General features: G+C 57.7%; 50 protein-coding genes, 2 tRNA genes, 2 rRNA genes and 2 pseudogenes (1 of these 56 only partly in view). 40 read left to right on the forward strand and 16 right to left on the reverse strand.

What is annotated here, in order from left to right:
• The 4 genes and pseudogenes from rrf (AACY07_RS24340) to AACY07_RS24350 all read left to right on the forward strand — a co-directional run.
• Positions 1–78 (forward strand): 5S ribosomal RNA (rrf, locus tag AACY07_RS24340); the annotation flags it as partial.
• Between the two features lie 105 nt (positions 79–183).
• Positions 184–299: ribosomal RNA gene (gene rrf, locus AACY07_RS19690) — 5S ribosomal RNA — on the forward strand.
• A gap of 292 nt (positions 300–591) precedes the next feature.
• Positions 592–1,617: pseudogene (locus AACY07_RS24345) on the forward strand (cache domain-containing protein); the annotation flags it as partial.
• 69 nt (positions 1,618–1,686) lie between these two features.
• Positions 1,687–2,472, forward strand: coding sequence for a methyl-accepting chemotaxis protein (locus tag AACY07_RS24350; RefSeq protein ID WP_395247549.1), 786 nt, complete (start codon positions 1,687–1,689; stop codon positions 2,470–2,472).
• 48 nt (positions 2,473–2,520) lie between these two features.
• Here the strand turns inward: AACY07_RS24350 and AACY07_RS19700 are convergent, their stop codons facing one another.
• Positions 2,521–3,219, reverse strand: coding sequence for a GntR family transcriptional regulator (locus AACY07_RS19700; RefSeq protein ID WP_339476972.1), 699 nt, complete (start codon positions 3,217–3,219; stop codon positions 2,521–2,523).
• Between the two features lie 247 nt (positions 3,220–3,466).
• Here AACY07_RS19700 and AACY07_RS19705 point away from each other — a divergent pair, with 247 nt between their 5' ends.
• The 9 genes from AACY07_RS19705 to AACY07_RS19745 all read left to right on the forward strand — a co-directional run bounded on the left by AACY07_RS19705 (position 3,467) and on the right by AACY07_RS19745 (position 12,853).
• Positions 3,467–5,083 (forward strand): glycosyltransferase family 39 protein, encoded by a 1,617-nt coding sequence (locus AACY07_RS19705; RefSeq protein WP_339476974.1) that lies wholly within the window; start codon positions 3,467–3,469, stop codon positions 5,081–5,083.
• Complete coding sequence (locus tag AACY07_RS19710; RefSeq protein WP_133079325.1) at positions 5,064–5,321, forward strand: DUF2789 domain-containing protein; 258 nt, start codon at positions 5,064–5,066, stop codon at positions 5,319–5,321. The genes AACY07_RS19705 and AACY07_RS19710 overlap by 20 nt, the downstream gene beginning before the upstream one ends.
• 100 nt (positions 5,322–5,421) lie before the next feature.
• Positions 5,422–5,853, forward strand: coding sequence for a MarR family winged helix-turn-helix transcriptional regulator (locus tag AACY07_RS19715; protein ID WP_339477178.1), 432 nt, complete (start codon positions 5,422–5,424; stop codon positions 5,851–5,853).
• Positions 5,850–7,940 (forward strand): FUSC family protein, encoded by a 2,091-nt coding sequence (locus AACY07_RS19720; protein WP_339476976.1) that lies wholly within the window; start codon positions 5,850–5,852, stop codon positions 7,938–7,940. The genes AACY07_RS19715 and AACY07_RS19720 overlap by 4 nt, the downstream gene beginning before the upstream one ends.
• A complete protein-coding gene (locus AACY07_RS19725) occupies positions 7,937–8,146 on the forward strand; it encodes a DUF1656 domain-containing protein (protein ID WP_016782973.1) in 210 nt (69 codons plus the stop codon). Before AACY07_RS19720 ends, AACY07_RS19725 begins: the two co-directional genes overlap by 4 nt.
• Complete coding sequence (locus tag AACY07_RS19730; RefSeq protein WP_133079323.1) at positions 8,143–9,045, forward strand: efflux RND transporter periplasmic adaptor subunit; 903 nt, start codon at positions 8,143–8,145, stop codon at positions 9,043–9,045. Before AACY07_RS19725 ends, AACY07_RS19730 begins: the two co-directional genes overlap by 4 nt.
• Positions 9,042–10,487 (forward strand): efflux transporter outer membrane subunit, encoded by a 1,446-nt coding sequence (locus AACY07_RS19735; RefSeq protein ID WP_339476980.1) that lies wholly within the window; start codon positions 9,042–9,044, stop codon positions 10,485–10,487. The genes AACY07_RS19730 and AACY07_RS19735 overlap by 4 nt, the downstream gene beginning before the upstream one ends.
• Before the next feature lie 107 nt (positions 10,488–10,594).
• A complete protein-coding gene (locus tag AACY07_RS19740) occupies positions 10,595–11,239 on the forward strand; it encodes an NADH:ubiquinone oxidoreductase subunit N (protein ID WP_133079321.1) in 645 nt (214 codons plus the stop codon).
• 129 nt (positions 11,240–11,368) lie between these two features.
• The gene (locus AACY07_RS19745) at positions 11,369–12,853 is read left to right on the forward strand and encodes a YdgA family protein (RefSeq protein ID WP_219262597.1); all 1,485 of its coding nucleotides are present in this window, start codon (positions 11,369–11,371) and stop codon (positions 12,851–12,853) included.
• A gap of 184 nt (positions 12,854–13,037) precedes the next feature.
• Here the strand turns inward: AACY07_RS19745 and AACY07_RS19750 are convergent.
• Positions 13,038–13,128, reverse strand: a tRNA-Ser gene (locus AACY07_RS19750).
• 186 nt (positions 13,129–13,314) lie between these two features.
• Positions 13,315–13,391 (reverse strand) — tRNA-Arg (locus AACY07_RS19755).
• A 348-nt stretch (positions 13,392–13,739) separates the two neighbouring features.
• Between AACY07_RS19755 and gabD the strand changes: the two genes are divergently transcribed.
• The 3 genes from gabD (at position 13,740) to AACY07_RS19770 (ending at position 18,000) form a co-directional block, all read left to right on the forward strand.
• Entirely contained in the window at positions 13,740–15,182 is a 1,443-nt protein-coding gene (gene gabD, locus AACY07_RS19760; protein ID WP_133079303.1) for an NADP-dependent succinate-semialdehyde dehydrogenase, read from the forward strand.
• A 175-nt stretch (positions 15,183–15,357) separates the two neighbouring features.
• The gene (gene gabT, locus AACY07_RS19765) at positions 15,358–16,641 is read left to right on the forward strand and encodes a 4-aminobutyrate--2-oxoglutarate transaminase (protein WP_133079302.1); all 1,284 of its coding nucleotides are present in this window, start codon (positions 15,358–15,360) and stop codon (positions 16,639–16,641) included.
• Positions 16,642–16,785: 144 nt separating this feature from the next.
• Complete coding sequence (locus tag AACY07_RS19770; protein WP_339476985.1) at positions 16,786–18,000, forward strand: HDOD domain-containing protein; 1,215 nt, start codon at positions 16,786–16,788, stop codon at positions 17,998–18,000.
• A gap of 112 nt (positions 18,001–18,112) precedes the next feature.
• Here AACY07_RS19770 and desA read toward each other — a convergent pair whose 3' ends face one another.
• The gene (gene desA, locus AACY07_RS19775; RefSeq protein WP_326398953.1) at positions 18,113–19,297 is read right to left on the reverse strand and encodes a delta-9 fatty acid desaturase DesA; all 1,185 of its coding nucleotides are present in this window, start codon (positions 19,295–19,297) and stop codon (positions 18,113–18,115) included.
• A 149-nt stretch (positions 19,298–19,446) separates the two neighbouring features.
• On the opposite strand from desA, the gene dibA reads away from it, so the two are divergent.
• Positions 19,447–21,369 carry a phosphodiesterase DibA gene (dibA, locus tag AACY07_RS19780; protein WP_339476989.1) on the forward strand — a complete coding sequence of 641 codons (1,923 nt, stop codon included), beginning with the start codon at positions 19,447–19,449 and terminating at the stop codon, positions 21,367–21,369.
• An 8-nt stretch (positions 21,370–21,377) separates the two neighbouring features.
• On the opposite strand, the gene AACY07_RS19785 is transcribed toward dibA, so the two are convergent.
• Complete coding sequence (locus AACY07_RS19785; RefSeq protein ID WP_019824424.1) at positions 21,378–21,662, reverse strand: hypothetical protein; 285 nt, start codon at positions 21,660–21,662, stop codon at positions 21,378–21,380.
• A gap of 124 nt (positions 21,663–21,786) precedes the next feature.
• Here AACY07_RS19785 and AACY07_RS19790 point away from each other — a divergent pair, with 124 nt between their 5' ends.
• Complete coding sequence (locus AACY07_RS19790) at positions 21,787–22,446, forward strand: glutathione S-transferase family protein (protein ID WP_339476992.1); 660 nt, start codon at positions 21,787–21,789, stop codon at positions 22,444–22,446.
• Between the two features lie 67 nt (positions 22,447–22,513).
• Here the strand turns inward: AACY07_RS19790 and argH are convergent, their stop codons facing one another.
• Positions 22,514–23,908: an argininosuccinate lyase gene (gene argH / locus AACY07_RS19795; protein ID WP_133079297.1), complete on the reverse strand. Its 1,395-nt coding sequence runs from the start codon at positions 23,906–23,908 to the stop codon at positions 22,514–22,516.
• Positions 23,909–24,166: 258 nt separating this feature from the next.
• Here argH and AACY07_RS19800 point away from each other — a divergent pair.
• The 8 genes and pseudogenes from AACY07_RS19800 to rsd all read left to right on the forward strand — a co-directional run.
• Positions 24,167–24,298: pseudogene (locus AACY07_RS19800) on the forward strand (sensor histidine kinase); the annotation flags it as partial.
• Entirely contained in the window at positions 24,295–25,041 is a 747-nt protein-coding gene (locus AACY07_RS19805; RefSeq protein WP_133079296.1) for a LytR/AlgR family response regulator transcription factor, read from the forward strand. The pseudogene AACY07_RS19800 and the gene AACY07_RS19805, both read left to right, overlap by 4 nt.
• Before the next feature lie 127 nt (positions 25,042–25,168).
• Entirely contained in the window at positions 25,169–26,110 is a 942-nt protein-coding gene (gene hemC / locus AACY07_RS19810) for a hydroxymethylbilane synthase (protein WP_133079295.1), read from the forward strand.
• On the forward strand, positions 26,107–26,874 hold the full coding sequence (locus tag AACY07_RS19815) for a uroporphyrinogen-III synthase (protein ID WP_339476997.1): 768 nt from the start codon (positions 26,107–26,109) through the stop codon (positions 26,872–26,874). Before hemC ends, AACY07_RS19815 begins: the two co-directional genes overlap by 4 nt.
• 16 nt (positions 26,875–26,890) lie before the next feature.
• Positions 26,891–28,018, forward strand: coding sequence for a uroporphyrinogen-III C-methyltransferase (locus tag AACY07_RS19820; protein ID WP_339476999.1), 1,128 nt, complete (start codon positions 26,891–26,893; stop codon positions 28,016–28,018).
• Positions 28,015–29,256, forward strand: a complete 1,242-nt coding sequence (locus tag AACY07_RS19825; RefSeq protein WP_339477002.1) for a heme biosynthesis protein HemY — start codon at positions 28,015–28,017, stop codon at positions 29,254–29,256. The genes AACY07_RS19820 and AACY07_RS19825 overlap by 4 nt, the downstream gene beginning before the upstream one ends.
• Before the next feature lie 219 nt (positions 29,257–29,475).
• On the forward strand, positions 29,476–30,003 hold the full coding sequence (locus tag AACY07_RS19830) for a disulfide bond formation protein B (RefSeq protein ID WP_339477004.1): 528 nt from the start codon (positions 29,476–29,478) through the stop codon (positions 30,001–30,003).
• Between the two features lie 191 nt (positions 30,004–30,194).
• Positions 30,195–30,665: a sigma D regulator gene (rsd, locus tag AACY07_RS19835; RefSeq protein ID WP_339477006.1), complete on the forward strand. Its 471-nt coding sequence runs from the start codon at positions 30,195–30,197 to the stop codon at positions 30,663–30,665.
• A gap of 59 nt (positions 30,666–30,724) precedes the next feature.
• Here rsd and AACY07_RS19840 read toward each other — a convergent pair whose 3' ends face one another.
• Positions 30,725–31,390 (reverse strand): FKBP-type peptidyl-prolyl cis-trans isomerase, encoded by a 666-nt coding sequence (locus tag AACY07_RS19840; protein ID WP_339477009.1) that lies wholly within the window; start codon positions 31,388–31,390, stop codon positions 30,725–30,727.
• A gap of 248 nt (positions 31,391–31,638) precedes the next feature.
• Here AACY07_RS19840 and AACY07_RS19845 point away from each other — a divergent pair, with 248 nt between their 5' ends.
• Positions 31,639–32,568, forward strand: a complete 930-nt coding sequence (locus AACY07_RS19845; RefSeq protein WP_339477011.1) for an AlgP family protein — start codon at positions 31,639–31,641, stop codon at positions 32,566–32,568.
• On the opposite strand, the gene AACY07_RS19850 is transcribed toward AACY07_RS19845, so the two are convergent.
• Entirely contained in the window at positions 32,565–33,029 is a 465-nt protein-coding gene (locus AACY07_RS19850; RefSeq protein ID WP_339477014.1) for a TIGR02444 family protein, read from the reverse strand. The genes AACY07_RS19845 and AACY07_RS19850 overlap by 4 nt on opposite strands.
• A 50-nt stretch (positions 33,030–33,079) precedes the next feature.
• Here AACY07_RS19850 and AACY07_RS19855 point away from each other — a divergent pair, with 50 nt between their 5' ends.
• From AACY07_RS19855 to AACY07_RS19870, 4 genes are all read left to right on the forward strand, one after another.
• Positions 33,080–34,990 carry an ATP-binding cassette domain-containing protein gene (locus tag AACY07_RS19855; protein ID WP_133079286.1) on the forward strand — a complete coding sequence of 637 codons (1,911 nt, stop codon included), beginning with the start codon at positions 33,080–33,082 and terminating at the stop codon, positions 34,988–34,990.
• Positions 34,990–35,547, forward strand: a complete 558-nt coding sequence (locus AACY07_RS19860; RefSeq protein ID WP_133079285.1) for a mechanosensitive ion channel domain-containing protein — start codon at positions 34,990–34,992, stop codon at positions 35,545–35,547. Before AACY07_RS19855 ends, AACY07_RS19860 begins: the two co-directional genes overlap by 1 nt.
• 105 nt (positions 35,548–35,652) lie before the next feature.
• Positions 35,653–36,285 (forward strand): LysE family transporter, encoded by a 633-nt coding sequence (locus AACY07_RS19865; RefSeq protein ID WP_133079284.1) that lies wholly within the window; start codon positions 35,653–35,655, stop codon positions 36,283–36,285.
• 66 nt (positions 36,286–36,351) lie between these two features.
• Positions 36,352–38,250: a cytochrome c/FTR1 family iron permease gene (locus AACY07_RS19870; protein ID WP_339477017.1), complete on the forward strand. Its 1,899-nt coding sequence runs from the start codon at positions 36,352–36,354 to the stop codon at positions 38,248–38,250.
• Positions 38,251–38,347: 97 nt separating this feature from the next.
• Here AACY07_RS19870 and AACY07_RS19875 read toward each other — a convergent pair whose 3' ends face one another.
• Positions 38,348–39,265, reverse strand: a complete 918-nt coding sequence (locus AACY07_RS19875; RefSeq protein WP_339477019.1) for a hypothetical protein — start codon at positions 39,263–39,265, stop codon at positions 38,348–38,350.
• A gap of 494 nt (positions 39,266–39,759) precedes the next feature.
• Here AACY07_RS19875 and srmL point away from each other — a divergent pair, with 494 nt between their 5' ends.
• Both srmL and AACY07_RS19885 read left to right on the forward strand, forming a co-directional pair.
• Positions 39,760–40,899 (forward strand): PheS-related mystery ligase SrmL, encoded by a 1,140-nt coding sequence (srmL, locus tag AACY07_RS19880; RefSeq protein ID WP_339477021.1) that lies wholly within the window; start codon positions 39,760–39,762, stop codon positions 40,897–40,899.
• Between the two features lie 65 nt (positions 40,900–40,964).
• Positions 40,965–41,417 (forward strand): YaiI/YqxD family protein, encoded by a 453-nt coding sequence (locus AACY07_RS19885; protein WP_019824452.1) that lies wholly within the window; start codon positions 40,965–40,967, stop codon positions 41,415–41,417.
• On the opposite strand, the gene elbB is transcribed toward AACY07_RS19885, so the two are convergent.
• Positions 41,418–42,083, reverse strand: coding sequence for an isoprenoid biosynthesis glyoxalase ElbB (gene elbB, locus AACY07_RS19890; RefSeq protein WP_339477024.1), 666 nt, complete (start codon positions 42,081–42,083; stop codon positions 41,418–41,420).
• 108 nt (positions 42,084–42,191) lie between these two features.
• Here elbB and AACY07_RS19895 point away from each other — a divergent pair, with 108 nt between their 5' ends.
• Positions 42,192–43,430, forward strand: coding sequence for a sterol desaturase family protein (locus AACY07_RS19895; RefSeq protein WP_339477026.1), 1,239 nt, complete (start codon positions 42,192–42,194; stop codon positions 43,428–43,430).
• Here AACY07_RS19895 and AACY07_RS19900 read toward each other — a convergent pair.
• On the reverse strand, positions 43,408–44,028 hold the full coding sequence (locus AACY07_RS19900; RefSeq protein ID WP_133079092.1) for a DedA family protein: 621 nt from the start codon (positions 44,026–44,028) through the stop codon (positions 43,408–43,410). The genes AACY07_RS19895 and AACY07_RS19900 overlap by 23 nt on opposite strands.
• A gap of 446 nt (positions 44,029–44,474) precedes the next feature.
• Here AACY07_RS19900 and ppk1 point away from each other — a divergent pair, with 446 nt between their 5' ends.
• Complete coding sequence (gene ppk1, locus AACY07_RS19905) at positions 44,475–46,712, forward strand: polyphosphate kinase 1 (RefSeq protein WP_133079091.1); 2,238 nt, start codon at positions 44,475–44,477, stop codon at positions 46,710–46,712.
• 61 nt (positions 46,713–46,773) lie between these two features.
• Here ppk1 and ppx read toward each other — a convergent pair whose 3' ends face one another.
• The 5 genes from ppx to AACY07_RS19930 all read right to left on the reverse strand — a co-directional run bounded on the left by ppx (position 46,774) and on the right by AACY07_RS19930 (position 51,387).
• Entirely contained in the window at positions 46,774–48,276 is a 1,503-nt protein-coding gene (ppx, locus tag AACY07_RS19910) for an exopolyphosphatase (RefSeq protein WP_339477030.1), read from the reverse strand.
• Between the two features lie 267 nt (positions 48,277–48,543).
• Positions 48,544–49,281: an amino acid ABC transporter ATP-binding protein gene (locus tag AACY07_RS19915; RefSeq protein WP_219262585.1), complete on the reverse strand. Its 738-nt coding sequence runs from the start codon at positions 49,279–49,281 to the stop codon at positions 48,544–48,546.
• Positions 49,268–49,918, reverse strand: a complete 651-nt coding sequence (locus AACY07_RS19920) for an amino acid ABC transporter permease (protein ID WP_219262605.1) — start codon at positions 49,916–49,918, stop codon at positions 49,268–49,270. The genes AACY07_RS19915 and AACY07_RS19920 overlap by 14 nt, the downstream gene beginning before the upstream one ends.
• Entirely contained in the window at positions 49,915–50,580 is a 666-nt protein-coding gene (locus tag AACY07_RS19925) for an amino acid ABC transporter permease (protein ID WP_133079087.1), read from the reverse strand. Before AACY07_RS19925 ends, AACY07_RS19920 begins: the two co-directional genes overlap by 4 nt.
• Positions 50,581–50,601: 21 nt before the next feature.
• The gene (locus AACY07_RS19930) at positions 50,602–51,387 is read right to left on the reverse strand and encodes a transporter substrate-binding domain-containing protein (RefSeq protein ID WP_339477032.1); all 786 of its coding nucleotides are present in this window, start codon (positions 51,385–51,387) and stop codon (positions 50,602–50,604) included.
• Positions 51,388–51,643: 256 nt separating this feature from the next.
• On the opposite strand from AACY07_RS19930, the gene AACY07_RS19935 reads away from it, so the two are divergent.
• The 5 genes from AACY07_RS19935 to AACY07_RS19955 all read left to right on the forward strand — a co-directional run.
• Positions 51,644–52,351: a FadR/GntR family transcriptional regulator gene (locus AACY07_RS19935; protein ID WP_219262583.1), complete on the forward strand. Its 708-nt coding sequence runs from the start codon at positions 51,644–51,646 to the stop codon at positions 52,349–52,351.
• Between the two features lie 120 nt (positions 52,352–52,471).
• Positions 52,472–52,801 carry a thioredoxin TrxA gene (gene trxA / locus AACY07_RS19940; RefSeq protein WP_016783018.1) on the forward strand — a complete coding sequence of 110 codons (330 nt, stop codon included), beginning with the start codon at positions 52,472–52,474 and terminating at the stop codon, positions 52,799–52,801.
• Positions 52,802–53,034: 233 nt separating this feature from the next.
• Positions 53,035–54,294, forward strand: coding sequence for a transcription termination factor Rho (gene rho, locus AACY07_RS19945; RefSeq protein ID WP_003438291.1), 1,260 nt, complete (start codon positions 53,035–53,037; stop codon positions 54,292–54,294).
• Positions 54,295–54,436: 142 nt separating this feature from the next.
• Positions 54,437–55,903, forward strand: a complete 1,467-nt coding sequence (gene ubiD, locus AACY07_RS19950) for a 4-hydroxy-3-polyprenylbenzoate decarboxylase (RefSeq protein ID WP_133079084.1) — start codon at positions 54,437–54,439, stop codon at positions 55,901–55,903.
• Positions 55,903–56,487, forward strand: partial view of a CDP-6-deoxy-delta-3,4-glucoseen reductase gene (locus AACY07_RS19955; RefSeq protein WP_133079083.1) — the 5' portion only. The gene runs 384 nt beyond the window's last position; only the first 585 of its 969 coding nucleotides appear in the window; the start codon lies at positions 55,903–55,905; its stop codon lies beyond the right edge, outside the window. The genes ubiD and AACY07_RS19955 overlap by 1 nt, the downstream gene beginning before the upstream one ends.

Here is a 56,487-nt window from a genome sequence, read left to right on the forward strand (position 1 = left end):
CCCGAACTCAGAAGTGAAACGATGCATCGCCGATGGTAGTGTGGGGTTTCCCCATGTGAGAGTAGGTCATCGTCAAGATTAAATTCCAAAATCCCTGTCTGCTCGCGCAGACGGGGATTTTGTTTTTATAGAAGTACCAAGTTTTCGCAGAGACGTTTTCATGACGGATCTGACACAGAATTTCTTGACGACCATAGAGCATTGGAACCACCTGATCCCATCCCGAACTCAGAAGTGAAACGATGCATCGCCGATGGTAGTGTGGGGTTTCCCCATGTGAGAGTAGGTCATCGTCAAGATTGAATTCCGAAACCCCTGTCTGCTAACGCAGACAGGGGTTTTGTTTTTGCGCAATATAAATCCCCAGCCCCTTCTGTTCTCAAGCCCTTCCTGTATCCCTTTTTAAAGCCACGGCTGCGCTTTCGTCGGATTAAACACATAGCTACCAAAAGTGGCTAAGTATTCCGCAATTGGTGCCGACAGCCTGTTGAGCAATGCGTACGAGCAGATCTGCCTAGAGGCTGTCTGCGCTGTTACACACAACGGTGCCCACGTACGCATCCAACCTTTTGGCATAAGAAGTCCCATGCTATGAATCTAAAGTTCAGCCATAAAATCCTTCTGGCCGCTTCAGGGGTCGTGGTTCTGGCGTTTGCATTATTCACTTTGTATAACGACTACCTGCAGCGCGACACCATCAAGCAAAACATCGAGTCTTCGGTGCAGCAAGCTGGCAACCTGACAGCCAGCAGTGTTCAGAATTGGCTCAGTGGCCGCATCCTGGTGCTGGAGAGCCTCGCACAAAGCATTGCGCATCAAGGCAGCCAGGCTGATCTGCCTGGCCTGGTCGATCAGCCAGCGTTTACCTCCAACTTCCAGTTCACCTACGTCGGGCAAGCCAACGGAGTTTTTACCCAGCGCCCCGATGCCACAATGCCCGAAGGTTATGACCCCCGTGAGCGCCCTTGGTACAAGCAAGCTGTAAGCGCTGGTCAGACCATGCTGACACCGCCCTACATGGCAGCTGTCGGGGGCTTGATTGTGACCATCGCCATGCCGGTTAAAAAAGGCGGTGAGCTGCTCGGTGTGGTCGGCGGTGATCTGAGCCTCGATAGCCTGGTCAAAATCATTAACTCAGTTGATTCAGGTGGTCTGGGTTATGCGTTTTTGGTGAGCAGCGATGGCCAGATCATCGTCAGTCCGGATAAAAATCAGGTGATGAAAAACCTGAAGGATATCTACCCGTCCAGTGCTCTACGCATTGAAAAAGGTGTTCAGGAAGTCAGGCTCGACGGCCAGGAGCGGATTATTTCCTTTACCCCGGTGACAGGCTTGCCGTCCGCAGATTGGTTTATCGGTCAATCCATCGACAAAGAAAAGGCTTACGCGCCGCTGTCTAAATTCCGCACATCGGCAGTGATTGCGATGTTTATTGCCGTGGCCGCGATTGCACTGCTGCTGAGCTTGTTGATCCAGGTATTGATGCGTCCGCTCACTACGATGGGGCGTGCGATGCAAGATATCGCGCAAGGCGAAGGCGACCTGACTCGGCGCTTGGTCATTGAGAACAAGGATGAATTCGGGGAGTTGGCCAGCTCGTTCAACCAGTTCGTTGAGCGTATTCACGCGTCAATCAGCGAAGTGTCCTCTGCTACCCGCCATGTGCATGATTTGTCTCACCGCGTCATGGCATCGTCCAACGCATCCATTGTCGGCTCGGACGAGCAGAGTGCGCGAACCAACAGCGTGGCCGCCGCCATCAACGAGTTGGGCGCTGCCACCCAGGAAATCGCCCGCAATGCTGCCGACGCGTCACAGCATGCCAGCGGAGCCAGTGAGCAGGCAGACGATGGTCGCAAGGTTGTCGAGCAGACCATCCAGGCCATGACCGAGCTTTCGCAGAAGATCAGTCTGTCGTGTGCGCAAATCGAAACCCTGAATGCCAGCACCGACAATATTGGGCACATTCTGGATGTGATCAAAGGCATCTCTCAGCAAACCAACCTGCTGGCCCTCAACGCAGCCATTGAGGCCGCGCGTGCGGGGGAGGCGGGTCGAGGCTTTGCCGTGGTGGCCGATGAGGTGCGCAACCTCGCTCACCGCACTCAGGAGTCGGCGGAGGAGATACATAAAATGATCACCTCGCTGCAAGTGGGTTCCCGCGAAGCGGTCAGCACCATGAATGCGAGCCAGGTTTCCAGCGAAGAAAGCGTCGAGGTCGCGAATCAGGCGGGGGCTCGATTGATCAGCGTGACTCAACGTATCGAAGAAATCGACGGAATGAACCAGTCGGTTGCCGCCGCAACCGAGGAACAGACCGCCGTGGTCGAAACCCTCAATGTGGATATCAACCAGATCAACCTGCTTAACCAGCAAGGTGTGGTGAACCTCAACGAAACCCTCAAGGACTGCGATGCCCTTTCGCAGCAAGCCAGTCGTCTCAAGCAATTGGTCGACAGCTTCAAGATCTGAGGATCGCTAGTCGCTCAAGACTTATCCACAGCCCTGGCGTTTCAAGCGTCAGGGCTGTTTTGCATTCTGAGTGTTCAGATAGTGGGTTATAGCCGTAACACCGCGTTGCAGATGTAACTCCAACTCTGCAATGCATGACTCAACATCTCTGGCTCGGGCATGACGCAACAGTGCCCTGTGATCGTCCTGGCACAATTTGCCAAGGTCCATCTGCTCAAGGTTAAAACGCAGAAAGCGTTCTTCCTCGATAAGCCCTGCCTCAATCAACGCCAGCAGTTTTCGATTCGGCGCCCTGCAGTAAAGCGCCTGATGAAATTGCCGGTTGAGTGTGCCGATCTTGCCGAAATCTGTTTCGGATTCAAGTGCCTCGATATAGCTGTCGGCCGTTTCAAAGTTTTCGTCAGTCAGCAGTGGTACTGACAGACGCAGTGCCTGGGCTTCAAGCAACAGGCGCAGCTCGTAGGTCTCCAGCGAGTTGTCCTCGATCAAAGGAGCAACAACCGCGCCTTTGTATTGCACGACCTGCAGCAAGCATTGAGCTTCCAGCTGACGCAGTGCCTCGCGCACGGGCATTCGGCTAACGCCAAACAACTGTGCCAACGCTTCTTGGCGGATTGCGGTGCCGCATGGCAAGCGGCCATCAAGAATGGCGTTGCGCAAGGTTTCTTCAATCACCGCCCGCGCCAAATGAGCGGGTATGGGGCCTGATACAACTATGCTGTTTAAAGGATTGAGTTTGACGGCCACGTTGCTACTACCTACGCCGAAAGTTCAGCACGCTTGTTTGGATCCAATTCAAGTTAGGTACTGACCCAATCCTTGTCAAACCTTGTTACGTTTAGTTTAGCCTGACTGCGAGATAAGAGATTGCATGGTGCCACTATCTTTCTTTTCCAGGACGCTTCAGCCCGCTCCCTTTTGTCAGGGCCTGTGCCCTACAATCGCCAAAATCAAAGCTGCCCAAATCGCAGCCTTAATGCACAGCAGGTGAAGGATGGGCGTACTCAGCAAGAACGATGTGGGGGAGTTGCGGTTGCGTACTCCTGAGTCGCCCCACATTGCACTCACCCAAATAGTTCGCCAGCCGTGGCTGTGGTGCATTTTGCTCTTGGCCTCAGTGGTGCGGTTCTATGGTTTTACAGCCTCTGCCGTCTGGTGCGACGAGGGCTCCAGCCTGATGCTGAGCGACTATCCCCTCGCCGAAATCTGGTTGCATGCGTCGCACGATGTTCACCCTCCGTTGTATTTCATGCTGCTGCATGGCTGGATGGCGCTGTTTGGTGACGGTCTTGTCTCCATCCGAGCCCTGAGTGTCTTGCCGGGTATCGCAACCGTATTGCTGGGCATGTGGCTCGTGCGGTTGATTGCAACCCAAAGAGCCGCGTTACTGGCCGGGCTTCTGCTGGCATTGCTGCCGACTGCAGTGCGTTACAGCCAGGAAGTGAGGATGTACTCGCTCATGGGGCTGTGGCTGATAGGCGCCACGATTGCGCTGGTCTATTGGGTTAAAGCGCCGCATAAACTCCGTTATCCGGTCATTTACACCGGGTTGATGGCGGCAGCGTTCTATACGCATTACTTCACCGCTTTCTGTGTGATCGCCCACTGGCTCTATCTGTTGATCAGTGGCCGTAGCTCCGGGTGGTTGATCAAGCGTCCCGCCTGGTGGTTGGCCAATGTTGCCATTGTGTTGTTGTTTCTACCCTGGCTCCCCGGCCTGGTGGATCTGCTGCAGCACATGGACGACCTCAAGAGCGGCGGTGATGTGGGCTGGGAGCCTGCAGTCGATGCCCGATCTTTGCCCGCCATGACCTGGCAGCTTTTGATTCAGGACGAAGGCGACAACCTGCCTTGGCCGCTGTTCTGGCTGGCACCGCTTGCACTGCTGGGCGGCTTGGTATGGATGGCGGTTCGCGATTCATCCCGGCATAAATTCACTGGATTGATCGTGATTTACACCCTGCTGCCGATCCTGGCCATTTACGCCGTGTCGTTTGTCTCGCCGCTGTTTATCGAGCGTTACGTGATGTTTGCCGCACTTGGCTTGCCACTGCTTGTGGCGATCGCAGTGGATCGCCTGCTCAAGCACAAGCGTGCGTTGGCCTTCGCACTTCTGTCACTGTTTGTTGGCACTGAGTTGGTGGGCCTGCGCAGTAACTTCAGCAGCGATGCCGACCATTTTGATCGTCTGGTTGAGCACGTAAACCAACAGTTCCTGCCTGGTGACCGAATCGTAGTCAGTGACCTGTTCTGGTACTTCAGTTACGTCTACTACAACAAGACCGGGATTGAACCCCTGCTCTACACGCCGCCCACAGACAGCGGCGCATCCGGACGTCCTAACAACTACGGGTTTGGCACCCTGGTGAACGCCAATGGGGCCAAAATCTATGTTGATCGACTGGCAGACTTGCCGGCCGGTACGGGGCGGGTCTGGCTGATCAGTAGCAAAGAACTGCCGGATGATTTCGGCTCTATTCCAGCAGGTTGGCACAAAGCACAGGACTTGGCCGTCGATGACACCCAGGCTCGACTATATTTGACTTGCCTTGGGGCCGAATGCGGCCCTGAACCTGAATGGAGTCAACTCAATGCAAAAGCCAACCCATAGCCTCCCGTCCTTATTCAAACAACTGGGCCTGCCGTCCAGCCCCGAAGATATCGAAAAATTTGTCACAACCCACTCACCGCTCAAGCCTGACCTGAAGCTCGAAGACGCATTTTTCTGGACGCCTGCCCAAGCGGCGTTTTTGCGTGAAGAGCATCTTGAGGATGCCGATTGGGCTGAAATCGTCGACCAACTGAACCTCATGCTGCGCACAAAACCGATCGTAGGTAAGCAGAAATAAATGGCAACACTTGACTGTGATCATCTGGCCGCGCAATATTAATAGTTAGCAAACTAACATTATGTGACGCCTCTTGCCTGACACTCTCGATCCACTGCAAATGAGCATCAGCACCGGCATGGTGGTTGCGACTCGCCATTGGCGTCGCGTCTGCCAGGCTACGCTGGTCAACTACGGCATTTCCGAAGCCTGTGCCATGCCGCTGCTGATTATCGGGCGCTTGGGGGAGGGGGTGAGACAAGTCACCGTGGCCCATGCTGCCGGGATGGAAAGCCCGTCGCTGGTGCGTCTGCTCGATCAGCTGTGCAAGGCCGGCTACGTACGCCGCTGTGAAGATGCCAGCGACCGACGCGCCAAAACCCTGAGTCTTACCGACACCGGACGCGTCCTGGTGCAATCCATTGAAGCCCAACTCGTGCAACTGAGAAGAACGGCTCTGGCAGGCATTTCGCTGGCTGACCAGGAAGCCGCACTGCGTGTGATCAAAGCCTTTGAAGCGGCCGGTCAACTGCCTGACGGAGCGATGAATTGAACGGGTTTTTCAGCAGCATGCCGCCTGCCCGTGACTGGTTCTATGGTGTGCGCACGTTCGCCGCATCGATGATCGCGCTGTATATCGCATTGTTAATGGAAATGCCCCGTCCGTATTGGGCCATGGCCACGGTTTACATCGTCTCCAGCCCCTTCGTCGGGCCTACCAGTTCCAAGGCGGTGTACCGCGCACTGGGCACCCTGATCGGGGCTGCGGCTGCCGTATTTTTTGTCCCGCTATTTGTGCAAACGCCATTTCTGCTGGTGTTGGTGATCGCGCTCTGGACCGGCATTTTGCTGTTTCTGTCGCTGCACCTGCGCACTGCCAACAGCTACATATTCATGCTTGCCGGTTACACCATGCCCATGATCGCTTTGCCGATTGTGGATAACCCGCTGAACGTCTTTGACATCGCCGTCTCGCGTACCGAGGAAATCATGCTCGGGATAGTCTGCGCGGCGGTGGTCGGCAGCATGTTCTGGCCTCGCCGCTTGACCCCGGTTTTTATCGACTCGGCGGCCAAGTGGTTCGCCGATGCGAGCAATTACAGCAAGCACTTTCTGGCTCGCGACGTTGAGCCGAGCAAAGCCAGCGGCCTGCGCGCCTCGATGGTCACGACCTTCAACAGTCTGGAAATGATGATTGGCCAACTGCCCCATGAGGGAGCGCACCCGCAAACCGTGCGCAATACCAAAGAGTTGCGCGGGCGCATGATCCACTTGTTACCCGTGGTCGATGCACTGGACGACGCACTCTACGCGCTGGAGCGTCGCGCCCCTGAACTGCTCGATAAAGTCACTCCTTTGCTCGACCATGCTCAGCTGTGGCTTGAAAGTACCCGGGAAGGGGCTTCGATCGAGCATTGGCAAGCATTGCGCCATGAACTCGAAGCGTTACAACCCAGTGCCGCGGCGCTGGATGATCGTCGCCAATTGGTCTTTTCCAACGTGCTGTATCGACTGGGCGAATGGATCGACCTGTGGCAAGACTGTCGCAGCCTGCAAAAAGCCATATCGACCGGCAGCCAGGATGTCTGGCGTGCCGTATACCGGCATTGGCGCCTTGGGCGGCTGACGCCGTTTCTCGATCGCGGGCTGATGCTCTATTCGGCATTTTCCACCGTGACTGCGATTGTCGTCGCCTCAGTGCTGTGGATATTGCTCGGCTGGACCGACGGCGCCAGTGCCGTGATTCTGGCCGCGGTGGCCTGCAGTTTTTTTGCCTCGATGGACGACCCGGCGCCGCAGATCTACCGATTCTTTTTCTGGACCTCGCTGTCGGTGGTGTTCGCCAGCCTGTACCTGTTTGTAATCCTGCCCAACCTGCACGACTTTCCGATGCTGGTACTGGCGTTCGCAGTGCCGTTCATCTGCGTGGGTACCCTGACCGTACAACCGCGCTTTTACCTGGGCACATTGCTGACCATCGTCAACACCGCTTCGTTTATCAGCATCCAGGGCGCCTACGATGCGGACTTCATGGTGTTCATGAACGCCAACCTGGCAGGCCCTATCGGTCTGCTGTTTGCCTTCGTCTGGACCCTGCTTGCGCGTCCGTTCGGTGCCGAACTGGCGGCCAAGCGTCTGACGCGTTTCAGCTGGCGCGACATCGTCACCCTGACCCAGCCCGCGACTCTGGCCGAGCACCGGCACATGGGGGCGCAAATGCTTGATCGCCTGATGCAGCACTTGCCGCGTCTGGCCTTGACCGGGCAGGACACGGGCAGCGCTCTGCGTGATCTGCGGGTTGCACTCAACCTTCTGGACTTGCTGGCCTATGCGCCAAGGGTCACGGGTATACCGCAACGGCTGTTGCGTCAGGTGGTGAGCGATGTGGGTGACTACTTTTGCGCCTGCCTCAAGGCGGGTGAGCGTTTGCCAATGCCCCTTGGCCTGCAAATGACCATGGACCGCACTCGCCGCGCCCTCAACGCCAACGACCTGCAAGGCGAAGGCGAAGCGCGGGTGCACCTGCTGCATGCCCTTAGCGGGTTGCGTCTGGCTTTGCTGCCTGGCGTCGAATTTATCGTCGACAACGACGACCTGCCACATCCTCAGGCTCAAAGCATTGATGGAGCGCCGCTATGATCGGTGATGTAGATATCAGCGGGGTATTCCTGCCCACGCTCCTGGTATTGATGGGCATTACCTATTTACTGTTTTTGGTGGTTCACGGGTTACTCACGCGTGTTCACTTTTACCGTCTGGTCTGGCACCGGGCTTTGTTCAACGTCGGTCTCTACGCTCTGTTACTCGGCGTTGTGGATTCGTTTAGTCGATATCTGATGACATGAAAAAACCTTTACTGACCTTGGGCCGTGTCGTTCTCACCTTATTGGTGGTGACGTTTGCCTGCGTCGTGGTCTGGCGCATGACCATGTACTACATGTTTGCTCCCTGGACTCGCGACGCCCACATCCGAGCCGACATTGTGCAAATTGCCCCCGATGTCTCGGGCCTGATCAAGCAGGTCGATGTGCGTGACAACCAGCTCGTCACCCGTGACCAGGTGCTGTTTGTCATCGATCAGGAGCGCTTCAAACTGGCGTTGCGCCAAGCCCAGGCCACGGTTGCCGATCGCAAGGAAACCCTGGCGCAAGCCCAGCGTGAAAGCCGTCGTAACAAGGGGCTGGGTAATCTGGTCGCCCGTGAGCTGCTCGAAGAAAGCCAGTCCCGTGAAATGCGCGCTCAGGCCGCGCTCACCGAGGCCCAGGTGGCCGTGGACAGTGCTCAGCTGAACCTGGACCGTACCGTCGTGCGCAGCCCGGTTGATGGCTACGTCAATGACCGGGCACCCCGGGTCAATGAGTTCGTCACGGCGGGGCGGCCTGTGCTGTCGATTGTCGACAGCACCTCTTTCCATATCGACGGTTATTTCGAGGAGACAAAGCTCGATGGCATCCATGTCGGTCAGAGCGTTGATATCCGCGTGATTGGCGACAATGCCCGTTTGCGTGGTCATGTCGAAAGCATCGTGGCGGGTATCGAAGACCGTGACCGTACCAGCGGCCAGAACCTGCTGCCCAACGTCAACCCGGCGTTCAGCTGGGTACGGCTGGCGCAGCGGATTCCTGTGCGCATTGTGTTTGATGATGTGCCGGAGGACTTTCGCATGATCGCCGGTCGCACTGCGACAGTGTCCATTATCGAAGACTCGTCCAAAGACAGGCCTGCCCCGGAGAGTGCGCGATGAAAGCCGTTCACCTGGCAGCCGTAGGGCTGGGTTTGCTGCTGTCCGGTTGCCAGTTGCTTGGCCCTGATTACCACTTGCCCAAAGACGCGGCCATGCAACGCCCGGACTTGCAGGGTGAACTGGCGGGCGAGGGTGCCAATGTGATGTCCGCGCCGGTCCCCGATGATTGGTGGAAGCTCTACCAAGACCCGAAACTCAACGAGCTGGTACGTCAGGCGCTGGCCTCCAACACCGACTTGCGGGTCGCGGCGGCGAACCTGTCGCGGGCGCGGGCTCAGGTTGAGCAGGCGCAGTCGGCCGGAGGCTGGAGTGGCTCGGTGAAGGCGGGCGCCCAGCGTCTGCAAGAGTCCGGGGAAGCCTTCCTGCTGGCGGATAAGGTGCCGGTGGCCAACGTCGGCGACCTGGGCATCAGCACTTCGTATCAGTTCGATTTATGGGGCACCTTGCAGCGCGGTATCGAAGCGGCGCTGGCCAATGCCGACGCAACTCAGGCCGCCGCCGACACCGCGCGCATCACCCTGGTAGCGGATGTGGTGCGGGCGTACACCCAAGTGTGCGCAGCCAATGAAGAACACCACATCGCTGATGAATCCCTCAGGCTGCAAGCGCAAAGCACCAGCCTGACCCAGCGTCTGCGTGATGCGGGCCGCGGCGACGAAACTCAAGTCACCCGCTCCGAAACCCAGTTCAAATCGTTGCGGGCAGAATTGCCTCGTTACGAGGCGTTGCGCCAGTCCGGTTTGTTCCGCCTGTCCATGTTGCTGGCCAAGCCGCTGGACCAACTGCCATCGGGCGTTGCCACCTGTGCCGAGCTGCCGCACATCGCGCAACTGCTGCCTGTAGGTGACGGTGCAGCGCTGCTCAAGCGCCGCCCTGACGTGCGTCAGGCCGAACGCCATCTGGCCGCAGCGACCGCTGAGATAGGTGTCGCCACGGGCTCCCTGTACCCGGACATCAGCATCGGTGCCAGCATTGGCACGGTGGGCATCATCGACAACCTGGGCACGGCGCCCACCAACCGCTGGGGCTTTGGCCCGATGCTGAGCTGGACGATTCCGACCAATGGCTCGCGAGCCCGAATTCGTGAAGCAGAGGCTGTTACCCAGGGGGCATTGGCCAGGTTCGACGGCGTAGTGCTCAACGCCATCCGTGAAACCCAGACCAGCCTGGTGCAATACACCGCGCTGTTGCAGCGCCGCGATGCATTGGCAGATGCAGAGCAGTCGGCAAAAACCGCGGCCGATCAGACCCATCAGTTCTTCCAGGCCGGGCGCGAATCATTTTTGGCCGACTTGCAAGCAACCCGTACCTACACCGACATGCGCGCGCAATTGTCGGCTGCCAATACCCAGGTAGCCATGAGCCAGATCGATCTGTTTCTGGCCCTGGGTGGCGGCTGGGAAAGTGGACGAACGCACGCCCCGGCAAACGCTAAACCCTGACAGCGTTGCTATGCTCTGAACTATCGGTATCAGAACGATGGTTCAGGGCGTTTGCGGGTCTGTAGCCCTCCTCATCGTGCAGACTATGCCTGATGGGGATACTAATAATGAAAAACCCTTATGCTCCCGGTTTCTGGTGTGCTGTAGCGGCGGTAGTGCTGCTTTCGGCGACTTACTTCTACGGCATCATGCTGGCGCACCAGATCGACAAGGCAATGATCTTTCTCGACAGTGCCAGCGCCCTGATTGCCGTACTGGCCATAGTGGTAGTGGCCTGCGCCCTGGTGCAAACCCGGCAAATCAAAAAGCGCCAGATCACCCAAGGCCAGACCCGTGTCCTTATCTGGGACACCAAGGTTGCATTGCGCCGGGTCGAAACGGTATTCGATCGCTATTTCTGGGGGAGCTACTGGCAGCCGGGCCGAACCTTCCAGGAGTTCATGGGCGAGCTGACCGGCACCCCGCTGGAGAAGAGCCTGGATGCCCTTAAAGCCCAATGCCTGCAACTCGATAAAGCCCTGCCATCCGAAGATCGCCAATGGCTCGACACTGCGCGTGAGCTCTCGGATGTCGCCGCGGCGATGGCTCGTGAGCGCTATCAGCTAGATTATTCGGATGTATCTTTCAATTCCGTAGGAGAAACCTGCATCGACCACGACCTGGAGGTGCTGGTGTACACCTGGAGTGCCAGCCTCAAGAGCTTTGATCATCAACTTGACGAGATCGACCAGCGTTACGCTCAACCCGCATGAGGCCTGGCGTCACTCAAGAGCAGCGCCTGCTCTGTCGCCAGTGTTAACCTGCTAGCACTTTGGGCCCATGAAGGGCTTTGCAAAGACCGCTTTTACTTTCAACACAACGGACATTGAACGGGTCAATTGATGAACAAACCATTAGGCGTGCTGGCAGGGATTGTGATTGTTGTTGGAGCACTGAATACCGCCGGGGCGTGGTACACCGGCAGCAAAATCGAAGGTGTGTTGCAGGCCGCGATTGAGCAATCCAACCAGGAGCTGGCAACCCAACTTCAAGGCTCCACCACCCACGGCACTCTCGAACTGGTGTCTATTGAGCGCAACCTCTACAGCAGCACCGCGCACTATCGCCTGAAACTTCAGGACGACAAAGCGGGCCCGGACGCACCACCTGTAGAGTTGCTGTTTGTCGATAACATCGAGCATGGCCCGCTGCCGTGGTCGCGCATCAAGACGTTCAAGTGGATGCCAGTGATGGCAGTCAACAATTACGCGTTGGAAAAATCCCCTTTCACCGAAAAGTGGTTCGCTGCAACCAAGGATCAGACGCCGCTCAAAGGCCAGGTCACCATGGGTTACAACCGCTCGGTTGATGGTCATATGGAACTGGTGGCGCTTGAGACCAAGCTGGACGACAACTCCAGCTTCAGCTTCTCGGGCCTGACCATGGAGGCTCAAACCGATGCCGATGGCCAGAACCTGAAAGCCAAAGGCTACATGGACCACCTCAAGCTCCACGCGGTCACGGTCGACAACCCGCCCGTACTGGTCGAACTCAATGGTCTGACCCTCGCCAGCGACCTGAAAAAAACGCCATTTGGCTTCTATCTCGGCCAGAACGTGATGGTACTGAGCGAAGGCCAACTGACGTATGGCGCCGCACAATCGGTCATCAAGCTCAAAAACTTCGAGTACGCGGATTCTTCTTCCGCTACTGGCAACCTGATGTCCGGGCGCCTGTCTTACAAAGTGGGTGACATCACCCTGGACGGCAAGCCAGTGGGCAGCGCGCAAATGGTCCTCACTGCCAGCAGCCTCGACATCCCGGCCATGCAGGCGCTGTTGCAGATCTACCAAAACAAATTCCAGCCTCAGGCTGACGGCACCTTGCCTCAAACACCGCTGACCCCGGCCGAACAAGTGTTGATGCAGGTCGAGGTTGAAAAACTGCTGGCCGCCAAACCGCAGCTGGCGCTGGAAAAGTTCACGATCAAAACCGAAAACGGCGAAAGCCAGCTCAACGTTGCCATGAGCCTGGCCAAGCCAACCTCGTTTGAGGCGGCGCCTATCGAAGTCACCAAGCAAATGCTGACTGCGCTGGATGCAAAACTGCAGTTGTCCAAACCGATGATTGCTGACCTGTCAGCTGTTCAGGCGCAACTGGTCGGTCAAACTGACCCGCAAACCATTGCCAAAATGGCCAGCATGAACAGTGAGATGGCAGGTGTGATGGCCGTGCAAACCGGGTTGGCCAAAGTGGATGGCAACAACATCCTGGCTTCGCTCAATTACGCAGAAGGCCTGGTGGACCTCAATGGTCAGAAAATGAGCCTTGAAGACTTCATCACTGCAATGACCACACGCTTTGGCGGTGTCGCCAGCCAGCAGTAAATCATTCGTGGGAGCGCTGCGGTTTTTCTGAAGACCGCAGCGTTTCAATCGCGAGCAAGCCCGCTTCCACTGGATGTATGCAGGCGCGAAAAAACCACGCGCAACTGCACGTCGTGTTCAATTTTTGAGGGGGGTAAACACGGTTCCCTTGAATAAGGGAACGCATCTATAGACGGCGTAAATATGGCGGAGAACGGGGGATTCGAACCCCCGACACCCTTTTGAGGTGTACTCCCTTAGCAGGGGAGCGCCTTCGGCCACTCGGCCAGCTCTCCGCGAAACGCCGCGTATAGTAACCAGCCTTTCGTCAGTTGCCCATAAAAATTTAACCTGGCTGACGTTTAGCTGAAAAAAACCCCGAAACACAGGCACACGACGACTCACCGGATTCTCGGCGAGAGGCAAAAATGCGTTGGGGAATCTTGGTTTTGACGCTGTTCCCTTGGACAAGGGAAAGAAGATGGTGCACCAGGCGGGATTCGAACCCACGACCACTGCCTTCGGAGGGCAGTACTCTATCCAGCTGAGCTACTGGTGCGACGCGGGCGCCATAATACTCATCTGTGTGTCGCCCGTCCATGCTGCTGATTCGTCAGGTGTTTGTTGGTGCGTTATGGGCTATTAATGTGGGCCGGGGGGAAAAGCGGTAAAAGATGGCCGCTTGTTCTTTTTTTCGAACAGGCTATTGTCCTTTACCCCCTTTGACCCTAGGATTCGTTTGAGATTTCAAACGCTCTTGTCTGAGTGCTAAACCGCACGGCTAACTCTTTGTGCGTTTTCTAGATACTTTGGCAGTGAATGACTTCCTGACGGCAGCCTTCTATGGCGCCTTTCTACTATTAATAATTCGCTCCGCGCCTGCGCGGTGCTGTTAAGGAAAGCCCACATGCAGCTCAAAGACGCACAGTTGTTCCGCCAACAAGCCTATATCGATGGTGCTTGGGTCGATGCGGACGGTGGCCAGACAATCAAGGTCAACAACCCGGCTACCGGTGAAATCATCGGTACAGTGCCAAAAATGGGCGCGGTTGAAACCCGTCGCGCCATTGAAGCCGCTGACAAAGCGTTGCCAGCCTGGCGTGCCCTGACCGCCAAAGAGCGTGCAAACAAGCTGCGTCGCTGGTTTGAGCTGTTGATCGAAAATCAGGACGACCTTGGTCGCCTGATGACCCTGGAACAAGGCAAGCCTCTTGCCGAAGCCAAGGGCGAGATCGTTTACGCCGCTTCGTTCATCGAATGGTTCGCCGAAGAAGCCAAGCGCGTCTATGGCGACGTGATCCCGGGCCATCAGCCAGACAAGCGCCTGATCGTGATCAAGCAACCGATTGGCGTGACCGCTGCAATCACCCCGTGGAACTTCCCGGCGGCCATGATCACCCGTAAAGCGGGCCCGGCTTTGGCTGCTGGCTGCACCATGGTGATCAAGCCTGCTTCGCAAACTCCGTTTTCGGCGCTGGCGCTGGTTGAACTGGCACACCGTGCCGGCATCCCTAAAGGCGTGCTGAGCGTTGTGACCGGCAGTGCGGGTGACATCGGCGGCGAGCTGACCAGCAACCCGATCGTGCGCAAGCTGTCCTTCACCGGCTCGACCGAAATCGGTCGTCAGCTGATGGCCGAATGCGCCAAGGACATCAAAAAAGTGTCGCTGGAACTGGGCGGCAACGCACCCTTCATCGTGTTTGACGACGCGGACCTGGATAAGGCCGTCGAAGGCGCGATCATTTCCAAATATCGCAACAACGGCCAGACCTGCGTTTGCGCAAACCGCCTGTACATTCAGGATTCGGTCTACGACGCTTTCGCCGAAAAACTGAAAGTGGCCGTGGCCAAGCTCAAGATCGGCAACGGTCTGGACGAAGGCACCACCACAGGTCCCCTGATCGATGACAAGGCCGTGGCCAAGGTCAAAGAGCACATCGCTGACGCATTGAGCAAAGGCGCCACCCTGCTGGCCGGTGGCAACAGCATGGAAGGCAGCTTCTTCGAGCCGACCATCCTGATCAACGTGCCGAAAAACGCAGCCGTAGCGAAAGAAGAAACCTTCGGTCCGCTGGCGCCACTGTTCCGCTTCAAAGATGAAGCTGAAGTGATCGCAATGGCCAACGACACCGAGTTCGGTCTGGCATCGTACTTCTATGCCCGCGACTTGAGCCGCGTGTTCCGTGTGGCGGAAGCCCTGGAGTACGGCATGGTGGGTGTGAACACCGGCCTGATCTCCAACGAAGTCGCGCCGTTCGGCGGTATCAAGGCTTCGGGCCTGGGCCGTGAAGGGTCCAAGTACGGCATCGAAGACTACCTGGAAATCAAATATCTCTGCCTGGGCATCTAACCCGGCAGGTGGTTCGGCAGCGGGGGCACGAGAGCGATGCCTCCCCTGCGTTTCAAACTGTTAGTTCCTGTGGCCGGGAGCGCCATGCCAGTCGATCATCGAATGCTGGCATCGTTGACTCCCAGGCGCGTCAGCCTTGAACCCTGCCGTTTGAAGAGCGGCGAATGAGGACACCATGAGCAACAAGACCAACGCATCCCTGATGAAACGCCGTGAAGCCGCTGTACCGCGCGGTGTTGGCCAGATTCACCCGATCTTCGCCGAATCGGCAAAAAACGCTACCGTCACCGACGTTGAAGGCCGCGAGTTCATCGACTTCGCAGGCGGTATCGCTGTACTGAACACCGGTCACTTGCACCCGAAAATCATTGCCGCCGTGCAAGAGCAACTGACCAAGCTGACCCACACCTGCTTCCAGGTACTGGCTTACGAGCCGTACGTTGAGCTGTGCGAAAAGATCAACGCCAAGGTGCCGGGCAATTTCGACAAGAAAACCCTGTTGGTCACCACCGGCTCTGAAGCCGTTGAAAACGCCGTGAAAATCGCCCGCGCTGCCACAGGCCGTGCTGGCGTGATCGCTTTCACCGGCGCGTACCACGGTCGCACCATGATGACCCTGGGCCTGACCGGCAAAGTCGTACCGTACTCGGCAGGCATGGGCCTGATGCCAGGCGGCATCTTCCGCGCTCTGTTCCCGTGCGAAATGCATGGCGTCTCGGTTGACGATTCCATCGCCAGCATCGAGCGCATCTTCAAAAACGATGCCGAGCCTAAAGACATCGCCGCTATCATCATCGAGCCGGTACAGGGCGAAGGTGGTTTCTACGTGGCGCCGAAGGCATTCATGGCCCGCCTGCGCGAGCTGTGCGACAAGCACGGCATCCTGCTGATTGCTGACGAAGTGCAAACCGGCGCTGGCCGTACTGGCACCTTCTTCGCAATGGAACAGATGGGCGTTGCTGCCGACCTGACCACCTTCGCCAAATCCATCGCTGGTGGCTTCCCGTTGGCCGGTGTATGTGGCAAGGCGGAGTATATGGATGCTATCGCTCCAGGCGGTCTGGGCGGCACCTATGCCGGTAGCCCGATTGCTTGCGCAGCTGCGCTGGCAGTGCTTGAAGTATTTGAAGAAGAACACCTGCTGGATCGCTGCAAAGAAGTTGGCGAGCGTCTGGTCACTGGCCTCAAGGCCATTCAGGCCAAGTACCCGGTGATCGGTGACGTGCGTGCCCTGGGTGCGATGATTGCGGTCGAGCTGTTCGAAGGCGGCGATTCCCACAAGCCAAACGCGGCTGCAGTGGCGCAAGTGGTTGCCAAGGCTCGCGACAAAGGTTTGATCCTGCTGTCGTGCGGCACTTACGGCAACGTGCTGCGTGTGCTGGTTCCACTGACTTCGCCAAACGAGCAGTTGGACAAAGGCCTGGCCATCATCGAAGAGTGCTTCGCTGAACTGGCTTGAGTCCACCCTTGAGGGTGTGATCTGAGACACAAAAAAACCGCTTCGGCGGTTTTTTTGCGTTTGAACTATCTGTTTGGGTGATTTTTTCTGTAACCGCGTGCGGCCTTTGACTAAGGTGCAGGCATTGTGCGGAGAGAAAATTGGATGACGGTTGTAGATTTAAGCGCGGTGCCCACTGTATTGATTGCCGAGGCCGACCCCTGGACTCAGGACTTGCTCAAGCAGGTGGTGCTGACGGTACGTTGTGATGCTCAGCTGGATGTATGTGGGGATGGTCAGCAAGCGCTCGCGCAGTTGAGCAAAAAACACTACGGACTTGTGATTGCTGATCGTGATTTGCCCGGAGTCAGCGGCCTGGATTTGTTGCGCACTGTGCGTCAGCGCCGTGCTGTTCCAGCGCAGCCTTTTATTTTGCTGAGTGCGCGTAATGACAGCGCCAGTGTGCGCGAAGCATTGCCGCTGGCGCCAACAGCCTACCTGACGACACCGCTGGACATTGCCGGCCTGACCATACGGCTCAAGGGGCTGCTGCTCAATGCAGGGCAAGAGATTTCGTGCGAAGCACCGCCGCTGGCCCCCGGCATGACCCTCAGGAAGTTTCTGGAGCAGCGCCGTGCATCTTCTGATGGTGCGCCGCTGCTGGTTGATGCGCAGTCGGCGCTCAAGAGCAGTCTCGTTCCAGAAGGACTGGACCTTGAACGGCTTGAGCAGGGCGTGGGCACTGATCCGCAAATTACCGCTGTCATGATTGCGGCGGCCAACAGCGCTGCACACCATCGCCCCAGCCCTGCCCAGACCCTTGCACAAGCGTTGCAGTCGCTGGGGGCTGCGCAAAGCATGAATCTGGTCCTTGGGCTGACCCTCAAGCGCAACCCGCAACTGACGGACCCTTGCCTGGCCGATTACGCCGAACAGCAGTGGGCTGTGTCACTGCGTACGGCGCACTATGGTCGTACGCTCGCGGGCATGCTCAATCTGGATCAGGAGCGTTGCTACTGTGCCGGGCTGTTGCATCGATTGGGCGATCTGGCCTTGTTGCGCAGTCTTGAGGAGTGGCAGCAGGCCGGTGGTGAGCTGGACACCCAGGCCATTGACGCATCACTGAGCGAATTCGGGGCCGCCTACGGCTCGGCGTTACGCACGCGCTGGCGCTTGCCGCTGGAGTTGCGCGAGTTGATAGCTGCGATTTATCACTTGGGTGGCGGGGTGTATTCGCGCGAAGCGCTGGTGATGAATCTTGCGGCGCAAGTGGCCAATCTGGAGTCAGAAGAAGGGATTGCCCAGGTGGCTGGCGGGAAGACAGCTCGCTTGTTGCGGGTGGGCATGTCGCAACTTTCGCAGTTGATCGATAAACAGTAGTAGTGGGAGCGGGCTTGCTCGCGATTCAGGCGCCGCGGGTTGTCAGGCAAGTCGCGGTGATTGCACCGCGAGCAAGCCCGCTCCCACCTGATCGGTGGAGGCGGGCCAGTCTTTAAACCGTCGCAGGACGCAGTGAGTAGGTCTTGAGCTGGTGAGCAAATTCGCGCAGCGACTGAATCCCGCTGGCTTCTGCTTCGTGTACCCATTCCTTGATCGCTGCCAGCATGTCATGACCATTGGTGCTGGTCTTGACCCAGATCTGTTGCAGGGCCAGGCGCTTTTCGTAAATCACTTTGAGCGAGTGGCTGTGCTCCAGCATCGTTTCGATACGCTGGTGATGACGCTCTTCAAGCAGGCTGGTCTCCCGTGAAAGCAGGCGCTTGGCGCGACGGAACTGGTGACGCACCGAGTGATCGACCTTGGCCAGCTCTTGCTGAACCAGCGGTGCAATGACCAGCTTTCGGTACTGGGCCATGATCTGGAAACGGTTGTTGAGGATCGCCATCGCGGTGTCCATGTCCAGATTGCCTTTGCCTTCCACCCGGTGGGCAATTGGCGCTACACGCTGAACTTTGGCCAGGCGCAAAAAGCTGAAGACTTTTATCCAGGCCCAGCCCAGGTCGAACTCCCACTTCTTGACCGACAGCTTGGCCGAATTGGGGTAGGTGTGATGGTTGTTGTGCAGCTCTTCGCCGCCAATGATGATGCCCCACGGCACCAGGTTGGTGGCAGCGTCGCGGCATTCAAAGTTGCGATAACCCACAGCATGGCCCAGGCCGTTGACCACGCCTGCTGCCCATACCGGAATCCACATCATCTGAATGGCCCAGATGGTCAGGCCGATGGCACCGAACAGCAGCAGGTCGATGACCAGCATGATTGCCACGCCCAGCATTTTGTAACGCGAGTAAACATTTCGCTCAATCCAGTCTTCAGGGCAGTTTTTGCCGTAAATACGCAATGTTTCAGGATTTTGAGCTTCTTCGCGATACAGCTCTGCACCTTTTCGCAAAACGGTCGATAACCCTTTGATAACCGGGCTGTGCGGGTCATCGACGGTTTCGCATTTGGCGTGGTGTTTGCGGTGGATGGCTGTCCACTCACGGGTGTTCTGCGCCGTGGTCAGCCACAGCCAGAAGCGGAAAAAGTGTTTCAGGCCACCGTTAAGCTCCAGCGAGCGATGGGCTGAGTAGCGGTGTAGATAAACCGTGACACCGATAATGGTCACGTGGGTCATCAACAGAGTGACTGCCACCAGTTGCCAGGCCGACAAGTCGAGAAAACCGTTGTACCACATAGGCTGTTTGGCCCTCGGGAAGATGAAAAAAACTGCAACACGCATTATCACCATGCAGCCAGATAAAACCAGTCGCCCTTTCAGATAAGAGTGGCTGGATGTTTCTTACACTATAATTCCCATTTTTTTGTAGGTGCTTTAACTTTCTTATGTCTGTTTCCTCCCGAGATGCCTTGCGTACGGCCTTGTTATACGGGCTGCTATCGGTTTTCTGGCTGTTGACAACTGATCATTTATTGAACAGTTATTTCGATGATTCAGCGCAGCTGGCGCATTGGCAGCTGATAAACGGTTATGTTTTTGCCTTTTTCAGTGCCGTACTGATTTTCTTCGCCCGGGCTCGCCTGTTCGGTTTTTTGGGCATGAGCCCCGGCTTGAAGCGTCAGCGTCAGGACCAGGAGCGCTTGCGCCAGGCGGCCGTGGTCTTTGATTGCACGCGCGAAGGGGTGCTGGTCACCGATAGTCGCGGTGTAATTGTGCATGTGAACCGAGCGTTGGTTGAGATCACCGGTTACTCGGCCGAAGAAGTGCTGGGCCATCGACCGAACATGTTCAAGTCGGGTCGCCATGGTCCTGCGTTCTATGAGGCGATCTTCAAGTCGATAGACGAAAGCGGTGACTGGCACGGAGAGATCTGGAACCGGCGTAAAAGTGGCGAGATTTACCCGCAATGGCAGACAGTCCGCTCGATTACCGACGACAAGGGTCAGGTCACTCACTATGTCGCGGTTTTTTCAGACATTTCCGCGATCAAGAACTCCCAGAGCGAACTGGCACGACTTGTTCATCACGATCCCCTGACTGACTTGCCCAATCGACTGTTGTTTACTGACCGTACCGAGCAGGCTCTGGCTTCTGCGCAGCGCCATCAGACGGGCTGTGCGCTGCTGATGGTCGACCTCGACCACTTCAAGATCATCAACGACAGCCTTGGCCATAACGTCGGTGATCTTTTGCTCAAGGCAGTCGCGGACCGTTTGCAGAGGGTATTTGGCAAAGGCTTTACCGTGGCTCGACTCGGTGGCGATGAGTTTGCCGTGCTGGTCGATAATTGCCCGCAAGTGGCCCATGCCGCCAATGCTGCGCAACAGGTGCTGGAGGTCATGAAAGGCGCCTTCGATGTCGATAAACACCAGCTGTTTATCAGCGCCAGTATCGGTATCAGCGTATTCCCCAAAGACGCATTGAATGCCGAGCAATTGCTGCGCAATGCCGACTCGGCCCTGTTCAAGGCCAAAAGCATAGGGCGTGAAGGCTATGCCTTGTACACCGAAGAGCTGACAGCCCATGCGCAGTACCGTATTGAGGTGGCCGGGGATTTGCGCCGTGCCCTGGAGCAGCAAGAGCTGCGTGTGTATTACCAGCCTGTGCACGATCTGCAAACCAGTCGCCTGATTGGTGTTGAGGCGCTGGTGCGCTGGGAACATCCACTGCGGGGGCTGTTGTCGCCGGGAGAGTTTATTCCGATCGCCGAGCGCACCGGATTGATTGCAGAAATTGACGCCTGGGTGCTGGAGCAGGCCTGTTGGCAGATGGTTCAGTGGCAAGCGGCTGGCCTGAAATTGTCATTTGTGGCGGTGAACATTTCCAGCCGGTTATTTGCGCGACCTGAGCTGTACACGCTGGTTTCAACGGTGCTGGCAGACACGGGGCTGGACCCTGCATTGCTGGAGCTGGAAGTGACCGAAAGTGCGGTGATGGATAACTCTCAAGTCGCACTGGAACAGATGCATCGTCTGCGAGCGCTGGGTTTGCGCCTGGCCATCGATGATTTTGGCACCGGTTTTTCATCGTTGCTGCGACTCAAGCGGTTGCCTGTACAGAAACTGAAAATTGATCAGGGATTTGTCGCCGGGTTGCCCGGGGACAATGACGATGTGGCGATCGTGCGTGCCGTCATTGCGCTGGGTCAAAGCATGGGCTTGCAGGTGCACGCCGAGGGGATCGAGCAGGTCGAGCAGGCGCGGTTCCTGCTCGACCTCAACTGCAACCTGGGTCAGGGCTACTGGTTCGGGCGCCCGATGCCGGCCACGGAACTGGACTGGCAGCGAGCCCCCGCCATTCGCGGCTGAGCCGGGGTTCAGTTTTTTTCTGGCGGCAACGTCGGCAGTGCGCGCAGGGCTGTTTCGTACCACTCGGTGTTGAAGGCGCGGTCTTCTTCGAGGATCGCGTCAATCTCCACGGCCAGCACGTGGGCCATCATCTGCAGAATGTCTTCACGCTCGTAGCCGACCAGCGTCAGCTTGTTGAACGTGGCTTTTGCTGCAGGCGGGTTGTCGCTTTCAATCTGGTTTTCAATGGCCTGAATCAACGTGGACTCGGCGAACTCTTCTTCTTCGTTATCGATATCAACTGGCTCGCTCATGGCAGGCTCCTTAAGTAAAGATGGCCAGTCTAACGGTATTCAGCCGGGTGATGCTGCTAGCCAGTCCAGTAACGAAGCTCTATAACAGCAGCAGCCAACCCCTACACGGCCTGGAGGCTTTGTGATGCTCAAGCTTTATGGATTCGCAGTCAGCAACTACTACAACATGGTCAAACTGGCGCTGCTGGAGAAGGGCGTACCGTTTGAGGAAGTGCCGTTTTTCGCGGGTCAAACCCCTGAGGCACTGGCTATCAGCCCCCGTGGCAAAGTCCCGGTGCTGGGGGTTGAGCAAGGTTACGTCAATGAAACCAGCGTGATCCTCGAGTACATCGAACAGACCCAGCCAGGCCCTAAACTGTTGCCGGCTGATCCGTTTGAGCGCGCTCAAGTGCTGGCGCTGGCCAAGGAAATCGAGCTGTACATCGAACTGCCTGCACGTGCGTGTTACCCCGAAGCATTCTTTGGTATGAAAGTGCCGGAAGCGATCAAGGAAAAAGCGCGCATCGAGCTCTTGGAAGGGATGGCTTCATTGAGGCGTCATGGCAAGTTCGCCCCCTATGTGGCGGGCGACACCCTGACTGTTGCTGATATTTACTTCGCTTGCAGCGTCAATCTGGCCTGCGCCGTTGGGCACAAGGTGTTTGGCCTGGACCTGCTGGCTGACATGCCAGGCGCCAAAGCGTTGCTGGAGCGGCTGGAGCAAAACCCGCACGTGCAAAAAATTGGCGCAGACAAAGAAGCCGCCATGCCGCAGTTTCTGGCCTGGATCAGTAGCAAGAAATAACGCGGGTACTGGCGCTGAATAAAAAACGGGCACCCGAAGGTGCCCGTTTTTTTGTATTGCTTAGAAGTTAGCGGGTAGCCAACAACGCCTTGCCACGAACAACAGCTGCTTTCACTTGCGCCGGCGCGGTGCCGCCGATGTGATCGCGGGCATTGACCGAACCTTCCAGCGTCAGCACGGCAAACACGTCGTCTTCGATCTGATCGCTGAACTGGCGCAGTTCTTCGAGGCTCATTTCTGCCAGATCCTTGCCCGTCTCGACGCCGTATTTAACGGCATGGCCGACGATTTCGTGGCAGTCACGGAACGGCAGGCCACGGCGAACCAGGTAGTCGGCCAGGTCGGTAGCGGTCGAGAACCCGCGCAATGCCGCTTCACGCATGATTGCGTGCTTGGGCTTGATCGCCGGGATCATGTCGGCAAAGGCGCGCAACGAGTCGCGCAAGGTGTCGGCTGCGTCGAACAGCGGCTCCTTGTCTTCCTGGTTGTCCTTGTTGTAGGCCAGCGGCTGGCCCTTCATCAGGGTCAACAGGCCCATCAGTGCACCGAATACACGGCCACTTTTGCCACGTACCAGTTCTGGCACGTCGGGGTTTTTCTTTTGCGGCATGATCGAACTGCCGGTGCAGAAACGGTCCGGCAGATCGATGAACTGGAACTGTGCGCTGGTCCAGAGCACCAGCTCTTCGGAGAAGCGCGACAGGTGCATCATCGCAATACTGGCCGCGGCGCAGAATTCGATGGCGAAGTCGCGATCGGACACATTGTCCAGCGAGTTGCCGCCAACAGCGTCAAAGCTCAACAATTGAGCCGTGAATTCGCGGTCGATCGGGTAAGTAGTACCCGCCAGTGCGGCGCTGCCCAGAGGCATGCGGTTAGTGCGTTTGCGGCAGTCGACAAGACGCTCGTAGTCGCGGCTGAGCATCTCGAACCACGCCAGCATGTGGTGACCGAATGTCACGGGCTGTGCGGTCTGCAGGTGCGTAAAGCCGGGCATGATGGTTTCGGCTTCGCGCTCTGCCTGCTCCAGCAGGCCTTTTTGCAGGCGAGTAATTTCGGCCAGGATCACGTCGATTTCATCACGCAACCACAGGCGAATATCGGTAGCTACCTGGTCGTTACGGCTGCGACCGGTGTGCAGCTTTTTGCCGGTTACGCCGATGCGATCGGTCAGGCGCGCCTCGATGTTCATGTGCACATCTTCCAGATCGATGCGCCAGTCAAACGTGCCGGCTTCGATTTCGCTCTGGATGGACTTGAGGCCATCGATGATGCTGTCGCGCTCGGCATCGGTCAGCACGCCGACCTTGGCCAGCATGGTGGCGTGAGCCACGGAGCCCATGATGTCGTGGCGATAAAGGCGCTGGTCGAAAGTGACGGAGGCGGTGAAACGCGCAACGAAGGCGTCGACGGGTTCACTGAAGCGGCCGCCCCAGGACTGATTGGTCTTGTCGGTGCTCATGGATTCGCTCGTAATCGGCTGAGGGGGAGTTACACAAAAAGTTACCGCGGATCATAACAGGGTTGCCAATCAAGGCGTTGACGCAGGTCGGCAGGTTTTTGTGTGAAGTGCGGTATAAACAAAAATCCGAAACGAAATGTATCGTTTGAATACTTTCGTCTTGGCAACCGTCTACAGTTGGTCGTATGGATCAGTCATTGCAGGTCTTTGTAGATTGCCAGACGTATCCGGTATTAAATCGAGCAACCGAGACAGGTGAATTTTGCTGCGAGGTTTGCGGCACTTTTTGGCCTTCGCGCTAGTCTTAGCGTGGATCGCCGTGACAGTCGTCACTTCACCTGTCTACGCTATCCTTGTGCGAGACTCACGCAGGAATACAGCGCTATATGAATGTCCTGATCGTTGATGACGAAACCCTGGCCCGCGAGCATTTGAGCCACTTGCTCAGCACGCTTGGGGGTTACACGTTGCTGGAGCCTGGCGCCACAAATGGCGAAGAGGCACTCACCCTGATCGAAAACCTGAAACCGGATGTCGTTTTACTGGATATCCGCTTGCCGGGCCTGGACGGGTTGCAGGTTGCAGCCAAATTATGCGAACGCGAGCTACCGCCTTCGGTGGTGTTTTGCGTGGCGCCGGACGAATTCTCCGTGCAGGCCCTGCAGGACAGCGGCGTCAGCTATGTAATCAAGCCGGTCACTGCTCAGGACTTGAGCGCCGCCTTGAAAGAGGCTCACCGGCCCAATCGCATCCAGCTGGCCGCGCTCACCCGGCCTGCCGCGCAAACCGGCAGTGGTCCGCGCAGTCATATCAGTGCCAGAACCCGAAAAGGCATTGAACTGATCCCCATCGACCAAGTGATCTATTTTATAGCCGACCATAAGTACGTGACCTTGCGTCACGCTGGCGGTGAAGTGCTGCTCGATGAGCCACTCAAGGCGCTCGAAGACGAGTTTGGTGAACGCTTTGTGCGAATTCACCGTAATGCATTGGTGGCGCGGGATCGGATCGAACGTTTGCAGCGCACGCCGCTGGGGCACTTCCAGCTGTTCCTTAGAGGGCTCAACGGCGATGCATTGATCGTGAGCCGACGGCATGTGGCGGGTGTACGCAAAATGATGCAGCAGCTGTAGTTCGCGCTGAAAAAGGCGCTGGTGCGCCGTTTTTGGGCCAGGGAGGCCGAGGACTTTCTGATACAAGTCAAAGCTGTTTTGGCTGAGCTGTTATTATCAGCCGTATCTTTTCAGTACGGATTGATCCATGTCCTCTCGCGAAATCCGCATCGCTACCCGTAAAAGCGCCCTGGCTCTGTGGCAGGCCGAATACGTTAAAGCCCGTTTAGAGCAGGCTCACCCCGGTATTTTGGTGACGCTGGTGCCCATGGTCAGCCGTGGTGACAAGCTGCTGGACTCGCCGCTGTCGAAAATCGGCGGCAAGGGGCTGTTCGTCAAGGAACTCGAAACCGCTCTGCTCGAGAACGAAGCCGACATCGCCGTGCATTCCATGAAAGACGTGCCGATGGACTTCCCGGAAGGTCTGGGCCTGTTTTGCATTTGCGAGCGTGAAGACCCGCGTGATGCCTTCGTCTCCAACACCTTCGCCAGCCTTGATGACTTGCCGCATGGCAGCGTTGTCGGCACGTCCAGCCTGCGTCGTCAGGCCCAGTTACTGACTCGCCGCCCAGATCTTGAAATCCGCTTTCTGCGGGGCAACGTCAACACTCGCCTGGCCAAACTCGATGCGGGCGAGTACGACGCGATCATCCTGGCGGCTGCCGGCCTGATCCGCCTCGGCTTTGAAGACCGCATCACCTCGGCCATCAGCATCGATGACAGCCTGCCAGCGGGCGGCCAAGGCGCAGTGGGCATCGAGTGCCGCAGCGCAGATACTCAAATCCATGCCTTGCTGTCGCCTTTGCACCATGCCGATACCGCCGTGCGCGTTACTGCAGAACGTGCTCTGAACAAACACCTCAATGGTGGCTGCCAGGTCCCGATCGCATGCTATGCGGTGCTCGAAGGCGAGCAGATCTGGCTGCGCGGACTGGTCGGTGAACCCAGCGGTGGCGTGCTGCTGAGCGCTGATGCCCGGGCACCGCGTGAGGCGGCTACCGAGCTGGGCGTGCAGGTGGCCGAGGCGCTGCTGGCCCAGGGCGCCGGGGATATCCTCAAAGCCGTCTATGGTGAGGCAGGTCACGAGTGACAGGCTGGCGCTTGTTGCTGACCCGGCCAGCCGAGGAGTCGGCAGCCCTGGCCCATGAGCTGGCGGCTGCCGGGATTTTCAGCACCAGCCTGCCACTTCTGGCGATCAGGCCATTGGCCCTGACTGATGTGCAGCGGGCGCTGATTGCGAGTCTTGACCGTTATTGCGCGGTGATTGTGGTCAGCAAGCCTGCGGCGCGTCTGGGGCTTGAGCTGGTCAATCAATACTGGCCGCAAGCGCCCCGGCAGAAGTGGTTCAGCGTTGGCGCCGCCACCGCGCAGATTCTCGCCGACTACGGCCTTGATGTTAGCTACCCTCAATGCGGGGATGACAGCGAAGCTCTGCTGGCGATGCCTGAGTTCGAAGCTGCAGTTGGCTGTGATCAGCCCAGGGTTTTGATCCTGCGCGGGGAGGGCGGTCGCGAGATGTTGGCGGACCGTATGCGTAGCCTTGGAGTGCAGGTCGACTATCTTGAACTCTATCGTCGCGAACTGCCGTCGTACCCGCCTGCGACCCTGTATCAGCGAGTTAAAGTGGAACGCCTGAACGCGCTGGTGGTCAGCAGTGGGCAGGGTTTTGAACATTTACGCCAATTGGCAGGCGACACCTGGCCGCAGCTTGGATGTCTGCCATTGTTTGTTCCAAGCCCTCGGGTAGCTGAGATGGCACGCAGCGCCGGGGCGCAAAACGTTGTGGATTGTCGTGGCGCGAGTGCCACGGCTTTGCTGGCGGCGCTGCGGGAACATCCCGCACCTGCTTTTTAATGCAAAGGATGGATTCGTGAGCGAAACAGTCTTGTCCAAAGAACACGTACAGTCGGCGCCAGACGCGCCGACTAAAAATGCTGACCCTGCGCCGCAGGGACGAGGCAATGGTCTGGCCGTTTTCGCCCTGTTGCTGGGCGCAGCCGGCATTGCCGTCGGCGGCTGGGGGGTGTGGCAGGTACGACAGCTGCAAGCCACCACCGAACAGCAACTGAGCGACGTGCCAGCTTTGGCCGCGCAAACGCTGTCGATCAAGCAGGGCGAGCAGCAACTGCTGACGCGCGTCAACCAATTACCCTCCGCGGGTGAGCTGGATAATCAGCGTCAATTGGTCGTGCAGCTGCAAGGCGATCAGCAGCGCCTGAACCAGCGTCTCGAAACCGTATTGGGTGAAAGCCGCAAAGACTGGCGTCTGGCCGAGGCCGAGCACTTGCTGCGGCTGGCCACGTTGCGCTTGTCGGCACTGCAGGACATCACCAGCGCCCAGGCGCTGGTGCAAGGGGCGGACGCCATTTTACGCGAGCAAAATGATCCGGGCTCTTTCGCTGCCCGCGAGCAACTTGCAAAAAGCCTGGCGGCACTGCGCAGCATTGAACAGCCGGATCGCACTGGCCTGTTTTTGCAGTTGGCGGCCTTGCGTGACCAGGTCGCGCAGCTCAGCGCCCTGGCTCCTGCCTATCAGAATCAAGGTGATTCGCTGGCGAGTCTGACGGCAGATGGCGATGGCGCGAGCCGTTGGGCGCAGTGGTGGGATGAGATTTCGCATTACATTCGTATCGACTTCAATGCCGACAAAAACGTGCGCCCGCTGTTGGCAGGTCAAAGCCTGACGCAAGTTCGTCTGGCCTTGAGCCTTGCGCTGGAGCAAGCCCAGTGGGCGGCCCTCAATGGTCAGGAGTCGGTGTACACACAGGCCTTGGCGCAGGCGCAAGAAGTCCTCAAAGGCAACTTCAACCCGGATAACCCGCAGAGTAAAAAAATTCTTGAGCAGGTGGTCGAGCTCTCTAAGCAGCCGGTCACGGTAAAAACCCCGGACCTCGCGGCCACCTTGAGTGCGGTGCAGGCTTATCTGGAGCGCCGGCATGTCCGTGCCGACGAGCCGGGTAAAGCGGCTGCCAGCCCGGCGCAGGAGACACTTCCATGAAGCGTTTCTACGTGATTGTGTTTTTGTTGATTGCAGCTGCGGCCTGCATCGGCCTGGCAATCGCGGAGGACGCGGGCTATGTGCTGATCGCCTATAAAAACTTCCGCTACGAATCCAGCGTATGGGCAACGCTCGCTCTGTTGGCAGTCCTGTGGTTGCTGGTCTGGGGGGTCAAGCTGCTGGTGGAGCTGGTTACGGCTTCTACCGGGTTGGTGAACCCGTGGTCGCGGCGCAATCGCAGCCGTCGGGTTCAGGTCGCCATCGAGCAAGGCCAGATGGACCTTGCCGAAGGTCGCTGGGCCAGTGCGCAAAAGCATCTGGCGCGAGCCGCTGAAGCCGAACCGCAACCGTTGCTCTACTACCTGGGTGCCGCACGCGCAGCCAACGAGCAGGGGCATTACGAAGAAAGCGACAACCTGCTTGAGCGCGCACTGGAGCGTCAGCCCCAAGCCGAGCTGGCCATTGCCTTGAGCCATGCCCAGCTGCAGGTGGATCGCGCCGATACGGATGGTGCGCTGGTGACCTTGCAAGCCATGCACGAGCGTCATCCGCATAACGTCCAGGTGCTACGCCAGTTGCAGCGTCTGCACCAGCAGCGTGGAGACTGGGCGGCGTTGATTCGCTTGCTGCCAGAGTTGCGCAAGGACAAGGTGTTGCCAGTCAAGGAGCTTGCCGAGCTTGAGCGTCGGGCCTGGGGACAAAATCTTAGCCTGGCGGCCCAGCGCGAGACTGAAGGCGAGGCAGGGCTGCAATCGCTGCAGCGCTCCTGGCAACAACTCACCTCGGCTCAACGCCAGGAGCCTACGCTGGTTCTGGCCTACGCCGAGCAGTTGCGCCAGTTGGGCGCGCAAGCCGAAGCTGAGGAAGTGTTGCGCGGGGCGCTCAAACGCAACTATGACAGCCATCTAGTGCGCCTCTATGGCCTGCTGCGCGGCAGCGACCCGGTCAAGCAGTTGCAGGTCGCCGAAGGATGGTTGAAAACCCACCCGGGGGACGCCAGCCTGCTCTTGACCCTGGGTCGCTTGTGTCTGCAAAACAGCTTGTGGGGCAAGGCCCGCGACTATCTCGAAAGCAGTCTGAAGGTTGAGCGCAACCCTGAAACCTGTGCAGAGCTGGCCCGACTGCTGGCTCAGTTAGGGGATACAGCGCGCAGCAATCAGCTCTTTCAGGAAGGGTTGAATCTGCTGGATGAACGCTTGCTGGCCTCTCCTTTGCCAGCGACGGCCACGACTCTCTGAAAAAGGCAGTCTGGCTGCGTTTCGGCGCACGCCAGACTGGCCGAAGTAGAATGTGGGCGCTGTGCGAGTCGGTATTTCCTACGTTACTTACACTCTAAGCCTTCAGCTCTTGTTGGTAATTCCCAACTTTCTTCAAGAAGTATCCGCTCAGGCCCATCTTGAAAGGGCCAATGGCTTTCATCTACCGTAACCAACTGTCTCATTTGTTACGGAAAAGCCATGTTTTTGGCAGGCTCACGTTTAATTTTCTTTTTGGCCTTTCTCATCGGCGCCTTGGTGATGGGTGCAACTCTGTATCTGGAGTATGGCCCCGGGCTAAAGCCCTGTTCGTTATGTCAGGTTCAACGATTTTTCCTGCTGGGATTCTGTCTCGTCAACCTGCTGGCTTTTGTGCATGGCCCACGGCGTTTGGGTCTGTGGTGTTATTCCATTGCCTCCACATTGCTGGCCCTTGGAGGCGCTGCGAGTGCCTTGAGGCAGGTCAGGCTGCAAGTGTTGGCGCCTGAACAGTTGATGTTCTGTCAGCCGGATCTGACCTGTGCCTGGCACAGCATGTCGCCCGGCGAATTTTTTTCGATGATCTATCGGGGCAGCGATGACTGCACTCATATTCACTGGACCATATTTGATTTGAGCGTTCCCGAGTTAAGCCTGCTGGCCTTTATCGGTCTGCTCGTGGTGAGTATTTTCCAGATTACGCGCTCAATGCGCGCTGGCAAATTACGCCGTGGCTGCGACGTAACGTAGCAGTCAGGATTAAACGCTTGTATGAATTTTCTCTCATACGTACCTTGAAGCAGTTGCCGTGCGGGCATAATCTGGCCCGCACGTATTACTGGAGTTATGCCGCCCAATGCCGGTGCAATCGCGCAGGTTTTGGTTCACACAGGCCCGGCTGAAGTCGGGTGGCATGGGCCCACAAGGGAAGAGAGATCATCATGCTCGAAAGATGTGAGAGTGCTCAGGAACGATTCAACGGCGTCCACCAACTGGTTGATCGCTGGTTGCATGAGCGCCGTAAACTTGTGAGTGCTTATGCTGCTCTGATCGATCAGCAAAACAACCCCAAGCGTGGGCCTCAAAAAGAGTTTTGCCAGATCCTGGTCGACTATGTTTCCGCAGGCCATTTCGAAATTTACGAGCAACTGAATCAGGAGGCACAGGCTTTCAATGATGAGCGTGGTCTTGCCCTGGCCGAGACCATTTACCCGCGGATCAACGTGATTACCGAAGCCGCCCTGGCTTTCAACGATCATTGCGACGGCAAGGCCCATCGTCCTGACTGCGATAAGCTGGCAGAAGAAATCAAAGTTCTGGGCGCTTTGCTGGATGAGCGTTTCGAGCTTGAAGATTGCCTGATCGAAGTGCTGCACAACGCGCACAAACAGAAAGAAGCTGCTCAGGCTTAAGCCGTGGGCAAGTCAAAAAAACGGTGCGCAATGGCGCACCGTTTTTCGTTTTCGAGCATTCACTTGCGGATAGAAAACAGCTCGATTTCAAACACCAGCGGCGTATCGGGTTCGATCAAATCCCCTGCACCCTCAGCCCCGTAAGCCTGGCTGGAGGGGATCACCAATCGCCATTTCGCACCGACGGGCATCTGCACCAGTGCGCTGCGCCAGCCAGCGATTACGCTGTCCAGGCGAAACCATTGGGGCTGGGTGCTGTGGTCGAACACTGTGCCATCGGGCAGACGGCCGATATAACTCACGTAGACGGAATCCTGTGCGTCAGGTTTTGCCCCCTTGCCGGGTTTGAGCTCGGTCAGGATGATTCCGTCAGCCAGCTCGCGAGCTTGAGGCTGCTGTGTTTCTTTCAGCAAAAAATCACGTTCAGGCTCGGCTGCAGTCTCGCTTTCAGGCGGAATTTGCGTGTTGTCGGTTTGGGCCTGATGCTGCATCAATATCTGTTCGATACGCTCATCACTTAGCGCCAGAGGCTTTCCTTGATAGGCCGTGCGCAGGCCCTCGACCAATGCCTTTATCTGCAGATCCGGGACTTCCAGGCGCAGGCGCTCCCCCAGGCTGGCACCCAGGCTGTAGGCCAGGTCGTGCGCGGCATCGGGGGATGGAGCCGGGGCTGCATGAGCCAAAGGCGCAAGGCACAACAACGTCATTAAGAAGTAACGCGGCATGGTGGTTCTCCGGCGTGATATGCGAGGGATTATGCCAGCGCTAAAGCGTGCGGCGATGATTTATTCGGGGGGTTTGGATAACGTTGAACCACCCACAAAAATTAGCCGTTGTGATGGTTAAAGATTGATCCAGCACAAGTTTTTCGACGTCGTGCAACGCACAGCTATCCTTAGTGTCAACATGCCCTAGCGGCGGTAGTTACAGAGGTCTAGTATGAGCCGCACTCACTTCAGCCAGGAGGTAAACCATGTCGGCCAATAAGAAGCCCGTTAATACGCCGTTGCACTTGCTCCAACAGCTCTCAGGCAGTCTGCTTGAGCATTTGGAAAACGCTTGTTCCCAAGCGTTGGCTGATGCTGAGAAATTGCTCGCCAAGCTTGAAAAGCAACGCGGCAAAGCGCAGGAAAAACTGCACAAGTCCCGCGCCAAACTGCAGGACGCCGCCAATGCTGGCAAATCCAAGGCTCAAGCCAAAGCCAAGTCGGGCGTCAAAGAGCTTGAGCAACTGCTCGATTCGCTCAAGGATCGTCAAACCGAAACGCGTACCTATATCCTGCAACTCAAGCGCGATGCTCAAGAAAGCCTGAAGTTGGCCCAAGGCATTGGCCGGGTCAAAGAGGCGGTAGGCAAAGCGTTGTCTACGCGTGATGCCAAGCCCGCGTCAGCAGCGAAAAAACCTGCTGCCAAGGCAGTCGCTAAAGCCCCGGTCAAGGCTGCTGCCAAAGTGGCCGCCAAACCTGCGGCCAAACCGGTTGCCGCTCGCACGGCCAAACCTGCGCCAAAAACTGCAGCCGCCAAGCCAGCAGCTAAACCCGTAGTCGCTAAAACAGCTGCCGCCAAACCGGCAGCCAAGCCCGCAGCGGCTAAACCGGTTGCCGCCAAAGCGCCAGCCAAGGCTGCAGTTAAAGCGCCTGTGAAAGTGGCTGCCAAGCCCGTGGCTAAAACAGCGGCTGCCAAACCTGCTGCTGCCGCCAAGCCTGCCGCTGCCAAGCCTGCAGTAAAAGCCGCTGCAAAACCGGCTGTTAAAAAGCCCGTAGCGGCCAAGCCGGCAGCCAAGCCTGCTGCTACCCCCGCCAAGCCTGCTGTAGCGCCCGTTGCCGCTACGACGGCTGTTGCTGCAACGCCAACCCCGGCATCCGCAGCAAACTCGGCTACCACCCCCTCCAGCGCTTCTTAAGCGTTGTTGATTGCGGCGCGCAGCGTGTGCAGCGCGTCGCAATCAGGGTGGCCAGCATCGCTGGTCATCCTCTGCAGCCAACCGCAAGTCTCTTGCGATTGCGCGAGTGACCAGCCCTGAGTCACCGACTCCAGGCGCTGCAATAATGTCCGCTCAGCTTCCAGTTCCAGTGACTTGATCTGCACGCGCAGCGCCGCCAGCGCATCGTCGCGTGTCGCCGGTTCACGCCAGTGTGTTCGCAATAATCGCAAGGGCTGCACCACCTCACGCTGCCATGGCCCGGCGCAGGCTTTCAATTGCCCCAGGCGCGCCTCATCGCAGGCCACGCCACGCTCCTCAAGCCAGGCCGCACACAGCACAAGGCATACATCCAGGCCCTGGCTCTGCAAGTGCAGGCACGCCGGTTCTACACCGGGGCGGGCGTAGAGGTTCAAACAGTAATTCCACAGGTCAGTCTGCATAGTGCAATTCGCGCCAGTTGAGAGGGAAGCTGGTAGACTCCGCCGCCATTATGATCCGACTTCAGAACCTGACTTTACAGCGTGGTCCGCAACGTCTGCTAGAAGACGCCGAGCTGACCCTGCACGCCGGCCACAAAGCCGGTCTGGTCGGCGCCAATGGCGCCGGTAAATCCACTTTGTTCGCCTTGCTGCTAGGTGAGTTGACGCCTGATTCCGGGGATTGTCTGCTCCCGGCCGACTGGCGGATTGCCCACATGCGGCAGGAAATCGACACCCTCGACCGCATCGCGATCGACTACGTGCTCGATGGCGATCTGCGCTTGCGTCAAGTGCAAGCCGACCTGGCCAAGGCCGAAGCCGACGAGGATGGCGCCGCACAGGCACGTCTGCACGCTGAGCTGGACAGCGCCGACGGCTACACCGCTGATGCCCGTGCCCGCAAAATGCTCGCCGGGCTGGGTTTTACCAACGAACAAATGGACCGCCCGGTTGCCGACTTCTCCGGTGGCTGGCGGATGCGCCTGAATCTGGCGCAGGCACTGATGTGTCCGTCGGATCTATTGCTGCTCGATGAGCCGACCAACCACTTGGACCTCGACGCCATTCTGTGGCTCGAAGACTTCCTCAAGAATTACCCCGGCACCTTGCTGCTGATCTCTCACGACAGGGATTTTCTCGACGCAGTGGTCGATAACATCGCCCATGTCGACCAGCGCAAGATCACCCTTTATCGCGGTGGTTACAGCGCATTCGAGCGTGCCCGTGCCGAGCGTCTGGCCCAGCAACAACAGGCCTACGAGAAGCAGCAGGCGCAACGTGCGCACATGGAAAGCTACATCGCCCGCTTCAAGGCCCAGGCCACCAAGGCCCGTCAGGCGCAAAGCCGGATCAAGGCACTGGAGCGCATGGAAGAGCTGAGCGCGGCCCATGTGGATTCGCCGTTCGACTTCGTGTTCCGTGAAGCGGTCAAACTCTCCAGCCCGCTGCTCGACTTGTCCGATGCACGTCTGGGTTATGGCGATAAAACCATCCTGGAAAAGGTCAAGTTGCAACTGGTTCCGGGCGCTCGTATTGGCTTGCTCGGGCCAAACGGTGCGGGTAAATCGACCCTCATCAAAAACCTTGCGGGCGAGCTGGAGCCGCTGTCGGGCCGACTGGCCCGTGGCGAAAACCTTGTGGTTGGCTACTTTGCCCAGCATCAACTCGACTCGCTGGATTCCAAGGCCAGTCCGTTGTTGCACATGCAGCGCCTGGCTCCAGCTGAGCGTGAACAAACCCTGCGCGACTTCCTCGGTGGTTTTGACTTCCGTGGGGCGCGTATCGACGAGCCGGTACTGAACTTCTCGGGTGGCGAAAAAGCCCGCCTGGCGCTGGCGCTGATCGCCTGGGGTCGACCGAACCTGTTGCTGCTCGACGAACCGACCAACCACCTCGATCTCGAAATGCGTCTGGCGCTGACCATGGCGTTGCAAGAGTTCAGCGGTGCAGTGCTGGTGGTGTCTCACGATCGGCATTTGCTCAAAAGCACCACGGATGAATTCCTGCTGGTGGCTGATGGCAAGGTGCAAGAATTCGACGGTGACCTCGAAGACTATGCCCGCTGGCTGGCTGACTACCGTTTGCGCAACGCGCCGGCCAGCAACACGCCGGTCAACCCTGACAAGACCGACAAAAAGGCTCAGCGTCAGGCTGCCGCAACGTTGCGCCAGCAACTGGCACCGCACAAGCGCGAAGCCGACAAGCTTGAGAGCGAACTGGGCAAGGTCAACGAGAAGCTGGCCAAGATTGAAGCCAGCCTGGGTGACAGCGCGGTTTACGAAGCAGCACGCAAAGACGAATTGCGAGATCTGCTGGCTGAACAGGCCAAGCTCAAAGTGCTCGAAGGTCAGTTGGAAGAGCGCTGGATGGAAGCTCTGGAGCTGCTTGAATCCATGCAAGCGGAACTGGAAGCCCTGTCCTGATGGAAGCCCTGCACTTACCTCTGCCAGCCGAATTCATTGCACCGCTGTGGATCGGCTTGCAGATTTTGCTGATTCTGCTGGCCGGTTATTTCTCTCAGCGGGTAGTGGCTCGTTTCCTGACTCGGCTGGGCGAGCGTTACCCGTTTCCGCCGCAGCTCATGATGCCGCTGCGGGGCGGTTTGCGCTGGTTCATCATGGGCAGTGCGGTGATTGTCGTCCTGGAGCGCCTGGGTGTATCGGCCACTGTGTTGTGGACTGCGCTCTCGGGTTTTGTGGCCGTGGCAGCGATTGCCTTCTTCGCCATGTGGAGCGTGCTCTCCAACCTGTTGTGCGCGGTGCTGATCTTCACGGTGGGCCCGTTTCGCATTGGCGACATCGTGGAGCTCCTCGATACCCTCGACAAGCCGGGCGTCAAAGGTCGGGTCGTGGCCATCAACCTGCTCTACACCACCCTGATCGAGCCCGCCGAAGCCGGTAGTGGCAGCAGCATGGTGCAAGTCCCCAACAGCCTGTTCTTTCAGCGCTCGGTCCGTCGCTGGCGTGAAAGCGACCTTTAAAGGCACCGCTATCCACCTGTGGCAGCGGCTATAAAAAGTAGTGGTCAATTTTCAACCAACGCATTAGCTTAAAGGACTTGTTACAGATCTTGTCCGAGGTGTGCGATGTCGTTGGAAACGTGGTTGGCCTTTTTTGCTGCCTGTTGGGTCATCAGTCTGTCGCCCGGTGCAGGGGCGATTGCCTCGATGTCGTGCGGCCTTCAATACGGTTTCTGGCGCGGATACTGGAACGCTTTGGGCCTGCAACTGGGGCTGGCGCTGCAGATTGCGATTGTCGCCGCCGGGGTGGGTGCAGTGCTGGCCGCCTCATCCACTGCCTTCTACGCGATCAAATGGTTTGGCGTGGCCTATCTCGTCTACCTGGCCGTCAAACAGTGGCGCGCCCTCCCGGCGGACCTTAGCGATGACGCGGCTGTACGCCCCATCGGTAAACCACTGGCACTGATTTTTCGCGGCTTTCTGGTCAATGTCAGCAACCCCAAGGCGCTTGTTTTCATGCTCGCGGTCCTGCCCCAGTTCGTAAACCCTACTGCGCCTCTGGTGTCTCAATACGTGACGCTGGGCGCAACCATGATCTGCGTCGACCTGATCGTGATGGCCGGGTACACCGGGCTGGCGTCCAAGGTCCTGCGTTTGCTGCGCACCCCAAAGCAACAGCGCCGCATGAACCGCACCTTTGCAGGCCTGTTTGTGGGCGCAGCAGGTTTTCTTGCGACGTTGCATCGCGCTACGACCTAAACATCTTGAGTCGCGGTCATTGGAAGTGAACAATGTGTTACTTCTCATTTCCATCCGGATTTATCAATGACCGCCCGCTCGCGTTTTTTTGCCTGGCTGATGTTGCCAGTGCTCGCGTTGTGCAGCCTTACGGTGTCTGCCAACTCCCCGGAAGGCGCCTCACAAGCGCTGCACCTGATCGACTACATCGGTGCGGACTATCCGCCTACCGTTGAGAACGGGAAGGTCATCGATGAAACCGAGTACCGCGAGCAGCTGGAGTTCCTGACCGTACTCAAGGGCTTGATTGAGGGCCTGCCAGAGCGCCCTGAGCGAGCCGAGCTGGCTCGGGGTGTGAACGCCTTGCAAGCCGCCATCGAAAAGCGTGAGGACGGCACTGCCGTTGCCCGTGAGGCGCGGCAACTGGGTGCCAGACTGGCTGTGGCCTACGAGGTCAGCCAGGCACCTGCCATCACCCCGGACCCAACCCGTGGCGCGCCGTTATATGCCCAGCATTGCTCGGTGTGCCACGGTGAAACCGGCGCCGGGGATGGTCCCGCCAGCCTTGGGATGACGCCGCCTCCGGCCAACCTGCGCGACGTACAGCGCCTTGACCGGTTGAGCCTCTACGCGATCTACAACACGTTGGGCCTGGGTGTTGAAGGCACTGATATGCCTTCGTTTGCCGATCAGCTGGACGAGCGTCAGCGCTGGGACCTGGCCACTTACATCGCGGGCTTGAGTGCTGACCCGGCTGCGGCAAAGGCCGACAAAACCTACAATCTGGCGGATCTTGCCCGTCAAACTCCGAATGAAGTGCTGGCGGCTGAAGGCCCCGAGGCGACGGCGACCTTCCGTGCCCAACGGGCGCAGCCGCCGCAAGTCAAACGCGGTCCGGCGCAGTTGCTTGATTACACCAGCGCTACCCTGGACAAAAGCCTCGCGGCTTACCGCGCCGGCGACCGCGAACAAGCCTACGACCTGTCGGTAGCGGCTTATCTGGAAGGCTTTGAGCTGGTTGAAAGCTCGCTGGATAACGTCGACGCCAACGTGCGTAAAAACACCGAGAAAGCCCTGATGGCGTATCGGCAGTCATTGCAGGACGGCTTACCGATCGAGCAAGTCGAGCAGCGTCTGGATGCCGCAAAGGCCTTGCTTAAAGAGTCAGCCGGGCTGCTGGGCAGCGATGGCTTGAGCTGGACCTTGAGCTACATCTCGGGCCTGTTGATTTTGCTGCGCGAAGGTCTGGAAGCGATTTTGGTACTGGCCGCGATCCTGGCTTTCCTGCGCAATACCGGCCAGCAGTCTGCGGTGCGCAGCGTCAACATTGGCTGGGGATTGGCCCTGGTTGCAGGTCTCGCTACGTGGGCGCTGGCCGCCTATGTCATCGACGTCAGCGGCGCCCAGCGCGAACTGCTTGAAGGGTGCACGGCCTTGTTCGCCAGCGTCATGGTGCTGTGGCTGGGCGTATGGATGCACGACCGTCGCCATGCGGCTGCGTGGCAGGACTACATCAAAAGCAGTCTGGTCAGTGGTGGCGGGCGCTTTGGTTTTGCGATCCTGGCGTTTTTCTCGGTGTACCGCGAACTGTTCGAAGTGATCCTGTTCTACGAGACCCTGTGGCTGCAAGCCGGGCCTGCGGGTCATAACGCCGTATTGGCGGGCGGCGCCACGGCGCTGGTGTTACTGATGGGGCTGGCGTGGATCATCCTGCGCGGTTCGGCCAAATTGCCATTGGTGCTGTTCTTCAGCATCAACGCGGCCCTTCTTTGCGCCCTGTCGGTCGTATTCGCCGGGCATGGCGTGAAAGCACTGCAAGAGGCGGGCATCTTCGGTACGCGGCCTGTAGCGTTCTTTGACTTCGACTGGTTGGGCATTCACGCGGATGCCTACTCGCTGGCTGCGCAGGCGGTCGCCATTGTGGCGATTATCGTGTTGTACAGTCGCAGCAAAATGGCGGAAAAGCGCCGGGTGCAGGCTTCGTAAGCATCCGAGCAGTTGTGGTAAGCCACATACTTACTGTGTGGCTTGCCAGCGGCTAATGCCATTCGGCGTGACATAGTTGTTGCGCTATTGTGCTTGATTACCCTGGTGAGGGCGTGAACACCACGCCAGGGCTTAGAAAGTCGATGTGATACCCCGACGAACCATCACCTAATGCAACATGCACTCCGCTAATGCCTTCGTTCATTTGAGAGTTGATACGATAATCAATAAACGGTGCTATAGCATTATTCACCCCTACTGCAAACTCCGTGAGCTTTAACCCTCGTGCGCCGGCCGCACAGTTTAGTAATTCTTTGTGTTCTGTATCGTTGACCCGGAATGAAGTGAGGATGTTGTTTTCCACCGTCAAGAGTGCGGTGTGGTGTGCAACATCACGGGTGAGATGTTCAAGGGCTATCTTTAATGCGATGTCCGTTGATGTGGAAGACTTTCTAAGTACGGTGAGAATGCCAGAGATTGTCAGGTGCCCATTAAACTGGAAGGGGCAAGGTGCATGTGAATTCATGTGGGCATAGTGCACTTCAAAAAATTCAGCTATTGAATGTACAAAGTCATTGTTTATGTCTTCTTCGATCATGGCGTATGGGATGGCCTGCTTTGAAATAGTGACGCGAGCCTTGGAATTGCTCCCGTCCAAACTGAACTCCCTGTAGGTATCAAGCTGCGTCAAGACAAGCCGCTGTTTTTGGAGTGCATCGTCAAAGTCACTCTTCAGGATAAGATCCAGCCCATAGAGTGCACTTCTGACGGACGACTCAAAAACGTGGACCGCACAAAAAATACTTTTTCTGGCAGGGGTCTGCTTAGCAATTTTGAATGTGTGCCTGGCGGCTTCATTGCAAAAGGCAAAGACGATACTTTGTGCTGGAAGAAACGCTATGTCATTGAGTGATTGTGCATTAAAGCCTTGAGCAATACACCTTTGTAGAAAATCATTGTTGTCGGAGACGATCCACGCGTCTTTTAAGTTGAAAGGGAAGTTATTCGCAGGCATAGGCATGCCCTCTAATGGGAAGTGGGCGCCAATTGATATGTCTGCTTTGTTTTGGCGCTCACATGTCTATATTACCCACTCAATCTGGCTGGAAAGCCCAGGCAAATGGAGCCCATCCGAAGTTGTCCGGGTCGGATGTGGTTCGGTTTAATTTTGGTTTTGGTAGCGTTGAGTTAGTCATTATTTATCCTCGCTGTGCAGTGTAATAAATGTATGTTGGATGCCTGAGCGCGTCAGGAGGTTGCTATGTTAGGGCTAATGATTGGCAGGTTGAAGTGATGTTTCATGTGTTTTTATATTGTTTCTCTATTGCATTAACCTCATTTAGCAAGTTCGGATATTAGTGTAGGAATTTTATGTAGGCATTGTCTGATATTTGGCTTGTCCTCAGGGTTTTATTGTTTCTCTGTTGTGAGTTAAAGCGTTTTTGATCTAGATTTTGCACTCTGTTTAATACTTATTGGTATTTGCCGTAATCCAGGCGAGGAGTCGTTATGCTTTCGTCAAAAAAGTATATTTGTGCACTTTCGGTCAGCAATGCTCTTGAGCTTTGTGATCTCACAGAAGTGGATAGTCCAGCGCATGCCATCGGGCTTTTGTTAAGTGAGGTACTTGAGGGCCTGGTGAGCCGTGGTTGGCCTGCTGGCCAGATCCTGAGAGGCCCGCGAATTGTTTCGGCGCAAGAGAACTATGGATTGCTTGGCTATGACCCTGCAGAGGTCACGTTAGGCAGTGAGCATACGCGCTGGGTGGATGAGCATTCGCTGTTGCGTACTCAAACTACCAGTCAAATCCCACGGGCTTTGCAGCGAGTCGCACAGGACCGTAAAGCAGGGGAAATCATCCTGCTGGCGGCTCCCGGTATTACATTCAGGCGCGATAGCCGCGACAGATGGCACTGTGCTGAGCCACATCAGATGGATATCTGGCTGCTCGGTGATCCAGCACTCTCAACCCGTACGCATTTACTGAGACTGGTGGGTGACATCCTTGAGTGTGCGGTACCCAACATGGCGTGGGTATACAGTGACAGTCCGCACCACTACACCGAAGGCGGAATCGAGGTAAACCTGATCTCGCAGGAGCAACCGGTCGAAGTGCTTGAGTGTGGGTGTATTGCACCCTCGCTTTTGCAAAGACTGGGTATTGATCCTGCCAGGCATGGTGGTCTGGCATTGGGCATGGGCTTGGATCGCCTGACCATGTTACGCAAGGGCATACCCGATATTCGCTTGCTACGGGATCCTGATGAACGCGTTCAGGCCCAGATGCATGATTTGCAACCCTGGCAGGCCGTTTCGCGGTTGCCTTGCATCACACGTGATATCTCCCTTGCAGTGACGCCGGGCTTGAGTGAAGAGGTGCTGACCGAAAAGATGTTGCTTGCTGCAGGTGATCGCTCGGCCTGGATTGAAGAAATGCAAGTCAAAGGGCGCTGGGCCATGGATGAATTGCCTGTGCAAGCGATTGAACGGCTCGGGCTGTTACCCGGGCAAGAAAACGTTTTGTTGCGGGTGGTATTGCGGGACTGTTCGCGTTCCATTACTACGTTAGAAGCCAATGCATTGTATGAGCGTATTCAGTCTGCATTGCATGAAGGCGCTGAGGGTGGAGGCTACAGGATCAAGGGCTGAGCCAGTACTCCATTCTGATTGGCTTGCAGGTGATAGCCTTGGCCCATTTTTCAGGAGTTACCCCCATGCGTGTCTGGATCGACGCAGACGCTTGCCCCAAGGCGGCGAAGGATCAGGTCATCAAGTTCGCCCTCAAGCGTCAGTTCGAGGTGGTGCTGGTGGCGGGGCAGAGCCAGATCAAGCCGACCTACGCGCTGGTCAAACTGATTGTGGTGCCCAGCGGCCCGGATGCGGCGGATGACTACTTGGTGGAGCACGCGGTGCCCGGTGAGCTGGTGATTTGCAGTGATGTGCCCCTGGCCGACCGGCTGGTGAAAAAGGGCGTGGCGGCGCTGGACCCGCGGGGCAAGGAGTTTGATCCGCAGAACATGGGGGAGCGGTTGGCGGTGCGCAATCTGTTTACCGATCTGCGAGAGCAAGGTCAGGTCAGTGGCGGGCAAGGCGCCTATGGCGAACGCGAAAAACAGGCGTTCGCCAATGCTCTTGACCGCATCCTGACGCGGCTGGCGCGGGGCTGATCAGTTCTTTTGAGTGAGTTCCAGCACCCGATCAACCATCTTGTTGATGCCGGACGCTGCTTCGCTGATGGATGTGGCAAGCATGTAGGCCGGTGTGCTCACCAGTTTGCGGGCCTTGTCTTCGACAATTTCCGAAACCTCGCACTCTTCGTGGGAGCCTCCCATCTTGGTGACTGCCGCAGCGGTATCGGCGTCCGTACCGATGGTGCAGATCACGCCAGGGCCATAAATCTTGGCGGCGATGGCGGGGGAAATACACATCAGGCCAATGGGTTTGCCTGCTTCGGCAAAGGCCTCGGCCACCCGCAGAACGTCAGCCTGGACCGTGCACGCGGCGCCTTCAGTGGCAAAGCTGGACAGGTTTTTGGCTGCGCCAAACCCGCCCGGTACGATCAGGGCGTCAAAATCTTCGACCCTGGCTTCACGAACATCCTTGATCTCACCTCGGGCAATGCGTGCTGATTCCACCAGCACATTGCGCGTCTCGGGCATTTGTTCGCCGGTCAGGTGGTTGATGACGTGCAGTTGCGCAATGTCGGGTGCAAAGCACTGCACTTTGGCGCCGCGCTGGTCGAGGCGCAGCAGGGTGATCACGCTTTCATGGATCTCGGCGCCGTCATAGACGCCGCAACCCGAAAGAATGACGGCAACTTTTTTTGTGGTCATGTCGGTCTCCTTGTTCATGGCGTTAATGTCGCCTGATTTGGCGCTTGATGCCATAGGGTTTCGCACTAAGTCCGCCTACGCTTGATGGATCGTCGGTCGGGGTGTGCCATGAAGCTGATTCTGTATGCAGTTCCGTTTTTCTTTGTGCTGATTGCTGTCGAGCTGCTGGCCGACCGCTGGCGCGGGATGCGTACTTATCGCCTGGCAGACACCATCAGCAGCCTGAGCGCCGGCGTGCTGTCGACCACCACCGGTTTGCTGACCAAAGGCGTAGGGCTGATCACTTATGCGCTGGCGCTGAAGTATCTGGCACTGCTGCAGCTGCCGGAAGACAGCCTGTGGGTCTGGTTGTTTGCTTTCGTGTTCTACGACTTTTGCTACTACTGGCACCATCGTCTCGGGCATGAGCGCAATGTGCTGTGGGCCGCGCACTCGGTGCACCACCAGAGTGAAGACTACAACCTGTCCACCGCCCTGCGCCAAACCAGTACCGGGTTTGTGTTCGGCTGGGTCTTTTACCTGCCGATGGCAGTGTTGGGCGTGCCGCTGCTGGTGTTTGCCACTGTGGCGACGCTTAACCTGCTCTATCAATTCTGGGTCCATACCCGGCATGTACCCAAACTGGGGTGGTTCGAGTGGTTCTTTGTGACGCCTTCCAATCATCGGGCTCACCATGGGCAGAATGCTCTCTACATGGATCGTAATTACGGGGGGGTGTTCATTCTCTGGGACCGATTGTTTGGCACCTTCCAGGAAGAGGACGACGCAGAGCCGGTTATTTATGGCGTGTCTACACCGCTGAAAAGCTGGAACCCACTGTGGGCAAACTGGCAGTTTTATGGCCAGTTACTGGCCGATGCACGACGTACCCAACGCTGGCGGGACAAGCTGCGAATCTGGTTCATGCCCACGGGCTGGCGCCCGGCGGATGTGGCGATGAACTACCCGATGGGAAAACCGGATTTAAGCCAGTTCGAAAAGTTCGAGATCGCGTTGCCATTGCGTCAGCAGCTGTATATCGCGGTGCAATTCGCGGTTTATGTGGCGCTGGGCAGTTATTTGCTGAACGTGGGCGAGACATTGCCAACCCCGGCATTGATGCTGGGATGGGGCGCTATGGCGTTGGGATTGTTCGTGCTGGGTGCCGGGCTGGAGAATCGGCCCTGGGCGCTGAAGCTTGAGTGGTTGCGCCTGGCGCTTAATGTGCCGCTGGTCTGGCTGGCCCCTTGGGCGGGGCTGTGGCCGGCCAGCGCATTGGGCTGGGTCGGCCTGCTCAGTTACACCGTGTTGAGCGTGATGGGGCTCTACATGTGCCGAAACCGCATCACTCAGCTGGCGGGTTGCTGACCTCAACGCTGGTCTTGTTCTTCTCTTCAAGTGCAGTCTGTTTGGCCAGGCGCGCATTCTTGAAGCGGCGACGGGCCCACAGGCACAGGCCGATCAGCAGCAAGGCACCAAGCACCCACAGCTCATACTTCTTGACGTTGCCCAGCAAGCCTTCGAGTACGGCGCCAAAGTGGTAGGCGGCGGTGGCCAGGGCGATGGCCCAGATGGCCGCGCCAATCCCGTTGAGCAGCAGGTAGCGGCCAGGAGGGTATCCCGACAGACCAATTGCCACAGGCATGACGGTGCGCAGGCCGTAGACGAAGCGAAAACTCAAGACCCAGATGTCCGGGTGCCTGCGAATGTGCTCCAGAGCCTTGTCGCCCATAAGTTGCCAGCGCGGTTTGCGCGCCAACAGTTTGCGGCCGTGCTTGCGCCCCAGGAAGTACCACAGCTGATCACCGGCATAACTGCCGAGGAACGCCACGATCATGACCAGTTTGAGGTCCATGTATCCGCGGAACGCCAAGAAGCCTGCGAGAACCAGAATGGTCTCACCTTCAAAGAACGTCCCTAGAAACAGGGCGAAGTAGCCGAATTCTTGAAGAAATTGTTGGAGCATTGTCTGGATGCTGGCGAAATGAACGCGCAGCCTACGCCTTAAGGGACGTTCGGGAAAGTATCGAAATGTGACTTTGCGTTAACAAATCCTACAAATCATGTGTATTTGACCTACATCATTAGCGTTGTCATCTAGTGTTCATGGCAAGGCGCTATAACCATGCGCGAGGTGATTATTGCCTCAAACCTGTGGGGACTGGCTTGCCTGCGATGGGGGCTATGCGGCCTGGCAGGCAAGCACGGGTGATGCCATCGCGAGCAAGCCCGCTCCCACATGCCGGTGCCTCTGGAAACAATTTCAATAAATCGCCCTCTAACCAGGCTCAGGCCCGCATAAAGCGCCTTGGAGCGGTTTAAACCCGCTGGCGTTGATGGCATTCTGACAACTTGACTGCTGGTGTCGCTTAACTGTTACGAGAGTCAAACCCGCTCTTACAGGATCATTCAATGAATACCGAAGGACTTGCTGAAATCGTTGCCACTGAAGCTCAGCCGATTGCTGAGCCAGTCTCTGAAACCCCGCCTGAACCTCAAGCCCCTGCGCCTGCCGTGGCCGAGACGCATGCGGCGGTGCATCCGGCGATTGCCGTTCCTGGCCTTGATGACAGCAGCCTGTATATCCATCGTGAGCTGTCGCAATTGCAGTTCAACATTCGCGTGCTGGAACAAGCGCTGGATGAGTCCTACCCGCTGCTTGAGCGGTTGAAGTTCCTGCTGATTTTCTCCAGCAACCTGGATGAGTTTTTTGAGATTCGTGTCGCGGGCCTGAAGAAGCAAATCACCTTCGCCCGTGAACAGGCCGGTGCTGATGGTTTACAGCCGCATCAGGCGCTGGCCCGCATCAGTGAGCTGGTGCATGGCCATGTTGATCGCCAATACGCGATCCTCAACGACATCCTGCTGCCCGAGCTTGAAAAGCATCAGGTGCGCTTTATTCGTCGCCGGCACTGGAACACCAAGATCAAGGCGTGGGTACGCAAGTTCTTCCGCGACGAAATCGCGCCGATCATCACCCCGATTGGCCTGGACCCAACGCACCCGTTCCCGCTTCTGGTGAACAAGAGCCTGAACTTTATCGTCGAGCTTGAAGGCATCGATGCCTTCGGTCGTGATTCGGGCCTGGCGATTATCCCGGCACCGCGCCTGTTGCCGCGTGTGATCAGGTTGCCTGAAGAGGTTGGCGGCGCCGGGGACAACTACGTGTTCCTGTCGTCGATGATCCACGCCCACGCCGATGACCTGTTTCAGGGCATGAAGGTAAAAGGCTGCTACCAGTTCCGCCTGACCCGTAACGCCGATCTGGCGGTCGATACCGAAGATGTAGAAGACCTGGCCCGCGCCCTGCGTGGCGAGTTGTTCTCTCGTCGTTACGGCGATGCTGTGCGCCTGGAAGTCGCCGACACCTGCCCCAAGCATTTGTCCGACTACCTGCTCAAGCAGTTCAGCCTGCATGAAACCGAGTTGTATCAGGTCAATGGCCCGGTGAACCTCACGCGTCTGTTCAGTATCACGGGGCTCGATAGCCACCCTGAGCTGCAATACACGCCGTTTACCCCGGCCATCCCGAAGCTGCTACAGAACAGCGAGAATATTTTCAGCGTGGTCAGCAAGCAGGATATTTTGCTGCTGCACCCGTTTGAGTCGTTTACCCCGGTCGTGGATTTGCTGCGCCAGGCGGCCAAAGACCCCCATGTACTGGCCGTGCGCCAAACCCTGTACCGCAGCGGTGCCAACTCTGAAATCGTGGATGCGCTGGTCGATGCCGCGCGTAACGGTAAAGAAGTGACCGCGGTGATCGAGCTGCGTGCGCGTTTTGACGAAGAGTCCAACCTGCAACTGGCCAGCCGTCTGCAAGCGGCCGGTGCGGTGGTGATCTACGGTGTGGTCGGCTTCAAGACCCACGCCAAGATGATGCTGATTCTGCGCCGTGAGGCGGGGGAGATCGTGCGTTACGCGCACTTGGGTACCGGCAACTATCACGCCGGCAACGCCAAGCTCTACACCGATTACAGCCTGTTGACCTCGGACGACGCGCTGTGTGAAGACGTAGGCAAGTTGTTCAGCCAACTGATCGGCATGGGCAAGACGTTGCGCATGAAAAAACTGCTGCATGCGCCATTCACGTTGAAGAAGGGCATGCTCGACATGATTGCCCGCGAGACCCAGTTCGCGGTTGAAGGCAAACCGGCGCATATCATCGCCAAGTTCAACTCGCTGACCGACCCGAAAATCATTCGGGCGCTGTACAAGGCCAGCCAGGCTGGTGTGCGAATCGATCTGATTGTGCGTGGGATGTGCTGCCTGCGTCCGGGCATTCCGGGTGTCTCGCACAACATCCACGTGCGCTCGATCATCGGCCGCTTCCTGGAGCACACGCGGGTGTTCTACTTCCTCAACGGCGGCGAAGAGCAGATGTTCCTGTCCAGTGCCGACTGGATGGAGCGCAACCTCGATAAACGCGTCGAGACGTGCTTCCCGGTCGAGGGTAAAAAGCTGATTTTGCGGGTCAAGAAAGAGCTGGAGTGCTACCTGACCGACAACACCCACAGCTGGAGCCTGCAATCGGACGGCCGTTACATCCGTAACACGCCAACCGGTAACCAGAACCCGCGCAGCGCCCAGGCAACCTTGCTGGAGCGTTTGAGCCTGCCCGTATTGACGGTGAGCACCGGGCCTTCGGTATAAAGCTGTAACCCCTGTGGGAGCGGGCAAGACCGCTCCTACAGTTGGTTTGAATGGTGTCGGGTCAGGACACCGTCAGCACAATCCCGACCCGGGTCAGCCATTGAGCTTCTTGTTCGAAGTCGGCCTGGGTCAGGGGGTTTTGCTCAAGCCAGCCCTCGGGGAAGATCACCTCAAGGTGATCGCCCTCGGCGCGCAGCTTGACCTGCGACGCTTCCTGGTTGCCACGGATGTGGTAGAACAGGATCGCAAAACGCAGCAGCACGCACAGGCGAATCAGCTTGATGCCGTCCTCGCCAAATTCGGCGAACTTGTCTTTTGGAATATTTCGACGATGACCGCGCACCAGCAGCGCGAGCATTTGCTGGTCTTCACGTGAGAAGCCGGCAAGGTCGGAGTGCTCGATCAGGTAGGCGCCGTGCTTGTGGTAGTGATAGTGGGCAATGTCCAGCCCGACTTCATGCACCTTGGCCGCCCAGCCCAGCAGTTCACGCCAGACACCGTCTTTGAGGTCCCACGACTTGGCGACTTGATCAAAGGCGCGCAGGGCTTTGCGTTCAACCCTGGCGGCTTGTTCGCGGTCGACGTGATAGCGGTCCATCAGCGAGCTGAGGGTACGCTCACGCACGTCTTCGTGGTGATGACGGCCCAGCAGGTCGTACAGCACGCCTTCACGCAGTGCGCCGTCACAGTGGTCCATGCGTTGCAGTTCAAGAGCGTCGAACACGGCTTCAAGAATCGCCAGCCCGGCAGGGAAAATGGTTCGGCGGTCGGGCTTGATGCCTTCAAAGTCGATCTTGTCCACTTCGCCCAGCTTGAACAGCTTGCGCTTGAGCCAGGACAGGCCTTCGGCATTCACCTCGCCATTGCCATGACCGCCCGCCTTGAGGGCCAGGCCGATGGCCCGAATGGTGCCTGAGGAGCCGATCGCTTCATCCCAGGTCAAGCGGTGCAGGGCGTGCTCAATGCTCATGATTTCAAGACGCGCAGCCGTGTAGGCCTGGGCATAGCGAGCCGGGGTGATCTTGCCGTCGCGGAAATAACGCTGGGTGAAGCTGACGCAGCCCATCTGCAGGCTTTCGCGCAGCAGCGGTTCAAAGCGCTGGCCAATAATGAATTCGGTACTGCCGCCGCCAATGTCGGCCACCAGGCGCTTGCCCGGCGTGTCGGCGAGGGTGTGGGAGACGCCAAGATAGATAAGGCGCGCTTCTTCGCGACCGGAAATAACTTCGACGGTGTGCCCCAGGATCTCTTCGGCGCGCACGATAAATTCGTTGCGGTTACGCGCCTCGCGCAATGCGTTAGTCCCCACAATGCGCACAGCGCCCAACGGCATGCCGTTGATCAGCTGGGCAAAACGCTTGAGGCAATCGAGCCCGCGTTGCATGGATTCTTCGGTGAGTTTGCGTTCTTCGTCGATGCCGGCAGCTAACTGCACCTTTTCACCAAGACGTTCAAGAATGCGGATTTCGCCATTCTGGGCCTTGGCCACCACCATGTGAAAGCTGTTAGAACCCAGATCGATGGCGGCGATCAGGGACGGATTCTTGGCTTGGGATTGGGGCATGGTTGAGGGGTCTCGGTCGATAACCTGAACATCGTGCCACGATCAAAGGCTCGCGCCAACGCGTGATGTCAGATGCATTGATATGAAGCACGAAAGCAATGACGTTAGCTCTTCCGGGATAATTCGTTTTTTTGTGTGCGATTTAAGTGCCGTGTCAGGTCGGTTTTTCTGTGGGCGCGGGCTTGCTCGCGATGCTATCAACACGGTGCATCTGACTCACCGCGTTGCCTTTATCGCGAGCAAGCCCGCTCCCATCGGAGGGATGGGTTAACCGTTCACCTCCACTGTCCCGATAAAATTCGCCAGTTCCGGGGTTTTCGGATTGGCGAACAGCTCTTTTGGATCGCCCACTTCATGCACCTTGCCCTGGTGCATGAATACCAGCTTGTCGCCCACCTCACGGGCAAAACGCATTTCGTGGGTGACCATGATCAGCGTCATGCCTTCGCGGGCCAGCTGGCGCACCACGCTGAGCACCTCGTTGACCAGTTCCGGGTCGAGGGCCGAGGTGATCTCGTCACACAGCAGCACCTTGGGTGACATGGCCAGCGCCCGGGCAATCGCCACACGCTGCTGTTGCCCGCCCGACAGACGCTCGGGGAACGCGTCGAACTTGTCGCCCAGGCCCACCCGCTCCAGCATTTCCCGCGCTAAGGCTGCGGCCTTGGCTTTGGGGACTTTTTGCACCACTTGCGGGGCGAGCATGACGTTTTCGCCCACGCTAAGGTGCGGGAACAGATTGAACTGCTGAAACACCATGCCGACCTTCTGGCGCAGGCTGCGCAAGTCGGCGCGGGCGGCGTCCAGGTATTCGTCATCGACTTCAATGACCCCGTCGTTAATGGATTCCAGCCCGTTCAGGGTTCTGAGCAGGGTGCTCTTACCCGAGCCGCTGCGACCGATGATCGCGACAACCTGGCCCTGCTCGACGGTCAGGTCGATGCCTTTGAGCACATGGTGGTCGCCGTAATATTTATGCAGGGCGGTAACTCTAAGCAGAGGCATGCAGTTTCCTTTCCAGATGGCGCGCACTGAGCGACAAGGGGTAGCACAGGAGGAAGTAACCGAGCGCCACCAGGCCATAGACCATAAAGGGCTCAAAGGTCGCGTTGGCCAGCATGCTGCCGGTCTTGGTCAGTTCGGTGAAACCGATGATGGAGGTCACGGCAGTGCCTTTGATGACCTGCACTGAAAACCCCACAGTGGGCGCGATGGCAACCCGCAAGGCTTGCGGCAGGATCACATGGCGCAACTGCTCAAGCGGGCTCATGGCCAGGCTTGCCGAGGCCTCCCACTGGCCGTGGGCAATCGACTCGACACAGCCACGCCAGATCTCGGCCAGGTAGGCGCTGGTGAACAGCGTCAGGGCCAGCGCGGCGGCCATCCACGGCGAAATATCGATGCCCAGCAAGGCCACGCCAAAGAAGATCAGGAACAGTTGCATCAGCAAGGGCGTGCCTTGGAACAGCTCTATATAGCAGCGTGCCAGAGTGCGGGCGAAGCGGCTTTTGGAGATGCGCATCAGTAGCACCAGCAAACCGATCAGGCCGCCGCCGATAAACGCGACAAGTGACAGGGCGGCTGTCCACTGCAAACCCATCAGCAAATTGCGCACGATGTCCCAGAAGGTGAAGTCCATCAGCGGCTCCTGCTCAGGTAACGGCGGCCGAACCCGTTCAGTAACTGGCGGATCAGCAAGGCCATGCACAGGTAGATCAGGGTCGTCAGGGCATAGGTTTCAAATGCCCGGAAGTTGCGCGACTGAATGAAGTTGGCAAAAAAGCTCAACTCTTCAGTGGCGATTTGCGAACAAACCGCCGACCCGAGCATCACGATGATGATCTGGCTGCTCAAGGCGGGCCAAACCTTGGCCAGCGCCGGTTGCAGCACCACATAACGAAACGTCTCGAACCGGCTCATGGCCAGGGCCGATGCCGCTTCCAGCTGGCCTTTGGGGATGGCCTGAATGCCCGCACGAATTATTTCCGTGGAATAGGCGCCCAGGTTGATCACCATCGCCAGCACCGCGGCCTGCCATTCGCTGATGTGCACACCCAGGCCTGGCAGGCCAAAGAAGATAAAAAACAGCTGCACCAGAAACGGCGTGTTGCGGATCAACTCGACATACAGCCCGAACAGCGCAGCGAAAGGTCGAATATTCCACGCCCGGACCACAGCGCCGACAATCCCCAGGCTGACCCCGAGCACTGTGCCGATAGCGGTCAGCTCAAGGGTGAACAGGGCACCACGCACTAACAGGTCGCTGTTTTGCAGCACCGGTAAAAAGTCGAACTGATAAGCCATGATTGACCTCGTCGCAAGCTATCAGAGGTCAGCGGGCAGCGGCTCTTTGAGCCATTGCAGCGCGTTTTTTTCCAGGCTGCCGTCAGCCTTGGCCGTGGCGAGAATCTGGTTCACCTTGTCCAGCAACTCGGGCTGGCCCTTGTTGACGCCCACGTAGACCGGCGAATCCTTGAGTTTGAGCTTCATCGCCGGAAGGCGCTTGGGGTTGCGCTCGCTGATGGTGACCATCACCACGTTGCCGCTGGCGATCAAGTCCACCTGGCCCGCCAGGTACGCGGCGATGGTTGAGTTGTTGTCTTCGAAGCGCTTGATCGTGACGCCGGCAGGGGCCACGTTGGTCAGTTCGATGTCTTCGATCGCACCCCGGGTGACGCTGATGGTTTTACCCTTGAGGTCGTCCAGGGTTTTGATTTGAACGTCTGGCGGTCCAAACACGCCCAGGTAGAACGGCGCGTAAGCGTGTGAGAAGTCGATGACTTTTTCGCGATCCGGGTTTTTACCGAGGCTGGAAATCACCACGTCGACTTTGCCGGTCGTCAGGTAAGGCACGCGATTGGTGCTGTTGACGGGGGTCAGCTCAAGCTTGACCTTGAGCTGGTCGGCCAGCAGTTTGGCGGTGTCGATGTCCAGCCCCCGAGGCTTCATGTCAGGGCCCACCGAGCCGAAGGGCGGAAAATCCTGAGGGACTGCGACCTTGAGCGTGCCGCGTGCAATCACATCCTCAAGGTCATTGGCGTGAGCCGGGGCCTGGCTCAGCATCAGGCTGGCGAACAAGGCGCAAATCAGGGCGCTGTAGCGCTGGGTCATGGCAACTCTCCGGGAACGGGCGGGCGGTGGTGTCTGTTTTGGACAGAGCACAGGCCATGCCAACAGGGGATTTATGGCCTGCGAAGCTGATGAAAGAAGGCTTGTGGTGGTCGGACTGGTCTGAACAGTGGTCGGGTTTTTTGCACCTCGATCGAGCGTTCGTTCCAAGGCTTGAACCGGCTTGGGGCGTGACTTGCCGAGCGTTGGCAATAGCTTTACAACTACGACTTTCCTGAGCCGATCAAGCCGATTTGTGATGAATTCAAGCGCACGGGCCGTACCCGAAGTGGCATTGCTGGCCATTCGTAAATTGATCGTCGAGAACGGTTTTGTACCGGGCGATGCCTTGCCGTCTCAACGCGAGCTGGCGGTGCAACTGGGTGTCAGCCGGGCATCGTTGCGCGAGGCGTTGTCCTCACTCAGCGCACTGGGCGTGATCAGCGTGCAGCCGGGCAAAGGTGTGTATGTCCAGGCGGCAGATGAGCCCGCGGTCGTGACGCCGGCGGCGGACTGGCCCTTTGCGGCGCAGGCCTGCGCGCAGGATATTTTCCAGCTGCGTTACGCGCTGGAAGGCTTTGCCGCCGGGCTGGCGGCGGTGCGGTTGACCCGTGATGAACTGGACGTGCTGCAAGACAATGTCGAGGCAATGCGTCATGAATTGCGCGCCGAGGATTTTGAGCGGGCCGCGCAACTGGACTTCGAGTTTCATCAACTGATTCTGCGCGCCAGTGGCAATCAGGCAATGGCCAATATTTTGATTACCCGCGCCGATATTTTTCTCGAAAGCCAGAAGTTGCCGTTCATCCGTCGTGAGCGGGCGATGGAAACCTGGCAGGAACATCGCAAAATACTCCGGGCACTGGCCCGCCACGCCAGTGGCCCCGCGCATAAAGCCATGGGCGAGCACATTCGCCAGGCTGCGTCACGAACCGGGATAGTGTTCGTCACCCCTGCCGGCTCCTGAAGCGGGCGATATCCGCACTCATGCACCACTATAGTAAGAGTCAATCATCCCTCACCTTCCTGAACGCGGTGATGACGGCTATGATGTGCTACGTTTTTGCTTACAACCACGGAGACTTCCATGAGCAGCGATCTTATTAAACACGTCACCGACGCTAGCTTTGAGGCCGATGTTCTCAAGGCTGAAGGCGCTGTACTGGTCGACTACTGGGCTGAATGGTGTGGCCCTTGCAAAATGATCGCGCCGGTTCTGGACGAGATCGCAGAGACTTACAAAGGCAAGCTGACTGTTGCCAAGCTGAACATTGATGAAAACCAGGAAACCCCGGCCAAGCACGGCGTACGTGGTATTCCTACGTTGATGCTGTTCAAGAACGGCAACGTCGAAGCCACCAAGGTCGGTGCGCTGTCGAAGTCGCAGTTGGCTGCATTCCTCGACGCTAACATCTAAGCGTCGATAAAGGCCCCGCTAAATGCGGGGCTTTTTCATGGCTCAAGGACTAGACGCTATGAAACTCAAGTGGTACATTCGGCCCCGCACTGGTTTCTCCACTGCCCCCTGCAAGCCGTCGCCGACGCACTCCTTATCGAATTAGTACGCGATCCTGTCGCCTTCTCTGCGGCGCGGCCTCATTAAGCCAAAAGCTTAATTTCCCCCTCCATAAATGATTACGTCATTCCTATATGAACCTGACTGAACTCAAGCAAAAGCCGATTACCGAACTGCTCGAATTGGCCGAACAGATGGGCATAGAAAATATGGCCCGTTCGCGCAAGCAGGACGTGATTTTCTCCCTGCTCAAAAAGCACGCGAAAAGCGGCGAGGAAATCTCCGGTGATGGCGTGCTGGAGATTCTCCAGGACGGCTTCGGCTTCCTGCGTTCCGCTGACGCCTCTTACCTGGCCGGCCCAGACGATATCTACGTCTCGCCAAGCCAGATTCGACGCTTCAACTTGCGCACTGGCGACACCATCGTCGGTAAAATCCGTCCGCCAAAAGAAGGCGAGCGGTACTTCGCACTGCTGAAAGTCGACACGATCAACTACGATCGTCCAGAGAACGCGAAAAACAAGATTCTCTTCGAGAACTTGACCCCGCTGTTCCCGACCGTACGCATGAAGATGGAAATCGGTAACGGTTCCACCGAAGATCTGACCGGTCGTGTCATCGACCTGTGTGCACCGATCGGTAAAGGTCAGCGCGGTCTGATCGTTGCTCCGCCAAAAGCGGGCAAGACCATCATGCTGCAGAACATCGCGTCGAACATTTCGCGTAACAACCCTGAAGTGCACTTGATCGTTCTGTTGATCGACGAGCGCCCGGAAGAAGTAACCGAAATGCAGCGTACCGTGCGCGGCGAAGTGGTTGCCTCCACCTTCGACGAGCCACCAACCCGCCACGTGCAGGTTGCTGAAATGGTGATCGAGAAGGCCAAGCGCCTGGTCGAACACAAGAAAGACGTGGTGATCCTGCTCGACTCCATCACCCGTCTGGCCCGTGCCTACAACACCGTGATCCCGAGCTCCGGCAAGGTATTGACCGGTGGTGTCGATGCTCACGCCCTTGAGAAGCCAAAGCGTTTCTTCGGTGCTGCGCGAAACATCGAAGAAGGCGGCTCGCTGACCATCATCGCTACCGCGCTGGTTGAAACCGGCTCGAAGATGGATGAAGTGATCTACGAAGAGTTCAAAGGCACCGGCAACATGGAACTGCCTCTGGACCGCAAGATCGCTGAAAAGCGCGTCTTCCCTGCGATCAACATCAACCGCTCCGGCACTCGCCGCGAAGAGTTGCTGACCGCGGACGACGAGCTGCAACGCATGTGGATTCTGCGCAAGCTGTTGCACCCGATGGACGAAGTCGCAGCTATCGAGTTCTTGATCGACAAGCTGAAACAGACCAAGACCAACGATGAGTTCTTCCTGTCGATGAAGCGCAAGTAAGTCGTCGCAGGCAAGCAAAAGCCGGGGAAACCCGGCTTTTTGCTGTCTGAGCTTTTTTGATCCGGGCAGCTCTCCCTTCTGAACAGACGGCTTGGGCGCTACACTCTGTCTCCCAACGCCACGGCCACTACGAGGCTCAAGCATGCAGTATCGCGACTTACGCGACTTTATCAGCGGCCTGGAAAAGCGCGGCGAACTCAAGCGCATCCAGGTTCCAGTGTCTCCCAAGCTGGAAATGACAGAAATTTGCGATCGCACTTTGCGCGCCAAAGGTCCGGCTTTGCTGTTCGAAAACCCGGTGGGTTACGACATCCCTGTGCTCGGCAACCTGTTTGGTACGCCGGAGCGCGTGGCCTTGGGCATGGGCGCCGAAGCGGTCAGTGAATTACGTGAAATCGGCAAGCTGCTGGCGTTCCTTAAAGAACCCGAGCCGCCTAAAGGCCTGAAAGACGCGTGGTCCAAGTTGCCGATCTTCCGCAAGATCATTGCCATGGCCCCGAAAGTCGTCAAGGACGCGGTGTGCCAGGAAGTGGTCGTTGAAGGTGATGACGTCGACCTCGGTCAGTTACCGGTCCAGCACTGCTGGCCGGGCGATGTTGCGCCCCTGATTACTTGGGGCCTGACCGTGACCAAAGGTCCGAACAAGGAACGTCAGAACCTGGGCATTTATCGCCAGCAAGTGATTGGTCGTAACAAGGTCATCATGCGCTGGTTGAGCCACCGTGGCGGCGCACTGGACTACCGTGACTGGTGCGAAAAACACCCCGGCCAGCCATTCCCGGTTTCCGTGGCCCTGGGTGCAGACCCTGCGACCATTCTCGGCGCCGTCACCCCCGTGCCGGACAGCCTTTCCGAATACGCCTTCGCGGGCTTGCTGCGTGGCAATCGCACCGAGCTGGTGAAGTGTCGCGGTAATGACCTGCAAGTGCCGGCCACGGCTGAAATCATTCTTGAAGGCGTGATCCACCCCGGCGAGATGGCCCCCGAAGGCCCGTACGGTGACCACACCGGTTACTACAACGAAGTCGACAGCTTCCCGGTATTTACCGTTGAGCGCATCACCCACCGGGTCAAACCGATCTACCACAGCACCTACACCGGCCGTCCACCGGATGAGCCGGCGATTTTGGGCGTGGCGCTGAATGAAGTGTTTGTGCCGATCCTGCAAAAGCAGTTTCCGGAAATTACCGACTTCTACCTGCCACCCGAAGGCTGCTCGTATCGGATGGCCATCGTGACCATCAAAAAGCAGTATCCGGGGCACGCCAAGCGCGTAATGCTGGGTGTGTGGTCGTTTTTGCGCCAGTTCATGTACACCAAATTCGTTATCGTCACCGACGACGACATCAATGCCCGCGACTGGAACGACGTGATCTGGGCCATCACCACGCGCATGGATCCCAAGCGCGATACGGTGATGATCGATAACACGCCCATCGATTACCTCGACTTTGCCTCGCCGGTTTCCGGCCTGGGTTCGAAGATGGGGCTGGATGCGACCAACAAATGGCCAGGTGAAACCACCCGCGAATGGGGCCGTGTCATCGTCAAGGATGAGGCGGTCACTCGCCGGATCGATGACATTTGGAATCAATTAGGAATAGATTGATGCGTGTAACCTTGCAGCCTTCAGGTGCGGTGCTGGAAACCTTGCCTGGCGAGCGAATTCTGGATGCGGCGCAACGTCTGGGCTATGAATGCCCGCAGAGCTGTCGCAATGGTAATTGCCACGTGTGTGCGGCCTTGCTGGTTGAGGGTCAGGTGGAGCAAGCGGGTGACGTGCGCGATCATGGCGAGTTTTATACCTGCCTGGCGGCCCCGCTTGAAGACTGTGTGGTGTTGTGGGATGGCGTGCTTGCGTTGGGAGAGTTACCGGTGCGTAGCCTGGCGTGTCAGTTGACCGAATGTGTCGATATGGGTGGCGATGTGTGGCGCGTGCGCTTGCGTGCGCCTGCAGGCAAACCGCCGCGTTATCACGCCGGGCAATACGTGATGCTGGAGCGTGAAAATGGCGACAAGTCGGCATTTTCACTGGCCAGCGCCCCGCACTCGGGGCGCGACCTTGAGTTGCATGTGCTGGTTCGTGAGGACAGCGCCCGGCGCCTGATCGAACAACTGCAGCGCAACAAGATGGTCCGTCTCGAGCTGCCGTTCGGTGACACGCATTTGTCCGAATTGCCGGACGGCCCGCTG

Origin of the sequence: Pseudomonas sp. RL_5y_Pfl2_69 (genome assembly GCF_963970465.1) — a bacterium.
Lineage (GTDB): Bacteria > Pseudomonadota > Gammaproteobacteria > Pseudomonadales > Pseudomonadaceae > Aquipseudomonas.

Coding starts and splice junctions, on each gene's coding strand:
- AACY07_RS24350 (WP_395247549.1), top strand. CDS start 1,687: ATGGCATCGTCCAACGCATCCATTGTCGGCTCGGACGAGCAGAGTGCG.
- AACY07_RS19705 (WP_339476974.1), top strand. CDS start 3,467: ATGGGCGTACTCAGCAAGAACGATGTGGGGGAGTTGCGGTTGCGTACT.
- AACY07_RS19710 (WP_133079325.1), top strand. CDS start 5,064: ATGCAAAAGCCAACCCATAGCCTCCCGTCCTTATTCAAACAACTGGGC.
- AACY07_RS19715 (WP_339477178.1), top strand. CDS start 5,422: ATGAGCATCAGCACCGGCATGGTGGTTGCGACTCGCCATTGGCGTCGC.
- AACY07_RS19725 (WP_016782973.1), top strand. CDS start 7,937: ATGATCGGTGATGTAGATATCAGCGGGGTATTCCTGCCCACGCTCCTG.
- AACY07_RS19730 (WP_133079323.1), top strand. CDS start 8,143: ATGAAAAAACCTTTACTGACCTTGGGCCGTGTCGTTCTCACCTTATTG.
- AACY07_RS19735 (WP_339476980.1), top strand. CDS start 9,042: ATGAAAGCCGTTCACCTGGCAGCCGTAGGGCTGGGTTTGCTGCTGTCC.
- AACY07_RS19740 (WP_133079321.1), top strand. CDS start 10,595: ATGAAAAACCCTTATGCTCCCGGTTTCTGGTGTGCTGTAGCGGCGGTA.
- AACY07_RS19745 (WP_219262597.1), top strand. CDS start 11,369: ATGAACAAACCATTAGGCGTGCTGGCAGGGATTGTGATTGTTGTTGGA.
- gabD (WP_133079303.1), top strand. CDS start 13,740: ATGCAGCTCAAAGACGCACAGTTGTTCCGCCAACAAGCCTATATCGAT.
- gabT (WP_133079302.1), top strand. CDS start 15,358: ATGAGCAACAAGACCAACGCATCCCTGATGAAACGCCGTGAAGCCGCT.
- AACY07_RS19770 (WP_339476985.1), top strand. CDS start 16,786: ATGACGGTTGTAGATTTAAGCGCGGTGCCCACTGTATTGATTGCCGAG.
- desA (WP_326398953.1), bottom strand. CDS start 19,297: ATGTGGTACAACGGTTTTCTCGACTTGTCGGCCTGGCAACTGGTGGCA.
- dibA (WP_339476989.1), top strand. CDS start 19,447: ATGTCTGTTTCCTCCCGAGATGCCTTGCGTACGGCCTTGTTATACGGG.
- AACY07_RS19785 (WP_019824424.1), bottom strand. CDS start 21,662: ATGAGCGAGCCAGTTGATATCGATAACGAAGAAGAAGAGTTCGCCGAG.
- AACY07_RS19790 (WP_339476992.1), top strand. CDS start 21,787: ATGCTCAAGCTTTATGGATTCGCAGTCAGCAACTACTACAACATGGTC.
- argH (WP_133079297.1), bottom strand. CDS start 23,908: ATGAGCACCGACAAGACCAATCAGTCCTGGGGCGGCCGCTTCAGTGAA.
- AACY07_RS19805 (WP_133079296.1), top strand. CDS start 24,295: ATGAATGTCCTGATCGTTGATGACGAAACCCTGGCCCGCGAGCATTTG.
- hemC (WP_133079295.1), top strand. CDS start 25,169: ATGTCCTCTCGCGAAATCCGCATCGCTACCCGTAAAAGCGCCCTGGCT.
- AACY07_RS19825 (WP_339477002.1), top strand. CDS start 28,015: ATGAAGCGTTTCTACGTGATTGTGTTTTTGTTGATTGCAGCTGCGGCC.
- AACY07_RS19830 (WP_339477004.1), top strand. CDS start 29,476: ATGTTTTTGGCAGGCTCACGTTTAATTTTCTTTTTGGCCTTTCTCATC.
- rsd (WP_339477006.1), top strand. CDS start 30,195: ATGCTCGAAAGATGTGAGAGTGCTCAGGAACGATTCAACGGCGTCCAC.
- AACY07_RS19840 (WP_339477009.1), bottom strand. CDS start 31,390: ATGCCGCGTTACTTCTTAATGACGTTGTTGTGCCTTGCGCCTTTGGCT.
- AACY07_RS19845 (WP_339477011.1), top strand. CDS start 31,639: ATGTCGGCCAATAAGAAGCCCGTTAATACGCCGTTGCACTTGCTCCAA.
- AACY07_RS19850 (WP_339477014.1), bottom strand. CDS start 33,029: ATGCAGACTGACCTGTGGAATTACTGTTTGAACCTCTACGCCCGCCCC.
- AACY07_RS19855 (WP_133079286.1), top strand. CDS start 33,080: ATGATCCGACTTCAGAACCTGACTTTACAGCGTGGTCCGCAACGTCTG.
- AACY07_RS19860 (WP_133079285.1), top strand. CDS start 34,990: ATGGAAGCCCTGCACTTACCTCTGCCAGCCGAATTCATTGCACCGCTG.
- AACY07_RS19865 (WP_133079284.1), top strand. CDS start 35,653: ATGTCGTTGGAAACGTGGTTGGCCTTTTTTGCTGCCTGTTGGGTCATC.
- AACY07_RS19870 (WP_339477017.1), top strand. CDS start 36,352: ATGACCGCCCGCTCGCGTTTTTTTGCCTGGCTGATGTTGCCAGTGCTC.
- AACY07_RS19875 (WP_339477019.1), bottom strand. CDS start 39,265: ATGCCTGCGAATAACTTCCCTTTCAACTTAAAAGACGCGTGGATCGTC.
- srmL (WP_339477021.1), top strand. CDS start 39,760: ATGCTTTCGTCAAAAAAGTATATTTGTGCACTTTCGGTCAGCAATGCT.
- AACY07_RS19885 (WP_019824452.1), top strand. CDS start 40,965: ATGCGTGTCTGGATCGACGCAGACGCTTGCCCCAAGGCGGCGAAGGAT.
- elbB (WP_339477024.1), bottom strand. CDS start 42,083: ATGACCACAAAAAAAGTTGCCGTCATTCTTTCGGGTTGCGGCGTCTAT.
- AACY07_RS19895 (WP_339477026.1), top strand. CDS start 42,192: ATGAAGCTGATTCTGTATGCAGTTCCGTTTTTCTTTGTGCTGATTGCT.
- AACY07_RS19900 (WP_133079092.1), bottom strand. CDS start 44,028: ATGCTCCAACAATTTCTTCAAGAATTCGGCTACTTCGCCCTGTTTCTA.
- ppk1 (WP_133079091.1), top strand. CDS start 44,475: ATGAATACCGAAGGACTTGCTGAAATCGTTGCCACTGAAGCTCAGCCG.
- ppx (WP_339477030.1), bottom strand. CDS start 48,276: ATGCCCCAATCCCAAGCCAAGAATCCGTCCCTGATCGCCGCCATCGAT.
- AACY07_RS19915 (WP_219262585.1), bottom strand. CDS start 49,281: ATGCCTCTGCTTAGAGTTACCGCCCTGCATAAATATTACGGCGACCAC.
- AACY07_RS19925 (WP_133079087.1), bottom strand. CDS start 50,580: ATGGCTTATCAGTTCGACTTTTTACCGGTGCTGCAAAACAGCGACCTG.
- AACY07_RS19930 (WP_339477032.1), bottom strand. CDS start 51,387: ATGACCCAGCGCTACAGCGCCCTGATTTGCGCCTTGTTCGCCAGCCTG.
- AACY07_RS19935 (WP_219262583.1), top strand. CDS start 51,644: ATGAATTCAAGCGCACGGGCCGTACCCGAAGTGGCATTGCTGGCCATT.
- trxA (WP_016783018.1), top strand. CDS start 52,472: ATGAGCAGCGATCTTATTAAACACGTCACCGACGCTAGCTTTGAGGCC.
- rho (WP_003438291.1), top strand. CDS start 53,035: ATGAACCTGACTGAACTCAAGCAAAAGCCGATTACCGAACTGCTCGAA.
- ubiD (WP_133079084.1), top strand. CDS start 54,437: ATGCAGTATCGCGACTTACGCGACTTTATCAGCGGCCTGGAAAAGCGC.